Below are 57,671 nucleotides of genomic sequence, written 5' to 3'. Positions count from 1 at the left end.
TGGCTATCGAGTTTATGATAGAAGTGATTTAGAAAACCTCCAAACAATATTGTTTTTCAGGGAGATGGATTTAACTTTAAAAGAAATAGCAGATATTATGCAACTTTCAAAAGAGGAACAACGTGAAATGTTAGAAATGCATTACCAAACTTTAATATTAAAGCAGCATCGATTAGGAGCAATTATTAATTCGGTAAAAGATTATATATCTGGTAAAGAGTTATTTAATTTAAATATATTCAGTAATTCAACCGTGCTACCATTACAAGAACAGTATGATCGTGAAGCTAAAATAGTATATGGGGAAACAGAGAAATACAAAGAATTTGAGCGGAAAATAGAAAAACTATCGCAGGATGAAAAAACGGATTTATATGATGAATTTGGAAACAACATGGATAAAATATTTAAAAAATTAGCAGTGCATATTAATGATTCTCCTTCATCCAGTGGGGTTCAAGCATTAATCCTGGAATGGAAAAGTCAATTAGAGAAATATATTGTTTGTGATACAGAAATATTGGAATGTATTGCTGATAACTATAAATCGGATAATAGATTTATAAGTTATTTTAATCAATTCAGTGATAAGGATTTGAGCAATTTCCTTTATGAAGCAATTATGTACTACTGCAAAAAATAGATTAAATGTTCATGAATTGTATATAGACAACCCCACAAATGAGAATTTTACGAAAGGAAGTGAAATATATGAACAATACACTAATTGTTTATTATTCTCTTGTTCAAAATACAGCAAATTTAGCATTAGAAATAGCAATCCAAACTGGTGGTGATATAAGAGAATTAATTCCTGAAAAGAATTATTCCTTTAACTATAATACCGCAGCTAAAGAAGTCAGAAATCAAATTACTCGTGGATTTTGTCCTAAGTTAATATCCGGAAATGAATCAATAGAGGATTATGAAACAATATTTATAGGTTCACCTAACTGGTTTAAAACATTAGCACCACCAGTAATGAGTTTTCTTAAGCAACATGATTTTACAGGGAAAACAGTAATCCCATTTTGTACTCATGGGGGCGGTGGTTTTGGTGAAATTGAAAATGTTATAGCTCAAGAGTGCTCAAATTCCGTAATTCTACCTGGTTTTGATGTAAACGGCACCGCTACCTCTGAAGAAATCACAAATTGGCTTACGAAAATTGGATACCAATCATATTAAATTTAAAGGCAAGAAATTTATAAAAAACAACTCTGTACCATCCAAATTCTTTGATATTATCCTAATAACTACATATACTTAAATTAGGAATTTTGGAAAAAGATAGGGAAGAGTAATGATAGAGCAATATGATTATATTATTATTGGAGCAGGAATGGGCAATCCAAAGAATATGTAAAAAGAAAAGTGTTAGAGTACAATCAGCAAAATCAGCAATGGTTAAATAATACGGAGGAAGCAATACATGATTGAAAGCGTAAGTCATATTACTTTTGTTGTAAAGGATTTAGACAAAACAACAGAATTATTTAAAGAACTATTTGATGCTAAAGAAGTTTATTATAGCGGTGAAAAGAAACATTCTTTATCTAAAGAACGATTTTTTATTATTGGTAAGCAGTGGATAGCTGTTATGGAAGATAATAATATAGTTAACAGAACTTATCATCATATAGCATTTAAAATATCAGATTATGATGTAGATAATTATTTGGATAAGATTAAAATGCTAAATTTAGAATTAAAGCCTCCAAGGAAAAGAGTCTCAGGAGAAGGTTACTCAATATATTTCTATGACTATGATAATAATTTATTTGAGTTTCATACAGAAACCTTAGAGAAAAGACTAGAGTCCTATGAAGAGATGGATAATAAATAAACTATCATATATAAATTCAAAGTGCTTTTAAGATGTGATGTAGTTGGAATTTGATAATCAATGATATCTATATAACTTTAAAAAATGCTGTTGACTAGCACCTTGGGGGATAGCTTATGATAGTTTTGAGGTGATAAGTATGTTAATTAACGAAGCATGCAAAGAGTGTTCACTAACGAAAAAGGCAATAGAGTATTATGAAAGGCAAGGACTTGTTACTCCCAAAGTAAGGGAAAATGGTTATAGAGATTTTAATGATAAAGATATATTTAGATTAAAAGAAATCTCTGTTTTACGGAGACTAGGATTAAGTATTGATGATATTAAAGATGTGCTATCAAGCAGCAATAAGTCCACAACTTTATCCAAATATAAATATTTGATGGATTTGAAAATAGAAAAGGCAATTATGAGACAAAAATATCTTGAAAATTTAATAGCAAACTATGATATTAATGGTGAAATAAAATATATAGACTCTGATATCAACTCTTTGCTTACTATTAAAGAAAAATTAGTTCAGGCTTTCCCAGGCACCTACGGAATGTATTTAGCTATTCATTTCGGTGAGTTTTTAAATGAGAGAATTGATAGTAAAGAGAAAGAAGAGGCATATTCTAAAATCATTAATTTTCTAGATAGCACTAGTAACATAAGCATTTCAGAAGAACTAGAAGAGTATTTAGAAGAATATTTTACAATTATAGAGAGAGCAGATATAGAAAATATAAATAGTCATATGCTTAGCGCTGTTGAAGATATAGATAACTATATTTCAAAGAATAAAGAGAGTTTGGAGAAATATATTGAAATACGAACTTCGGAAGAGTTTAAAGCAAGCCCCGCATATAAGTTTCAACAATTGTTACTAGATTTTCAGCAAAGCAATGGTTATTATGATATTTTTATATTAAATCTTAAAATATTGAGCCCTTCTTATAGGGAATATGTGGATAAATTAGAAGAGGCGAATAAGTTATTTATTGAGAAGTATCCACAAATGGCAAATTTATATGAAAAGGATTAAAAACGTTAGAAATCCTCTCAAAATAAGATATTGATAGATATAAAAAACCATCTAAAGGGTGGATTTTACACTGGAAATAGAACTTGCTACTGATAGGGTGAAGCGAAGTATAAGTAAGTGAGTTTTTATTAAATTGGATTATTTACACTCTAATGAATGTTACTATGAATTAATATGAAGTATATCGTATCATAAGTAGTAAATCTAAATCGTTAATGATAAAAACAAGGCTTAGAGCAATCTCTAAGCCTTTTAAGACTATTTAAGAAAAATTTTATTTTTTATCTATACATTTCCTAGGGCAAGCTACTTGGCAAGCTCCACAGTCTACACATGCGGATTCATTGATTAATCTTTTTTTATCTTCTTCGTGTGTTATGCAGCCAATAATGCACACTCTTTGGCAGACCCCACAACCTACACAAGTTGATTTATTAATTCTTCTTGGCATAGTCTTCTCCTTTATTTATAAACAATTATAATGTTTGTTTACAAGAGCTGACAGTAACTTCTAATACTCTTGTTAAGAATGGAAATTTTTCTATCATCATCTTGAAGTGCTCTCCATCTTTTAAGAATTTAGCACTTCCTTCTAGTAAGAATCCTGTTCCCATATATCTGTAGCCCATTACTTCATGACTTCCGATGGTTAGTTTAACTTTAGGATTAGCATTAATATTTTCTTCGGTGTTAAGCATAGCTGCTGCTGGAATTAAGATTTTATTTTCATCTACAATAACTAAATAGTTATTCCATGTATTAGCAACATGAGCCTCATTATTAGCACAAGTAACAATTGATACTACTCCTTGGTGATTTAAAACCTCAAAAAATTTTTCTGTAAACATTATATAATTCCTCCTCATACTATGGATACAACATATCGTCGATAACTGTTGTCTGTAATTATAATATAATAGTTTTAATGATATGTCAATATAAAATATTTTATTTTAGATGGATTTCAAATTATGATGATGACTTGAATCAAAATTAGTAATAGTGTTATCATAAGATATATTAGTTAGAAAAGGGGTATGACGACAATGAAGCTTTCAGTAGGAGTAGAATACGCATTACACTGTTTATTGAATATGGTTAATTTAGAAGAGGGAAAATCCGTTGGAATAAGAGATTTAGCAACATTTCAAGGTGTATCTGAAACCTATTTGTCAAAAGTTTATGCAAAATTAAGTAAGGCTGGAATTATAAAATCTGTTCCTGGGGTAAAAGGTGGGTATGCCTTGGCCCGTAGTGCAGAAAATATAACATTTTGGAATGTTGTTGAAGCTATAGAAGGAAGTGAACCCTTCTTCCAATGTGCAGAAATTAGACAAAATAATATATTAGTAGATAAAAATAATCTACCTGATACACATACAAAATGTCCTTGTTTAATTAAGGTAGTGATGTTAGAAGCTGAAGATGAGATGCGAAAATATCTAAATAATAAGACCTTAGCTTGGCTTTATAACCAGGTATACAATAATATACTTCCAAAAGAGATGAAGGAAGCTACAATTGATTGGTTTAAGAATGTAAAATAATAATTTATATACTATGTGTCTTAAATCTATCTTCGGTTTGAGGTGGCTACATTAGATAGAGGTTTATTCACCTTATAGGGTGCCAAAGTAAGCACTTAGCTAATACAATGAAGCCTATTTTGGTTCCTTAGTGCTTTTAGAGAGGAATAAATTGAGTTTTATCATGGAAGTCTTTAACTATATAATTATATCCATGATTTTTATTTTGGTATGGCGAGGAATTCTAAAGATAAAAGAATATAAAATTGGCTTGTGATAAAACACAAGCCAATATATTTTTTCCTATTGTTTAAGTATGGTAAATTTATTATTGATGAGTTATAAAGGAATAATGCCACCACCGCTTGCAGCACTGGGTAAATAATTGCACAGCACCTCACATAGTGGCTAGTAATTCACAATTTGAAAATTTTTATTACATTATCTTTATATCTTTTTTTTACACTTTATAACTATAAATTTCATTAGAGTATCATTTTTCGCTTTTTTATGTGGCTCATAAATTTCTGAAACCTCTATCAATCCATAATCTCCAAATTCTTGTTTAACTGAATTATCATCATAAAAGAACATTTTTAGCCCTTCCATAACCTCAAAATATTCTTCACCCAACTGTTTGCCACGTCCGTACATTGGAATCTCCTTTGAAACAGTTGTAAAAATCATATAGCCATTAGGTTTCAATGAATTATAGCATTCCTTGATAAGTTTTTCTCGCTCTGTTTTATCCAGCAAGTGAATAAGTCCATAGCTAAATATACCATCATAAACCTTGTTATCGAAAGGCATATCAGCTGCCGAACCATGATAGATGTTAATATCAATCCCATTTTCTCTTGCTAATTCAATTGCTGTTTTTGAAATCTCAATACCAGTTACATTAATTCCATTGTCAAGAAAAACCTTTGCATTTCTGCCATATCCAATACCAGGTATTAAAATATCCTTAATATCCTTTTCAAGGAAAAAGTCCTTTGTAAGGATTGCGGAGTCTGAAGGTTCAAACCCCCACATGGTTTGTTTTTCTATAAAACTTGCTTCCCAAAATTCTGTCATAGCGTTATCTCCTTTATGATTTATTTTAATTAGGGTGATGTGTTACTTGTGGTTAAAAAATTTGCTGATGTTTATATATGAAAACTTCGATAAATAAAGGATTCTCGAAACCAGTTTGTTTATATTTCATTTAGAAGGTAAACACCACATCTTAATTTTCATATAAACTAGACAGATCAAATAAATCCACTGTTATAAGAGAGTGCATAGTTAATACCATAATAGTTGATTTAGTAAAATCAATTATCCTACAAGCTAAGATTTGAACCTTTATATATAGTTCCTATAAAAGTCTACTAAGTAGTAGGTCTCTTTTAAATTCTTTAATTATATTTATTTACATTTTTATAATACATATATTATAGATATTTTATATCTATAATTAAAAGATGAAAAGCCATATAATATGGCAAAGTAGGTGAAAATGTTAATCTTTACCTACCTCATTAGATGTGGTATTTTGCATTACTTCATAAATCTTTTTACTTTGTAGATATGTTTCCAACATGTTTTCTGCATCTGTCATTACTTTATGAATAGAGCAATTCTTTTCCTGTTCTAATTCACAATTAAATAATGCTCCAGTGCCTTCAGTTGCCTTGATCACATCCAAAAATGAAATGTCCTCTATTTTTTTACGAAGAACATAACCACCCTTGACGCCTGAAGTTGATTGAATTAAACCAGCTTTTACTAACTGAGTTAAAATCTTTGAAAGATAGGTAGGGGATATATTAAAGTGTTCTGCCAGTGGTTGTATGCTTAAATTTTCAGTTTTATTATGTTTAATCATATAGGCAATAGTATGTAGTGCATAGTTTGTAGCTTTCGTATATTTCAAAGTAAAACCTCCTTAAAAGATATTACAGAGTGTATTTATCTATAATTATAATGATAACAATTAATTTTGTCAATGTTATCATTATTATCTAAGCCAAAGGGAGCTGTGGAAAAGCATAATAATGAAGGTTGCGTATCTTTATTTACAATTCTAAAGAGGTAGTGAGGCAGTTGATGAATTTTAATAGGACCTCTATGTTTTAATTTTTAAAATAGAGGTCCCATTTATGTATTGGATTTTTAATTTATTTTAGAGCTATGTTTTATTCTGAAAGCCTAAACATGGACAATCAGTATGAATATTCTTTTCTATATGTAAAGTAATGCTACTCTGGAATTTGGAGTAATACCAAAGGTTATGTATTTATTCAATCACCACTTAGTAATTAAAGTGGATTATTTCAAGTTAATAGTTTCTGTCAAGGTTTCTTCTATAAGAGAGGTTAAAGCTTCAATTCCCTTAGGTTTCAGATGCACACCATCAGCTACAAAATACTCAGGATGGTTAATTGCTTCGGAATACCAATCGATTAAAGTCACATTATCTCTTTCTAAAGCTTTTTTACTTAGTGCATTATTAACTTGTTTCTCCCATTGGCGTGGTACACGAACATTTACTAAAAAGATATGAGCATTGTCAAAGGAGTCGAGTAACTCATTAATTTGCTTATCTGTAAAGTAAGCATTTGTTCCGAGTTCTATGATTACTGCCTTATTTGTATCATTAAAGGCTGTATATGTAGAGACTAGTTCAATAGCTTGATACAATTGCCTTCCGACTTTTCCGTCTATTGTGATGTTTGGATATATTTTATCAAGACTTGGCTTAATATCTAACATCACAGAATCTCCTATTGCCAGTATTTCATCGTAAGACTTAGTGATAGATGGAGAAATTGGCTCAATTTGAGCAATTTGGGCAATTGGAGTTATAATTGAACCTTCAATTACGTTGAATTCCGCCTTATGATTTGTAATGACTTCAGGTTTAAGTAGTTCAGCTACATGTGCTTGTTGTTTAGCTCTTGCAACAATTGTGCTAAAAAGGCTCATGGATACAAACATAAAAAATATTACAGTAACAATAATGCTTCTAGAAAAAGAAGGTCTTTTAAATTTTAATTTATTAATTGGATTATATTTTCTATAAAACTCTCTAAACCCATGCTTTTGTATAGGTATTTCTATCAAGTGGTAAGAAACCTCAGCAATAATAAATGTAATAACCAGTTGAAGGAATATACGTATGTTAGTATAATTTCCTGTTTCAGAAACTGGTGTAGTTAAAATAATAATAGGATAATGCCAAAGATAAATTCCATAGGATCTCTTTCCAATCCATCGAAGGGGTTTCCATGAAAGTAACCGCCCTAAGTAGCTATTAGGATTGCATATGCAAGCTATAAGTATTGCTGCATTCAAGCTAAGTAGTAACATCCCACCTCTATATAGAAATGATTTATATTCATTCATGAAAATTACACTAAGAACAAATACAATAAAAGTAATCACACTGGTGAAGTTTAAGATTTTTATTTGTTTAATATTAGTCTTGGTGGACGAAACTTTCTTAATTGGGAAAATTATAGCCATATAGCAGCCAATGAGTAATTCAAAAGCTCGAGTATCTGTGCCATAATATACACGGCTAGGATCTATACCTGGTTTATACACTATACCCATTAATATTGCTGAACATAAGGCTATTATAAAAATAATATTAGCAAATGTAATTCGTTTTTTAATAAACTTAAGCCCAACTATGAGAACAATAGGCCATATAATATAGAATTGTTCTTCAATTGCTAAGGACCAAAGATTCTTTAAAGGGGAAGGTGAATTAAAACTATCGAAGTAGGATACTTTATGAAAAATGAACCACCAGTTGCTTCCATAGATAATAGAAGACAGTCCATCACGTAAAACTGTGGTTATCAATTTTCTGTTAAAAAGTGTTACCCATATAAAAGTAGTGATAATCATTGTATAAGATGCTGGTAACAACCGTCTCACTCGTTTAATCCAAAATTCCCGTAAACTAAAATTGGGGTCGCTTCCTATTAAAGGTAGTATATTAGAAGTTATAAGATAACCAGATATAACAAAAAACACGTCCACCCCTAAAAAACCACCCATAGCAAAGCTTAAGCCAAAGTGGTAAGCAACAACTGCTAATACTGCTAAAGCGCGAAGTCCATCTAGGCCAGGGCTATACTGGCCACTCTGCATATTTTTCAACATATTAATCCCCTCTCCTTAACTAACTGTCTTTAAATATTATCAACAAATATTTATATGTATTGGTTGTCGTTGTAACCACAGGGAAATGGTATAAAGAGTTATAAGAACTTTTATGTTTCTGCACAAAATCAACGTAATTATACTTTTCTAGTTAAGTTTAAAAAACAACAACTGTATAATATTCGAAAGAGTAATGAGTTTTTTTGGGGGAATATAAACTAAATTTAGTGAAAGTTACCACTTTATAATGTATTTTTCTATTTTTAGTAGGTAATGGAAATATACAAGGTATTTTTGTAAAAGATAATAAAATCACTAGGAGATTTGAAGCGAAGGAATTTGTGGAAGAGTTAATGGGTGGTGTTTTGAAGATGAATTTAAAAGTAATTAATAGCAAAAAAACACTGTACCAACTTGGTACAGTGTTTTGAATTAAATAATTTGTTATCCCTCATCTTTATTATAACATAAAAAAAATATTTTTAATAGACTTACAGTTTATAGAAATTTCCTATATTATAATAAAGGAATCATTTTGGTATTAGACCTACTCTGAGATACTACTAAGTAGTTTACTTATCTTACTATAAAGCATCCAATAAAGTTGAAGCAGCATTTTTGTTGTAAATTCAACTTTTATTTCTTTTTAAGGAATAACAAATCATTTTTGTACCATGCTTTGTAAGGAGATTTGGGATCAGAGCACTCTTTGTTAGAACAAAGCATTTGTTGTTAGAATAAAGTCCCATTTGTGTACAGAAGAATTATGTCAGCAAAAGAAATTTGTGAACAAAAGAATTTTGTTACACCAAAATTAATACTTAACTTACAACTGAACTGAGTTTAAATTGGTTTCCTTAAGGCTGTGGAAAAAGAACAAAATAAATTTCCGCTTTGGAAGCCTATACTATTTTACTTTTTTATAAAAGTAAAATTATTAAATTAACTTAAGGAGGTCATGGCTCTATAGGTCAAGAGTATAAAAAAATATAATTACATGGAGGTTTTTATGGATATTTCTATTGAGGAAAAGATCTATGAGGAAAATAGGCTTAAAAAGACTTACGAAATCATTGAAAAGCAATTAGCTACAGCAGAAGAAGATATAGAAAACGCAGCTAATGAAGCTAAGGAAATAAGAAAGACCTTTTGGGAAACTGAACCTAATACCCCTGAAAGTACTTTCGACCTAAATACCATTGTAGGTGTGACTCAAAATATTAATGCAATTAAAAGGGAACAACGAAGAGAAGGAGTTAAGAAAGTTACTGCTCAAAAGCTTAGGAAACTTTTAAAATCTCCATATTTCGGGAGAGTTGATTTCTTAGAAGATGGTTCTAGCTATGATGATAACATTTATATAGGTATTGCCACTTTAATAGATGATGACTATGACATGGTTATCTATGATTGGAGAGCACCTATTTGTAGTTTGTTTTATGAAAACGAAGAGGGAAAAGCTTCTTATAAATGCCCTGAGGGAATAATAGGGGGAGAAGTCAAATTAAAGAGGCAGTTTGGGATTTCCAAAGGTAATATAGAGTATATGTTTAATAGTAGTCTTAAAATTGATGATGATATTCTTCAAAAGACTTTAAGTAAAAGCAGCGATGAAAAAATGAAGACTATTATAACCTCAATACAAAGAGAACAAAATAAGGTTATCCGTGATGAGGATAACTCAGTTCTAATTGTTCAAGGTCCAGCAGGTAGTGGAAAAACTTCCATAGCACTTCATAGAGCAGCCTATATACTTTATAAATATTCTAATAAAAATATAACCTCTGAAAATGTGGTGATATTTTCTCCTAATGACATTTTTAATGACTATATTTCTGGAGTTTTACCGGAGCTAGGAGAAAACAATGTTTATCAAACTACTTTTATGGATTATGCGAGAAATTCCTTCAAAGGGTATCTTAAAATAGAAGATGCCAATGAACAGATGGAATATATACTTTCAGCTAAAAAGGATGAATCTTATTATTTAAGAAAAGATAACATTTCCTTTAAGACCTCAGCTTTATTTGCAGAAGTAATAAAAAAGTATATTAATTATCTAGAGACAGAAGGAATGCCATTTTCAGATATTAAATTTAAAGAATTTAATATTATAAGTGGTGAGGAGATTAAAGATTTATTTTATAATACCTATAGTAAATGGCCAATGCAGCACAGATTCAACGAAATTCGTGAAGATATTGAGGAACGTATAAAACTTATAGAACAGCCTAGGCTTGAACAAATAGAGGAAGAACTCAGCGAAAGTGATGAGGAATTTGATGATATCAAAAGCATGAGTAGAGTGAAACTCGGTAAAGAGTTAAAGGAGCTAAGAAGGTATATTAAGCGTATCCTTTATATTGATCCATTATATAGTTATAAAAATTTAGTTAATAATAGAAAATTGTTCTTCAAAGTTGCAAAGGGACTAGATTTACCCACAAATATAAAGGGGATTTTAAGCCAAACTTCAGTGTTTTTGCAAAATAACAAAATAAACTACGAGGATGTTACACCTTTGCTTTATATAAATTATGCCCTTGGACATGATAGAAGTATGACACATATAAAATATGTAATAATCGATGAAGCACAGGATTATTCACCATTTCAATACCTTGTGTTAAAGCACCTTTTCCCAAACTCTGGCTTTACTATTTTGGGGGATATAAATCAATCTATAAATCCACATAGTAAAACCTTAGATTATAATATAATAGCTGATATTTTTAGTAACAGAAAATCCTCTATTATGAACCTAACTAAAAGTTATCGTTCCACCACTGAAATTTCCAGCTTTACTAAGGAAATATTAAAGTGCTATGATTTTGAAAATACCTATCGTCATGGTGAAAAACCGAAGGTGATAAAATCTACAAATGAGGAAAATAGGATTAAAACTATCCTTCAGGATATTGAGGATATGAAAGCATCAGGGATGGAATCCATAGGTATTATTTGCAAGACCGCTCTGAAAGCAGAAAAAGTTTATAAAAGCATAAAGAAAAGCAACACCCTTAATTATGATATAAATTTATTAAAAAAGGATGACATTGAGTTTAACTCAGGTATAACAATTACTCCTTCATATCTGGCAAAGGGATTAGAGTTTGATGGAGTTATAATATTTGATGGTGAGGATCAAGAGTACAAGGAGGAAAGTGAGAGAAAATTATTTTATACTATTTGTACTAGAGCCCTTCATACTCTACACATATATTTTATTGATAAACCTACAAGATTCTTGGAAGAACTGGATGATAAGCTATATATATAGGTATAGACAATGCTAAAGGGCTAAACTTTATTTGTATAACTACACGGTTTGAAGTAACATTCTACTAAGCTAGATAATATAATGGAATCAGAGTTTAATAATTATATTAGGAGAAGGTAACTATGCTAACTAGTAGTGAATTTATTAGGCAATCACTGGAATTGCATCTTTTCTTTGCCAGAATCATGAAGGAACATTCATTCTTTTTAGAAGTAAGTTTCACCCCCAGGGACTCTAAGTGTATGCATCGAGCAGATGAATTTAGAATGGAGTTTGACAAATTTTTAGCTGATACTATAGCTCTTTCTAATGGTGTTGTTAGCTGTGATGTATTACAGTCGGGTGAAGTAATAACTCCGTATACATTAGAAGCTGAGAAGGCTTCAGCATATTTCACAGGAGTTAAGATTCCAACTAATTTAACTAAAGCAGAAGCTGGATTAATGGGGGATAGCGGGCAACATTGCAACCCTAAGCTAGAAGAAAAAGTGGTTAAACTTAATGAGAGAGCCCTTAGATTAATTAAAGATTTGGCACAATTTAAGTCTATGTTGCTGTCAGAGGTTTTGTGTTGCAGGATGTTTACAGTTAATTACCCTTTACTTATTGATCATATTTTAAGAGAAGCAAAGTTTTATTATAATTTGATTCAAAGGCTGCAAAAGCGTAAAGAAGTGGATTTAGAGAGAGATGCTTATGAGCAACAAACCTTCTGGAACAGAATAATGGCTGAGCATTCAAAATTTATTCGTGGACTTCTTGATCCAACTGAAGAGGAACTATTTAATATAGCTAATAACTTTGGAAAACAGTTTGATAAGTTAACAAAAGAGTCAAAAGAAGCCATGGATAATGAGATGTCAATTTCAAGAGTTACAGATAACAGCTTAAAAGCAACTTTTGAAATAAGTAAGTTTAAAGCTCAAGGTACTCAAGGTATATTAGAGTGTAAAATCAAATCTATTATAATACCTTTACTCGCTGATCATACCTTGCGTGAAGCAAATCACTACTTACGTTTATTGAAAATATTTAAAAAAAGTTACTAGAAATCTCCCTATATAATTATAAAGAAAACCCCAAATAGGCGGTGGAGCCTAAATGGGGTTTTTATAAAGGGGGTATTAGCAATTTTAAGTGACGCTTACATTTCTTTTTTTATACCCTTATTAAGAGTGTTTTCGTAATTAATGAATTCATATAAGTCCTCATTAAACAAACTATTAAATCCTGTAAGAACTTCTAAGGGCAAATCTTCAATTGCACAGTTATTAGCCTCACAATATAAGATTAATGAACCAATAACTTCATGAGCATCTCTAAAAGCCATACCTTTATTAACAAGATAATCCGCAGCTTCAGTAGCGTTTAAGAATCCTTTTTTTACAGCGTTATACATATTATCTTTCTTTATTTTTAAGGTGCTGAGCATGCCGTTCATAACCCTTACACACTTTTCCACAGTGTCTATTGCATCAAAGAAAGGTTCCTTGTCTTCTTGCATATCTTTATTATATGCTAGTGGAATTCCTTTCATAGTGGTTAGAAGGCTCATTAAATCTCCATAAACTCTTCCAGTTTTACCGCGAATAAGCTCAGCTGCATCGGGATTTCTTTTCTGCGGCATTATGCTGCTGCCTGTAGAAAATTCATCACTTATTTCTATGAAATCAAATTCTTTGGTACTCCAGATAATAAGTTCTTCGCTTAATCTGCTAAGATGCATCATTGTTATAGAAAATGCTGATAGAAGTTCTAGTAGGTAATCTCTATCACTTACTCCATCCATAAAATTATCTATTGGTTTTTTGAAGCCTAATTTTTCTGTAGTGATATTTCTATTGGTTTCATAGGTAGTACCGGCTAGAGCACAACATCCCAAAGGATTTTCATCCATAATATCAATTGCATTTATAAGTCTTTTTTTATCCCTAGTAAACATGCTATAGTAGGCCATAACATGCTGCTTAAAAGTTACCACCTGAGCTCTTTGCAAATGGGTATATCCAGGCATTAGAGCAGGATTATTACTTCCTAGAGCTTCTATAGTGCCTAAAAGTATCTCCAATTCTTTAATAAGATGGTAAGCTTTAGTCTTTGAATACAATCTCGTATCAACAGCCACTTGATCGTTTCTACTTCTAGCTGTATGAAGTTTCTTACCAACAGCACCTATTCTATTAGTTAGGTGTATTTCCATAAAGCTGTGAATATCTTCATAATCACCTTGAATCTCAAGATAACCTTCATTTATATCAGACAAGATTGAGTTAAGTCCCTTTATGATAAGTTTAGATTCTTCTTCAGTTAGGATGTTACACTTTGCTAACATAGTAACGTGAGCTATACTTCCTTGAATATCTTCATAATATAAAGTTTTGTCAAAGCTTAAGGAACTGTTAAAGTCCTCCATAAGCTTACTTTCTTTATCTTTAAATCGTCCACCCCAAAGTTTAATAATTTTCACCTTCATTTCTAAATGCTACTTTTTCCATAGTTCTTTACATGTTTATAATAAAATAATAAGTCAAAGTCATCATCTAGAAGCATTTGTAATATGAAACTTTAACAGAGAATCTCACTTTTTAATGCAAGATTACGGCCTCTAATTGGTTTATTTGTACAAATAAACTTCCGTATTCAGATAAGCTTGCTTATTCAGAGAAAGAAATAGTCTTTGTATTTTAGTGCTATGAATAGGGACTGTTTGCCCAGTGAACTGCAGACCTAATATTTACTGATACGTTACACCACAAAGATCAATTACAAAAATATTAGTACTTTCAAGACTTCTTAAAACTTATTCAATTTTTTATAAGCCTTAATTTTGCTTGGTAGTGAGAATAGGTTTATGAATCCTTCAGAGTCTTTGTGGTCATAAAGATCACTTGCACCAAAGGAAGATATACCTTCATCGTAAAGAGCATAAGGGGAGTCTTTACCAGCTACCATGATATTTCCTTTATAAAGTTTTAGCTTAACATAACCTGTTACAGTTTCTTGAGTTTTGTCTATAAAGGCATCAAGGGATTCTCTCATAGTAGTAAACCAAAGACCGTCATAAACTAATTCTCCATATTTTTGAGAAACTAAGTACTTGAAGTGATTTGTATCCTTATCTAAAGTAATTTCTTCAAGCTCTTTATGAGCAGCGTAAAGTATAGTACCACCAGGGGTTTCGTAGATTCCTCTTGATTTCATTCCAACAAGTCTATTCTCCACTAAATCTATAACTCCTATACCGTTTTCTCCACCAATTTTATTAAGAACCTTAACTACATCTATTGGCTCTAATTCTTTTCCATCAACCTTTGTAGCAATACCTTTTTCAAAGTATATCTCTACATAAGTAGGTTCATCCTTAGCAAGTTCAGGTGGAGTGGTCATAAGATATATGTCTTGTTTATGTTCATTGCTCAAATGCTCAATATCTCCACCTTCATGGCTTATGTGCCATAAATTTTGATCTCTTGAGTAGATTTTTTCTTTTGTGATGGATATTTCGATACCTTTTTCATTAGCGTAATCAATAGCATCTTCTCTTGATTTTATATCCCAAATTCTCCATGGAGCTATGATTTTTATAGTTGGATCAAAGGATGCTATACCAACTTCAAATCTAACCTGATCGTTTCCTTTTCCTGTGCAACCATGGCAAATATATTTTGCACCCTCTTTATGTGCAATTTCTACTAGTTTTTTAGCGATTAGGGGTCTTGCAAAGGAAGTGCCTAGTAAATACTTTTGCTCATACATAGCATTTGCTTTAACACCCTTAAATACGTAATCCTTTATAAATTCTGCAGTTACATCTTCAATATAAATTTTTTCTGATCCAGATTTTAGTGCTTTCTTTTCAATCTCCTTCATATCATCTTCTTGACCTACGTTGATGCAAGCTGCAATAACCTCCACATTATAGTTTTCCTTAAGCCAAGATATTATTATTGAAGTATCTAATCCTCCAGAATACGCTAATACCACTTTTTCTTTCATTTTTAATCATCCTTTCTTTTTCTCTTCTTAAGTTAACAATGTATAAAATAGTGCTTAAATGAATATTTATAAGATATTTATGAATAATGATTATAGTATTGTGTATATTTATAATATTTTATTCAAAAATTCTTTAGTTCGTTGTTCTTTAGGGGAGGTGAAAAATTCTTCTGGTGTACTTTCTTCTACAATTTTCCCACCATCCATGAAGATAACTCTATCAGCAACTTCTTTGGCAAATCCCATTTCGTGAGTAACGACAACCATTGTCATTCCTTCTTTTGCAAGATCCTTCATTACTCCTAATACTTCCCCTACAAGCTCGGGATCTAATGCAGAAGTAGGTTCATCAAAGAGCATTAAGTCTGGGTTCATGGCAAGAGCTCTTGCAATAGCAACCCTTTGTTTTTGTCCTCCAGATAGTTTGGAGGGGTAATAGGCTAATTTATCCTTAAGCCCAACTTTTTCGATAATATCCTTTGAGGAATTTAAAACTTCAACTTTATCTTCTCCCTTAACAGTAAGTGGGGCCTCCATCACATTTTGTAACACAGTCATATGGGGAAATAAATTAAAGTTTTGAAATACCATTCCTATTTTTTTTATTATATTTCGTGTATGATTTTTATTTTTGGTGTTTAACTTTTCACCTTCAATGAATACTTCACCGTGAGTAGGTTCTTCAAGGTGATTTAAGCATCTTAAAAATGTGCTTTTCCCTGAACCTGAGGGGCCAATTATCACGAGAACTTCACCTTTTTTTACTGTTACATTTAGATCCTTAAACACGGAGAGGCTACCAAAGCTTTTACTTAGATTTTTAGTTTCAATCATATTCATTTTTAATCACCTCTTTTAATATACTGACAGTCTTTTTTCGTAGTACGAAAACACTGTGGTGAAGATTGTAGTCATAGTTAGATACAGGCAGCCTGCTATAAAAAAGGCTTCCATTGGTCTAAAGCTAGAGGCATAAATAAGTTGAGCTGATCTCATAGTTTCCACCATTGCTATAGTGGAAACTAAAGAGGTATCTTTAAGCATTGTTATAAACTCATTGCCTACAGATGGTATAATTATTTTAAAGGTTTGAGGTAAAACTACTCTTTTCATAGTGTGAGAATAAGTAAAGCCTAGGGATTTACAAGCCTCAAACTGTCCTTTATCCACTGAAAGTATGCCACCTCTTATTATTTCTGCCATATAAGCACCAGAATTTAAGCTAAGACCTATTATTGCCGCCTGAAAAGGCGTGAATTTTATTCCTATAATGGGAAGACCATAATAAAAGAAAAATAATTGCAATAGCATAGGGGTTCCTCTAAAAAGCCAAGTATAAAAACTTGCAGGTGCATAAATCAATTTATTTTTAGATAGTTTTAGCAATGCTGTAAATATTCCTATGAAGCTTCCGAGCATTACTGAAATAAGTGTTAATTTGATTGTTACAACGCTTCCTTTCAGTAAAACAGGAAGCATTTCCTTTAAAATCTCTATATCCATTTTTCTGCCTCCATTCTTTATCATTTGTTACTTTAATTTACTTTTTATATGCATCAAATCCAAACCATTTAATTGAGAGTGCTGAAAGAGTGCCATCTGCCTCTAACTCATCAAGAGCATTTTGAATTGATTCTTTTAATTCAGTATCTTCCTTCTTAAATCCAATACCCATTGGTTCTTGGCTTAGCATGCCATCTAAAACTTCAAAGTCATTTGGGTTTTTAGCTACATAATATCCACCAACTTGAGCATCCATGATAACTGCGTCTACTCTTCCTGCTGATACTTCATGGAAAGCTTCTGTGATTTTGTCGTACTTTTTAACTTCTTTTACTCCAGGGATTTCAGAAGCTGCTTTGTCTCCAGTAGAACCTAATTGGCAAGCGATAATCTTTCCATTTAAATCTTCAAAGGATTTTATTGAGGTATTTCCTTTTTTCACTGCAACAACTTGTCCACCCATAACGTATGGATTTGAAAAATCTATAGTTTCTTTTCTCTTATCTGTAATACTTAAACCTGAAAGAATAATGTTAAACTTTGAAGAGTTTAATGCTAAAAGGATTCCGCTAAAGTCAGAAGTAATAAACTCAGTTTCAACCCCTAGTTTTTTTCCTATTTCTTTTCCTAAATCAATATCAAACCCTACTAAATTGTTTTGGGAATCTCTAAACTCCATTGGGGGATAAGAGTCATCTAATCCAATTGTTAATTTCCCAGCTTTTCTAACACCTTCCAGAGAATTTAAACTTTCTTGTTTTTGTCCACAGCCTACAAGTAATGCTCCTGTCATTGTAATTGATAATATTATTGATAATATTTTTTTCATTTTAATCACTCCTTAATTTGTGTTTTCGGTTAAAAGGTATCTTGGATTTGGGTTTTTGAATTATACATATGCATGCATAAATATGCATTAATAAATTAGTGGCAATTCAGAACTAGTTATAAATTATTTATAACCCACTATTCAAACTCTTTGTTTAGTGGGTTTTATCCCTGTTTTTTATTCATTATATATTCATATTAAACAAAAAGCAATAGATAAAACTAATATTTATTCATAAAATACTAATAAATATACATAAATAATTGTGAATACCTTTTCATTTGATAGTATTATTAAGTCTATAAAAAGGTGGTGGTTAAATTACCAAATGATTTATTGTAAGGAGTTATTCAAAACTATTTAATTAAGATAAATTTTTACTATATAAGTTTTTAAAATGCATAGGTTAAATGTTAATTGCTTATTTAAAAGTGATAAATTGATTTTAGATAATTAACTTGCTAATTTGAGTTAAAAAGGCTAATAGTGTTATTAAATGTAAAAATTCTTAAAAAATTTTAAGCGTATTAAAAAATATAAAAAAAGCATTAAGAAAGTATAAATAATTCATCTGTTAATCCGATTATATAAACATGTTGATTTTAGTAATTGTAATTTAGGTGGTCATATAATGACAACTAAGGTCTTTAAATTCCTTTCATCGACATATTTCTAATGGAAAGGATTCAAATACAGTTCATTATATATGAATTTACATTAATTTTGTTCTTTGTAAAAATGAACCAATAGGAGGAATTAAAATGACATTTAAAAGTATTAAAACAAAGACATTAGCTTCAATACTTCCTGTTATTATACTATCAATGGTAATTTTGACAGGTATAAGCTATATAACTTCAAAGAACATCATCAATGAAGAGATAAGGGGAAAAATGATTAATCAGCTTAGTGCAAATAGTGAAGAGATTAAAAAGAAACTATTTAAGCACGGTCAAATAACTCAATCTCTTGCAAAAACTGTAGAAGCTTCATATGGTGTTTTTACAAAAGAAAACTATGGGACTTTACTTACTAAATTACCAGCAACAAATGATGACACTTTAGGGGCAGGAGTTTGGTTTGAACCTTATAAATTCAATGTAAGTTCTAAGTTTATGGGTCCCTATGCTTACAAAGATAATGGAACTGTAAAGTTTACAGATGAATACAGTGATGGAAGCTACAATTATTTTGAAGAACCTTGGTATAAAATGGGGGTTGGAAGCAAAAATTCCATTGAGTGGTCAAATGCTTACACTGATGAAGTTACTAAGATAAGTATGGTAACTGCAACAAGTCCTATTTATGACAAGGATAATGTATTTATAGGAGTAACCACTGCAGATATAAGCCTTGCTACAATTCAAGAGATGATTAAAAATATTAAGGCTGGTAAAGAAGGAAAAGCCTTTTTAATTGACAGTACAGGTACATATATTTCTGATTTAGATGAAAAGAAAATCATGAACAAGAAGATAACTGAAGAAGAAAATGGAAGTTTAGCAAATCTAGGCAAAGAAATTCTTCAAAAGAAAAATGGTGAATCCATAATGAAGGATGAAGCTGGCATTAATAATGTCTATTATATGAGTATACCTGAAGTTGGCTGGACTATTGGAATTGCTATACCTCAAAGTGAGCTATATCACCCAGTGAAGACACTATTATCTGAGCTGATAGTAATAGCCTTAGTTACTGTTTTATTAGCAGCATTAGCAGTGTTGATTTTTACAACGTATTTAACTAAAAATATCACTAAAGTGAATAGTTTTGCCATGGCAATAGCAGAAGGAGATTTAACTCAAAACCTTAAAATAGCTTCAAAAGATGAAATAGGTCAAATGGCTACAAATCTAAATAGAATGAGTGAAAACTTGAAAAATATTGTTAAAGTAATCTTAGAAAACTCACAGGATATGAGTGCTGCCAGTGAAGAGTTATCAGCAACTGTTGACGAGATGGCAGGTAAAATTGGAATCATAAGTAGTTCAACAAATGAAATAGCAAATAGTTCTCAAGAAGCAAGCGCTGCTTCAGAAGAAATAACAGCTTCTGTTGAAGAGGTGAATTCAAGCATTCAAGAACTTTCAAATAAGGCTTCTGATGGTAGCTTTGAGTCTAACAATATTAGTAAAAGAGCTACTGAGGTTAGTATTAAAGCTCAAAAGTCAAATAATGAAGCTCAACTCCTGTATAAAGAAAAAGAAGAGAGTATAGTTAAGGCAATTGAACAAGGAAAAGTAGTCAGTGAAATAGTGAAAATGGCAGAGGCTATTGCTAGTATTTCAGATCAAACAAATTTACTTGCCTTGAATGCAGCTATAGAAGCAGCAAGGGCTGGTGAAAGTGGAAGGGGCTTTGCTGTAGTAGCAGAGGAGGTAAGAAAGCTAGCAGAACAATCTGCCAGTGCGGTAGTTCAAATTCAAGATACTATTGGTAAAGTTCAATTAGCGTTCAATAATTTGTCTGAAAACTCTGCAGGGGTTCTTAAGTTTATAGATGAAAACGTCATTAGAGATTATGAGCTTTTAGTAGGAATAGGAAAGCAATACAATGATGATGCAGGATTTGTTAGTGGCATGTCTGAGGATATTGCAGCTATGACTGAGGAAATAACTGCAACGGTAACTCAAATTGACGAAGCTATCCAAACCATGGCTAAAAATTCTCAAAGTACATCACAAAGTACTGGAGATATTTTAAATAGCATAAATGAGACTGCTCAAGGCATGGAACAGATTTCTCAAGCAGCAGAAAATCAAGCAAATCTTGCACAACGATTAAATGAGATGATAAATCAATTTAAGTTATAAAATAAAAAATATCTGTTTGATGAAAAAATCCTCTATGGTTCTCAAAGTACCATGGAGGGTTTTTGTCTTAACTATTTCAAAAATCAGTGATTCATTTGGTTATATTTCTTTTGTTCCACCATAGCACAAAAAGATGAATGGTTTATATATTTTTATCTAAGTCATTATTTGTAGCAAATTGAGTTGTTTTTTACCAGGGCCTTCTCCTTTATAAATAGGGACTACAAATATATTATCTAGATATCCATCTATAACAAGAGCTGAAGCAATAAGTTCTCTTTATTCTATTAAAAAAATAAATGTAATAATTCAGTTTGTTTAATGCTTCTCCATCCCTTATGTTAGAAGGAATAAGGTAAGACTTGGTATAGGTGATATACTTCACTTAAGGAGGATTGATTTAAGGTAAATTATTGCGAAGATATGTCATTGACAGGTAAAAAAAGAAATGGTAATCTATAAACATACCAAACGGTCGGTATATATAAATTATATTATAAATATTAGTTTTGCATGAAGAGCAATATAAAACTAAATAAAAATTAGAGGAGGAACATTTTATGAAAATTGATTTTGCTAGCGTGTTTGTAGATGACACCGATAAGGCTCTTAAGTTCTATACAGAGGTGTTAGGTTTTGTTAAGAAGATGCACATACCGGAAATAAACTGGATAACAGTTGTATCACCAGATCAACCAGAGGGAACACAACTACTTCTTGAACCAAATAATAATCCAGTGGCTAGTACATACCAAAGTGGTCTGATTGCTCAAGGAATACCAGCAACTTCTTTTGGAGTTGAAAATCTTGAAAAAGAATATGAAAGACTAACTAAACTAGGTGTTGAATTTACAGTGAAGCCAACAAAAACTGTAGGTGCCATCATTGCTGTATTTAAGGATACATGTGGTAATCTCATCCAAATGCATGAAACTCTAGAAGTTTAGGGTGAAAACTCTGACTCAAATCAAGTTAATTCAGAAAAGAGGAGAGAGGTATGAATAATACAAGAGAACATATTTTAAATGTTACCTTTAACCTTTTTTTACAAAAAAGTTTTAAGGAAGTCACTCTAAAAGAAATTGTAGAAAAAACAGGGTTATCCAAAGGTGGGTTTTATCACTATTTTACTAGCAAAGAACAACTTTTTCTCGAACTAGTTAATGATGTGTTTTCTTCTGTGATTGAGGTTCCTTATGATGAGTTCAGTAAGGATTCTCTATATAGTTTTTACATCGATTATATTAATTACTATGTGGAAAATTTAAAAAAACAAAACAAAAGTGCAGAAGGAAGTCCACCTAGTTTTAATTATATTTCACTGATTTTTGATGCTATAAAGCTTTTTCCTGATTTTCAGGAAAGACTTCAGAAGTCTAAAGAAGTCCAATTAAATTGCTGGAAGAATATCATCCATGCTGCAAGAGAAAAGGGTGAGATAGATTCTACCATGAGCGATGAGCAAATAGCAAATATGTTTATCAATTCATCTAGCGGAGTTGAAATGCACAGTATCTTTAAAGGAAGCAGTGAGGGCGTAGGAAAGACTTTATTAAATTTATGGGATAGTTTTTATGAAGAACTTAAACCGTAATTTTCAGTGAATTAAACCCTTATTTCTAGTGAAGATTGTGAGATGCATGGTGGTATATGTAAGGGGCCAGTTAAGTTTTCATTTGACATCCATATGCACTCAAAATGTAGATATTACATTCTTTTTCAGGAGTTACAAGAAGAGTGGACTTGTGTTCGAAGCTTAATCGAGGTTGAAAGCAATTATGAGGAGTAGGAAAATTTACCACACGAGAAATATATAATAAGTAAATAACACAATTAATTGACAACTTATTTACATTGTTATAATATTATAAAGTAAAGATTAACATTTCATTGCGATGATGAGGGAAGTAAATATTTATGACTTTTACAGAGAGCTCCGGAAGCTGAAAAGGAGTAAAGGAGTATTTATTGAAACAAGCCTCTGAGCACCATACCGAAGCTTTAAAAAGGGGAGGCTATGGCGTTTGCTCACGTTACAGAGCTAGGGTATAAGCAGTTTGTCGTACCTGAAGAGGTTAATATGGCAACATATTAATAAACTGGGGTGGTACCACGAAGTCAATATCTCTCGTCCCCAAGACTAGTAGTCTTGGAGGTGAGAGTTTTTTATTTTTTGAACCCTAAAATATATATTTCGTGGAGGTTATTTAAATGGATGATAAAGAATTTGTAAAAAATGAAATAGAATCAGAAAAAGTTAATACTGAATCAAATTTTATCCATAGAATTGTGGATGAGGATATAGAAAATGGAGCTTATAGCAGGGAGATTACAACTCGTTTTCCACCAGAACCAAATGGTTATCTTCATATTGGTAGTGCTTATGCTATAAATATAAATTACACCATAGCTAAAAAATATGGTGGTAAGTTTAATCTACGCTTTGATGATACTAACCCTTTAAAAGAGGACATGGAGTATGTAAGAGCTATAATTGAAGATATGAAATGGATTGGCTTTGATCCAGAAGATAGAATTTTCTATGGCTCAGATTATTCAGATCATATCTATGATTGTGCAGTAAGACTTATTAAAAAGGGAAAAGCTTATGTTTGTGATTTATCACCAGAAGAAGTTAGAGCATATAGAGGGACACTAACAGAACCAGGCAAGGATAGCCCTTATAGAAACAGAACTATTGACGAGAATTTGGATTTATTTGAGAGAATGAAAAATGGTGAGTTTCCATCTGGAGCAAAGGTTTTAAGGGCTAAAATTAATATGGCCTCTCCCAATATTAACTTCAGAGATCCAATACTTTATAGAATTCATCATGCAAGTCATTATAGAACAGGAGACAAGTGGTGCATATATCCAATGTATGATTTTGCACATCCACTTCAAGATGCTTATGAAGGAATTACTCATTCTCTATGCTCTCAAGAATTTAAAGATCATAGACCTCTTTATGAATGGTTCTTAAATGAGTTAGATTATGTAGAGCCTCCAAAGCAGAGAGAATTTGGTAGACTTAACTTAACTGGAGTTGTAACTAGTAAAAGATATTTAAGAGAGCTAGTTTTTAATAATTACGTGGATGGATGGGATGATCCAAGGCTTCCTACTTTTAAAGGCTTGAGACGTAGAGGGTTTACCCCAGAGAGTATCAAAGCTTTCTTAGGTGAAATTGGCGTTGGCAAAAGTGAAAGCACCATTGATATATCTATGCTAGAATATTGCTTAAGAAATGATTTAAAAACAAAGGTTCCTTGTGTTATGGCAATTTTAAATCCACTTAAAGTTGTAATAACTAACTATGAGGATGATAAATCAGAAGTATTAGACATTGCAAATAACACAGAAAATCCTGAAATGGGAAGCAGATTAGTTCCTTTTTCAAAGGTGATTTATATAGAAAAAGAGGACTTTATGGAAGAGCCAATTAAGGGCTTCCATAGATTAGCTCCAGATAAGGAAGTTCGTCTGAAGGGAGCTTATTTTATTAAGTGTAATGAAGTGATTAAAGATGATAATGGTGAAATTGTAGAACTTCGCTGCACTTATGACCCTGAAACTAAAAGTGGTTCTGGCTTTGAAGGAAGAAAAGTGAAAGGAACAATTCACTGGTTATGTGCGAATCATGCAGTAAAAGCAGAAGTTCATCTTTATGATAAGTTGGTTGCTAATGAAGAATTGTTAAAGGATGATACAAAAACTTGGGCTGAAAAAATTGACCCAAATTCTTTAGTGGTATTGAAGGATTGTTTAGTTGAAAGTTCATTAAGGAATGCGCAAGTAGAAAGTAAGTATCAATTTATTAGACATGGATACTTCACTGTGGATAAAAAATACACCACAGAGGATCATCTTGTGTTTAATAGAATTGTTCCTTTAAAGGATTCTTGGAAAAATAAAAAATAGAACAAAAACAAGAACAAGAACATGAACATGAATAAGAGGGTGTTTTAGATGAATTTATCATCTTAAGACACTCTCTTATTCGTCTACTTGTAGTTAAAAATGGTTATATTGAAAAAATGGAGTCTGTTGTTTTTGGATAGGGTGTTTCTTACTCATAGAGTGGGACTCAAGCCAACCAGTTGAAGCCCTTTTGAAAGGAGTGATTGGAAAGAAATTTTCCGAAGCTGGATTGGACATTTTAACTTAACTCTTAACTATTGTAAAAGATGTTTGATTTATATAAAATTAGGTTAATATATCAGTAAAATGGGGTAATTAAGATCTGTGAAAGAAGCAGAGAATGTAGTACTTATTAAGAGGATATTTACATGGAGGTGGCATCCTTGTGCGGGAGATTCTTATTAGATAGCAGCATAGATGATTTGAAAAATTATTATAATATCACAAATGAAGTGAGATATAAGAGGGGGGAACTATTTCCTAGTGATACTTCAATAATTGTAGATAATAGCGGCTTTAAGTCTTTATCTTGGGGGTTTCCTGGTAAAGATAAGCTTCTGATTAATGGAAGATGCGAAACAATTTTTGAAAGACCTATGTTTTCCGCTTCCATGGAGAGTAGAAGATGCCTTATTCCAGCAAACAGATTTTTGGAGTGGAAAGATGGAGTAAAGTATTCCATAGGAATTGAAGCCTCGGAGATATTTTCCTTTGGAGGAATAGTGAAGAGGTTTATCTTAAAAGATGGCACAGTAGCAGATAGATATCTATTATTAACAACAGAAGCTAGTGATAATATGAAAAATATTCACCATAGAATGCCTCTTATTTTAGATAGGACTTTAGAAAGGGAATTCTTAAATCCTTGGACGGCAAAAGAAGATATTAAAGCAATGCTGAGGCCATATGATAAAGGGAAACTTTCTATTATTTCCTTAAATGAAACAATGCAGCTTTCTTTTCTATAAAGCTATGACTAACATTTATATATTTAATGACGTCTTAGATGGATAAGTCTCCCTGTCCCTTTAGGGGTTAAACAAGTTAAAGGTGAGAATTCTCGGCAGTAAGCAAAGCTTTGAAACAAAGTATACTTTATTATAGTTAAAGACCCTCCAAGGCCCCTTACCAAAATGAACTTGTTCACTACTTAATAAATTGGTGAAAATTAATATAATACAACTGGAGAATTTTAGAATGGATCAACTAAAACACAGGAGTTTCAATATATTAGCAATGTGCATATAGTATATTGAGGTGTGTTGTTATGAGACGGATGATTCATGAGATAACAGAGTACTGCAGAACAATTAGTTTGGCAACTAAGGCATTAATTTTTATTGGTATAATTTCTTTAGTTGAAACAGTAATAGCAATATTTCTTGATGTTGACCAAACCAGCCCTAATGATGTTGCTATTCGTTCAGTTATGTCCAATATTTTTGGATTTGTTTTTGGTGCTCAGTTATCAGAAAACTCCAATGTTAAAAATCGGCATTTGCAAACTTTGGTGGCAGTGATTGTAGCTTCCATATGTCTTTCTACTTTGATATTAGGTCATTGGATTGATGTAAATCAAACTGGAGCATCTTCGGTTGAAATAAGAAATTTATTGTTTTCAGCAGTGGGGTTTTTGTTAAGTAGAGCTAAGAGTATTGAATGAAAAAGTATAATTTATATAGCAAGAAGAAAGACCTGATTCTAGTACTAGAGAAGGCTTTTTTTTGTTTTTTCAGGGATTTTTGAAATATTTCTAAAATAGGGTTATTATACCTTAACTTTATATGTAGTTTTAACGTATTTATTTAAAGACAAGAAGTTAAATAAATCTACTATGCATTTACCAAATATTATAGTATATTAGTAAATGGCACTTTATTAAACTTCATTATTAGGATACTGATAACGTGAAGAAGAGGCCTTCGTTAAAATTGTAAGAAATTCTTAAGGTTTATTTAAGGTTTAAGAGATTACTTTTTTAATTGGAAGAGGATATAATTAGAATGTAGTTAAGTGATGCTCATAAAAGAGTTATAAATACCGTGAACCTAGGTTAAGGGGGATAAACATGAATAAAATAAATGAGATTTTTCCTAAGGTGGCAATTTTCTTTGTGTTTTTCACAGTAGCTGTCACTATCCTTTATAAAGCTGATAAAATGGACAAATTAGTGGAAAGTCCAAGGAATCAAGCTTCTCAGACCGTGAACCACCAATTAAAATAGTTGAAAATTATAGGAATGCTTAGGATGCTAATAGTTAGATTTATTGGTATAGTAAAGTGAACCATATGAGAAACATAAGGAGCTGTCTCAAGTAGAAATAAATTTTCTATTTGAGACAGCTCACTTTTTTTATAAACCTGTACTAATAAAATTACAGGTTATTCCTAGTTTTATAGATCTAACAATATCATATCAACATATACTATTTTTATATTACTAAATTGAAATAGTGTTGCTTTAAGTATACAATACTATTAATACAAATGGAGAATATTATAGAGTATAAAGCAATAAGGAATACAAGGAGAAAAATAATGGATTTTCAGCAAATTTTCCTAAGATTAATTTTGGCTACAATTATTGGTGGTGCTGTTGGATATGAACGAGGTTTTAAGCATAGACCAGCAGGGCTAAGGACTCATATGTTGGTTTGCTTGGGTGCCACCATAGTAGCGTTGATTCAAGAAGCTACACTAATAAGAACCATTGAATTTGTAACTAGTAATAGTGTTTTGGCTGATGCAGTTAAGATAGATCTAAATAGACTAGGAGCTCAAGTTATAACGGGTGTAGGGTTTTTAGGGGCTGGTACTATACTTCATGATAGAGGTTCCATAAAAGGACTTACTACCGCAGCCACTCTTTGGGTAGTTGCATGTATAGGGCTAGGTATAGGGTCAGGATACATTACTATATCTATATTTGGTGGATTATTTACCGTTTTAGTTTTAGTGATATTTAAAAAACTTGAATCAAGATTTATGGAGAAAGAAACCATAGTGATAATTGAAATTGTTCATAGTAACAGAGAAAAAACTATGGAGGCTTTAAGTAAAATATTTGGTAATAAAAATATTACTGTGAATAGTATTGAAAGCATCAAGTATGAGGATGTAACGTCACAGGCGGATAAATATATAAGTTTTTATACTATTACATTCACAAAGCACATAGAGATTAAAAATATTATACAAGAAATAGTGATGCTGGAAACTATTTATAAGGTGACAACAAAGTAATTTTATAATTAATATAAAAACAAATATAAATGTGTGAAGAAAGGATTAGATTTATATGAGAATTCAGGGGGATAAAATTTATATTAGATTTCTAGAGGAAAAAGATGCAGAAGCTTATACAAATTTGCAAGTGAAAAATAAAGAGTTTTTCAGAAAATATGTAACCACTCGTAGCGATGAGTTTTATACACTAGAATTTCAAAAGCAACTTATTAAAAACAATATTATTGCAAGTGAAAAAGATGAAAAGTATGTGTTCGGAATTTTTGAGAAGGATACTGATGAGCTAGTTGGAAATGTTGCTCTTACAGAGGTTTTTCGAGGACCTTTACAAAGCTGTTATATAGGTTATTATTTAGACTTAGAATGCAATGGAAAAGGATATATGTCTGAGGCTGTGAAATTAGTAGTAGCCTTTGGTTTTGACGAGTTACATCTACATAGAATTGAAGCTGGAGTGATGCCACATAATACTGGATCTATCCGTGTTTTAGAAAAGGCTGGTTTCCAAAAGGAAGGTATAGCTCGTAAGAATGTTAATATTAATGGCAAATGGGAAAATCATCAAGTGCTTGCAATTATTGAGGATGATTGGGATTCTAAATAGATTACTAATTGAAGTGTAAATATTTCATTAAGAAGATTAAAGAGAACTTATTGATGAACATATATTAATAGGTTCTCTCAAGTAAATACACCTAAGCATTCTCAAAAATAAATGACTCTATGAGTTGCTATTTATTAAATTATAGTTTAACAAATAATAACTAATAAATTGCTATAAAAGTGAATTATAATAAAAAAATTACTCTATAAATCTTAGAGTAATTTTTTTATGGGCAAATTATTAAGGTATCACAAAATGGTGAATGCTTACCTTATTTAATGCTATTTTGAATACTAGCTTTTTACAGTTCCACCAGGGGAATACTAATTACAAGGAAATTATAACAGGAATTATATCATATCTAATAAGTTAATTAAGGAAAAAGAATGGTTGAAAGAAACTCGTTTAAAAGGAGTTTTTAGATAGTGATAATCCACTTGTTAAACTAAAATTCGGTGATAAAAAATTGATGCAAAGAAACTTGCACCGAATTAACTTGCTCAATATGAACTTGTTCATTACAAATAAAAAACTTTAAAAAGAAATGTTGTTATGTTATTGTTTGTTTTTGTAAGAAATTCTTAAGAAATATGCTACTTAAGTTTTAAAAAGTCTATGTTATTATAATTATAAGATATATCTTAGACATTTAAATAAGTAATAAAGTCAAAAACGCTACGGAGATTTTCCGTTTAGAAAGAAACTTGTGTTATTAGTAAGTTTATAATAAAAGAAATTGAATTCTATTGATAGCTTCACTAAACAATAGGTTCCTTTGATCCAGTATGGTAAAGGCTAATATACCGCAAGGGAAGGGCCACTAAATAGATTAGTATACTGACTAGTTATTTTGTAAAGATGTCTTATAAGAATTAGGAGTGAGTACGTATGTATAATATTCTTGTTGCTGATGATGAAAAAGAAATAACAGATGCTATAGAGATTTATTTAAGAAATCAAAATTATAATGTTTTTAAGGCTTATGATGGAGTGGAAGCTTTGGAAGTCTTTGAAAAAGAAGAAATCCATCTTGTGCTTATAGATATTATGATGCCAAGGTTAGATGGTATAGGGGCTACTATGAGAATAAGAGAAAAGAGTACAGTACCTATCATTATTCTTTCTGCAAAGTCAGAGGACATGGATAAAATTTGGGGGCTAAATATCGGAGCGGATGATTATGTTACAAAGCCTTTTAATCCTTTAGAATTACTAGCAAGAGTTAATTCAAACCTTAGAAGATACACAAATTATTTACCTACTACGCAAAAACCTAAGGATAAGGTTATAAAAATTGGTGGAATTGAACTTAATGATGATAATAAAGAAGTTTTAGTGGACGGGGAGTCAGTAAAAATTACGCCACTGGAATATAAGATCCTTCATTTACTTATGAGTAATCCCAATAGGGTATTTTCTATTGATGAGATATATGAAAGAGTTTGGCAGGAGCCAGCTTATAGCGCAGACACAGTTACGGTTCATATAAGGAGAATTCGAGAGAAAATTGAGATTAATCCCAAAGAACCAAAATATTTAAAGGTGGTGTGGGGCATTGGATACAAATTTGAACAATAACATAGAGGATGAAAACTATAAAGAAAGTACAAAGAAGAATGATGAAAACGATAAATATGGAAGCGAATTTATAGATAGAAGTGTTGATTTTACAGGCGACAATTTGTCGCCTGCAAATAATGAAAATTACAGCAATGAGAAAAATCAAGGTATTACTGCAAGAGGTGCTGTAGATGAAACAGAAAACTTTTCGAAGGACAAATTCAACCATAAAGATAGTAAAAAAAGAGATCCTATTGATAAATCTGGTGAAGAACAGCATGTTGATAAAAGTGAAAAAGATAAAGAAAGCAAACTCTTAAAATCTACCTTCGGTACAATATTTTTAGCTCTGCTTTTAGCTATTATTTCCGTAGTTAGTTATTCGCCATTAAAGAATACCTTTTTTTCAGATAGGAATAATACAAAAAGTTATTTAGAAAGTAATGATTTTGCTTACGTACTAGGAGATCAAGTTAGATACTTAACTAGTCCTGAATGGTATGACGACAGGTTAGAAGCGGTTCAAAGCATTAAGTATGTTATAAAAAGGCAAGGGGATGTTGAACCCTCTACAAATATGCCAGCTATCTCAACAGAAGCTATTGAAGAACAAAAAAGTAATAGTTTGTTCTACCTCCGTTTAACCATGGAGGAGCCAGGCAAACCTGTGATTGAAACCTCACCAGGAATAAATTTTAATAAAAATAACTTTTTTAACACCTTAGATTTAAGAAATAAAATCAATAAGCAATATTATGATTTAGATGTTACTTTTATCATCCCTAAAGATCTAGAAGCGTATAATGATTACTTTACCCATAGTGTAAGACAATACAGTCTTGAGCCAAACTTTATACTAATCCTAACTATTGGAGCAATAAGTATTTTTATATTAATGATTATTGGTTTCACAATTCCATATTCCTATCAAAGGAAGGCCAATATATGTAATCTTTATAATAAAATGTTTTTAGAACTGAAAGGGGTGCTTTGGATAATTTTTGCCATCCTTTTCATAGGCACAATGCAGGAAATTGGAAATAGATTTTCTTACTTTGGAAATTTCGATTTAACAAATATAATTTATAACGCTAATGGTTATTTCTATGCTATTGGTATACCTGTAACCTTTATCTTGTTTTTACTCATTTATTTAACTGTGGTTTATATTAAATATATTTACTATACAGGATTTAAAAAAGGATTTCTGAAAAATAGCTTTTTTGGGTCAATATGCTTTTATATAGTAAGAAGTTTAAGGGGGTTATTTAAAGCTGCCACAAGTATTGATATTAATAAAGATGAAGATAAAAAGCTTCTTATAATTCTTGGCTTTAACTTAATTGCCCTTTGGATAATAGCAGCAACCTCATTCTTAGGAGTGTTTTTAGCTATAGGGTATACTGTATTCTTATTTAAATACCTGCATACGGCTCTAATAAAGGTTAAAGCTTTAAATAAGGCTAGTAGAGAACTTTCAGAAGGGAATTTTGATATTACTTTAGATGAAAATATAGGGGTATTAAGCCCTATTTCTAAAAATCTAAATAATATTAAAAGTGGCTTTAAGTTAGCTATAGACGAGGAAGTAAAAGGGCAAAGACTGAAAACTGAGCTTATAACTAATGTTTCTCACGATTTAAAAACTCCACTCACATCTATTATTACTTATGTGGATTTACTTAAGAATCAAGACACAACAGAGGAGAATCGAAAGGAATATTTAGATATCCTTGATAGAAAATCTAAAAGATTAAATGCTTTAATTGAAGATTTGTTTGAAGCAAGCAAGGCAAGCAGTGGCAATATGGAGCTACAACTAGAAAACCTAGATGTGGTTGCATTGTTTAGACAAACACTAGGAGAGTTAGAAGAAAAAATCAATAAAAGTACTCTGCAGATAAGAACAAATGCACCAGATTATAAGGTGATTTGTGAACTAGACGGCAGAAGAACTTACAGAGTGTTTGAAAACATTATGACAAATATTCTTAAATACTCCATGCCAAGTTCTAGAGTTTATATAACAATAGAAGAAAGTGAAAAAGATGTAAGTTTTACTTTTAAAAACATTTCAGCTTATGAAATGAACTTTGACGCCAGTGAGATCACAGAGCGTTTTGCAAGAGGGGATAAATCAAGAAATACTGAAGGGTCAGGTCTTGGGCTTGCTATAGCTAAAAGTCTTGTAGAGCTTCAAAAGGGAAAGTTGACTATAGATATAGATGGAGATCTGTTTAAACTTTCAGTGAGACTTCCAAAAACAGAAGCGATATAAATAAATTTTAAATGAGATGTTATGGTATTAAGGGGTATTATTGCATAGATAGAAGATATGACACTTTACAGGTGCATAGTGAATGACAGAAGAGTATTAAAGGGTTATTTAGATTAAAAGATGTTAGAGGATATTGTTTTAAATATCTTCTAGCATCTTTTTTACTATTGTAATAATTGTGTCTTGCAAAGTAGCCTCATTCTTATCCCTTGTAGATACTAAAAATTCTTAATAACCCTAAGAATCATTCATAAAAATATAATCTAGAGAACTAAGGGGGGAATTATTTAAATTTTATTAATATTATGTAAAGAATATTGATAGAATTTGCTTATTGTGTTAACATGATAGTAGGATATAAACAAAGCAAAACTAAGATTAACAGAAATAAACCATATTAAAACTGTATAGAAGGTTAATTTAGGCTAATTTGATGGTTTTCAATGGTTGAAAAAACTCGATTTTAATGAAAGTTATTCTGAATAGCTTAAAAGATGTAAAATCATTTATATTATGGTATTTTATACTTCTTCATATAAAAATTATTACAACACTTACAGCATTTTAGAAAGATAACTCTGGAGCTCTTTACGAGTAACATTATCTTCTATAAAATAACTTTTCCCGGAAATAAAATTTCATTTAGAGGCTAGTGAACAACATTAATTTATTCATTATTTTAATAATAGACCCATTAATATCTCATGGTTAAAATCTCAATTTATAATTATACATAGTCTAAAATATCCAGTCAGCAGGTTAATCTTTTGTGGTATAGGCTCTAAGTAGGTACTGTTGGCAGTACAACAATTAATAAAAACTGTTTCCGTGCCAAACCCATAATAGACCTGGCACTTTTAACACATTAATTCAGAGGTCTAAACAAAATTGCTATAGCCTAACTAACAATGAGTATGAAATAATATTACTCTCTAAAATTTGATGCTTAAGAAAACTTAATTTTCTTAGACTTCATCAATTAGAGAACAGTTCAAAATGAAATATAATGTTTAAATGCATTTATAAATAATTTTCGAAAGGAAGATGATAATGACAAATTTTATATTGCTAGCAGCAGTAATACTTCTTGCGTCAGTACTATCCAGTAAACTGCTATATCGTTTTGGAATACCTACACTGCTTATATTTCTTTCCCTAGGTATGCTTTTAGGTTCCGATGGTATAGGGGGAATATATTTCGATAACTATGTACTTACTCAACAAATTTCTAATATTGGTCTTGTATTCATAATGTTTTATGGAGGTTATGGATTTAACTGGAAAGGCGGGAAATCTATAGCACCACAAGCAGTGCTGTTATCTACTCTTGGAGTGGTGTTTACAGCCTTTTTAACTGGTGTATTTGCACACTATGTACTAAAAGTTACTCTCCTTGAAGGGTTGCTTCTTGGAGCTGTAGTATCCTCAACTGATGCAGCTTCAGTATTCTCAGTGTTAAGGTCAAGAAAGCTAAATTTAAAAGGCGGATTAGCTCCTATGTTGGAAATGGAAAGTGGAAGTAATGATCCGATTTCCTATATGCTCACTGTGGTAGTGCTTTCATTAATTACTAATAGTGGAGGCCAATCAGTTATTCAACTACTAAGCAAACAAATTATTTTTGGCTTAGGTATTGGGTTCGTGTTAGCGTTTGTTTCTGTGTACATTTTAAGACGTATTCATTTTCAAATCGAAGGACTATATCCAATTTTCGTGATAGGATCTGTGCTATTGGGCTATGGTCTATGTGAATTAGTTGGAGGGAATGGATTTTTAGCTGTATATATAATTGGTATAGTTATGGGAAATAACAAGATTCCACACAGAAAAAGTATGGATCATTTCTTTGATGGCATATCTTGGCTTATGCAAATTGTGCTATTCTTTACTTTAGGTTTATTAGTTTTCCCATCTCAGCTTTCATTAGTGTTTAAAGGTAGCCTTACAATTGCAATATTCTTAGTTGTAATTGCAAGACCAGTAGCAGTTGCTAGTATACTTGTGTGGTTTAAGACCCCATTTAAGCAACAGTTGCTAGTGTCAGTTGGAGGACTTAGAGGGGCAGCTTCTATAGTTTTTGCAACTTATGCCTTAACTAATAAGATTTCAATTGCCAATGATATATTCAATACAGTGTTTATTATTGCGTTACTTTCCGTTAGTGTTCAAGGAGCTCTTCTTCCAAAGATAGCTAAAAGGTTAGACTTAGTTGAAGAGGATAATTCTATTTTTAAAACTGTCAGTGATTATGAGGATGAAACTCATACCAAGTTAATAGAATTGGTGGTTAAAGAAAATAATCCGTGGATAGATAAGATGATAATGGATGCAGAGATACCAGAAGAAATACTGGTGGTTATGATAAAAAGAAAAGGTGAGGTTATCACTCCAAAGGGATCATCTCACATTAAAAAGGGCGATGTGTTAGTTCTAACTGGAAATAGCTTTGATGCACTTAAGGGTAAGCTTGTTGTATAAAAACATTTTAAAGAATTATAACAGTTTGAATATTATTTCTACATTTTGTTGTATGAATTATAATTTAAAGTAAAAAAGATGCTAGGTTATTAGCATCTTTTTATTTGCTCGAAAGCTTAATTAAATACATCCGAAAGATTTAAATGTAGATTATTAAATGGTGGGCAAGGTTATTTTGTTAAACCAGTTTAGAAGGAGATGGTTGATTTTAAATTTTACCATGGATGAATTCAAAATGGTTATGGGAAGTTCATATATCCTAAAGGATTCTTTATGATTTACATAGTCAGTAATGGACAGAATAGTGGCCCTCCCCATTAGTATATATTAATATAAACGAGGGTTACTGATAATTAAAACTCTTTATCGCAAAGCTGCCTATAAAAGTGAACTGTGTGAACAATCTCAAATCCAAGCTCCTCATATAATTTTATAGCTTTTTTGTTCCAGGTCAGCACTGTAAGATGAATTGAACCTTCGGGAGCTTGCTTGATAGCTTTATTAATGGCAAATTGAGTAATTTTCTTACCGAGGCCCTTTCCTTGGAACGGAGGTGTAACTACAATGTTATCTAAATATCCATTCTTTACAACTGCTGTTGCAATCATCTCATTATTTTTGAATAACACATAAATATAATCTTTATTATCTAACAGATACTCTCTATATCTGTCATCAAAGTCACATCTATAAGGTTTTATGTCATTTTCCCTTCTTAGTTCATAAAAGCCATCCTGAATGAGCTTTGTGTATTCATGGAAGTATTCATCCTTATAGTTCATAAAATTTAAATTAACCTCAGGTTGGAAGGTTCCCTTATAGTAAGATTCATGACAACCCCACCACTTTTTATAACCTAATTTTCTATAAAAATCTTTAAAATCTTCTGTGCCAACTCTAAAGTAAGTAGTTAGTAGATTTGGTTTTAGTTTTTGTAAATCAGCATATAGATTATTATAAAGAGCAGTACCGATGCCCTTTCTTCTCCAATGTGGGTCTACATAAATTAATATGCAATATTCTTTTGTTTCTTCATTTGTGTTTTTCAAATATGCAAAGCCCCAAATTCCACCTTCATCATATACCATTAGTTTTCTGTCCTGATCCTTTAAAAAGTCTTTTACATCATTATCCTCTAGAACAAAGCCTTTTTTCAGAATCTCTATAAGATTATCTTTATCCCTAATTTTAAACTCTCTTATCATTTAAATCCCCCCAATACTATTAAAAGACTTTATTAGATTATTTTAAACTTAGAAAGTTTTGCCCATCTTCATTTAATAGCAAAATTCCTTCAATGGAACTCTCAGCCCTACTTACTACCTCAAAGAAATTTTTTAATTCCTCCTGGCTTTTAAGAACTTTAAAACTATTAAAGCCTAGTACATCTAAGGTTTCCTTTGAGGGTGTTACAGTTAGGCATAATATATAATTTTTATCGTTAAATTGGTTTCTAGCAAAACGGTAGAATGCCATTTTGTTATCTTCTTTTTTTTCAGGCATATATAATGGAAAATCTATCATTTTTATTCTCCTTTGCATAAAAATTTTCTATTTAATTTTATGTAACTACTATTTATATAGAACAACTTTTAGAATTAAAAGTTATGATTTTAAAACCAGTGGAATTTCTATAAATTAGCTTTTCTTGTAAATATGATAATTTTTGCATATAATATTAATACATGTTTTTAGGAGGTTATTATGAATAAAGTTGTTAAATTTTTAGGACTAAGTAGTGAAGCAAGCTTATTTGATGCTAAATTGTACATAATAAAATCTATGTTTGCAATTGCAACTGGCTATGTTTTGGGGATGTTTTTTCCAACAACAAGGCTTGATATGATATCTGTACTTCTTGGAGTTATGTATAACTTGGAGCCAATTAATGTAACTGGGATAAAAGGGGGACTAGGGCAGCTGATAGCTTCAGCTATAGGAGCGGCCTGCACAGGAATATTAATTATAGTAATGGGGATAAATGTGGTTACCATTGCACTAGGTATGGCACTAACCTTGTATGTATGCCTTAAGATTAATTGGAGAATGGTATCACCAGTGGCTATTTTTACATGTATTTATATGACTCAATTTGTTCAAAGTGATGCTATGGGAATGCCAAGCATTTGGTTAACTTTTAGACTTAGAATTGCTGCCTTAGGGCTTGGGGTAATTATTGCAATTTTTTACAACTATGTATTTTCACATTTTTATTACAATAACATTGCGAACAAAAGATTACAGTTTGCAAAAAATGCAGTGTTGTCAGGATTAGAATATACTTATGATGAGCTTAAAAATCCAAAAGAAAAAAAGAGTAGAGCCTACTTAACTCTTTTCCCATCAATATTTAATGATTTAGATTTAGTTCATGCAAATGTTCAGATGATGGTTAAGGAAGCTAAAGTGCTTTTTCATCTTCTAGAAACTGAAAAGTTAAGCAAAATTCAAAAGACCTTACAACATTTTAGGGATATCAATCACTTGACTTATGATATAAATTATACAATTTGGAGAGAAGGAAATAGTTTAAAACTAGAAGATGATGTGATAATTGTTTTAGAAGAAATCATAAATACATTAAAAGCAATAGATTTTACAACAGTAAAATCAGTGAAACATAATCTAGAATTAAATGCTACTCTGGATAAAAACTTTAATGGAAATAGGGTTACTTCTGATATTAATTCCATTGTGTATTATGTGGAAGAAGTGCTTAAAGAAGCAAAGGGAGTGTAGAAGATATATTCTAGTAAGCTGAAACAACATTAAGAGAAATTGGAGAAGCTGTAACTATATTTTCGGCGTCTTAAATGGTATAATATGCCTTAGGCCGTTACATAGAAAGTATAAATTCATATGATATTATCAATCTTTGCTATTGGAGGTTTTCAAAAATGAGCTTACATAGATCCAGTTTCCTAACTAAATACAATATTTCAGAAGCAGACCTTGTTAAATATACTATAGACTGGAAAATGCTAAATTCTATATATCAGGATTTCAATAAATATGAAACCCTGTACCAAACTCAAGCAGATTTTATTGCTAGTACTCTAAGAAATCATAAAAAAATCCATTCTGTTAAATCAAGGGTTAAGGATTCAGAACACTTAATTGAAAAGATCATTAGAAAAACTGAAAGTAGAAAAGAAACCTATGGAGAGAATTTTCAGTTTACTGCTGAAAATTATAAGGATCAGATAACAGATTTAATTGGTGTGCGCGCAATTCATATTTTCAAAGAAGATTGGGAAGAAATACACAATTTCATCAGTAATACTTGGAAGATAATTGAGATAACTGCGAATGTAAGAGAAGGGGATGACACTGAAAGGTTTCAGGAGCTTAATATAGAAATTAACTCCAGAAAAACGGGATATCGATCAGTTCATTATTTAATAGAATCTTTTCCTACCAATCAAAGAGTTATTGCAGAAATTCAAGTAAGGACTATATTTGAAGAAGGTTACGGTGAAATAGATCATCAGCTTAGATACACTAGAGATGAAATCCCAGAGGTTTTAGCATTAAACCTTCTACTTTTAAATCGTATAGCTGGTAGTTCCGATGAAATGGCATCAGTTATAAATTTATTAAATAGAAGTCTTATGGAAACAGAAAAAAAAGAGAAAGCAATTGATTCAAAGAATAAGGAATTGTTGAAGCTAAGAGAGAAAATAGAAGGAACTAATACTATCCAGTCCAAAGAAAAACAAGATATTTTATTAAGCTTAGACTGTATAATTATGAAAGAAGATTTAGCAAATTGCACTGAAAAGCTAATTGAGCCTTTTTCTAAATAAGTGAAGCTCCGTATTGAGTTTTTAGCAATACAATTTTGTGTTAATATAAAAGATAAAGAAAATAAGAAGCTTGGAGGTTTTTAAATATGCCAATATTAAAGTTTAATGGAGTAGAATCTAAAAAGCTTTGCGCCATAAGCAAAGAATTAGTAGATGAACTAGAGAATCTTTTGAAGTGTCCTAGAGAGTATTTTAGTTTAGAAGTTATTCAAAGCTCATGTGTAAAGGATGGAGAATTTGTGGACATAAGCCCTAGAATTGAAATTGCATGGTTTGATCGCGGACAAGAATTACAGGATCAAGCTGCAAAAATAATTACAAGACACATTAATTCTTTAGAATATCCAAATGTAGATGTAGTATTTACCTGCTTAGAAGAACTAAAATATTACGAAAATGGTGAACACTTTTAGGCTATCAAATAATGAATAATTTCATTTTGGTGAGAGGCTTTGAAAGTAGATTTAACTCTACCTTAAATTTACTTATCACAGAAGCCTTAAGGGAAGTAATGTAGGTGCAAGTGAAAGTTAAGCCTTGACTTTGGTTCCCTATATCACCATAATAGATTAGGATATAATTATTGCATGTAGTGAAAATTGAGGTGAATCAAATGAAGAAAATAGCATATTATTTTGTAAAATATAATGTTTTGCTTGTAGCTTTATATTTAGGTGATAAATATATTGTAAAAATCGATGATTTAAGCATGGTAAGAGCTGTGGGTATTGTAACAGTAATAGCTTTATATGATATTTTTATGTATGTGGTGCGTAGGCTTAAAAAAATTAACAAAACAAATAATAACAAGTAGAGTTAATAAAAAATAAGGAATAACTGCAATATCTATTTTAATTTGCAGTTATTCCTTTTATATTTACTTCTAGTTAAATCTTTTTACACTATTTCTTTTGGGGATAGATCATGTTTGTAGTTGTCCATGTTTAGAGTATTATTGTATAACTCAACTCTGTTTCTGCCCTTATGCTTTGCATTATATAGTGCAACATCAGTCCAGTGAATTAAGTCAAGGTAGCTATTAGAGAGTGTTGGAATTATGCAAGCTACACCAATACTTATTGTTATATAAGGTAGAGTCTTAGAACGTTTATTAGGTATCTTAAGCTTCTCAATAGAAGTTCTCAAGTTATTCGCCACATTTATAGCACCGATTTCATCAGTATCAGGAAGAATTACTACAAATTCTTCGCCACCTAACCTTGCCAATAAATCGCCGCCACGTTTAATGTTTTCTCTAAGGGTCTCTGAAACGATTTTTAAACATTCATCTCCTTGAAGATGTCCATAAGTATCGTTATAAGTTTTAAAATAATCTATATCAATCACTAGTAAAGATATTGGTTTAAAGGTTCTTTGCGTTCTTCTCCAATCTCTTTTAATACAAATTTCAAAGTATCTACGATTAGAAACTCCAGTTAAAGAGTCCGTAAAGGATAGTTCTTTCAGCTTTTCATTTGCCTCTGTTAACTTTAAGTTCGCTTCCTTAAGTTGTTTCTCCATTACCTTACGGGCAGTTATGTCCCGAGATACTGCTAAGAGTTCCTTAATAGTGCAATTTTCATCTTTAATGCAGTGAGCTGACGTTTCAAACCAAATATAATTTCCACTTTTTTGTCTAATTCTAATTTCAGCAACAATAGTCTTAGAAGTTTTTAATAAGAGTTTGTGCTGCTCCATAATGTAAGGTATCTCCTTAGGATGAAGATAGTTATAAATAGAAGTTCCTACAAGTTCTAAAGGTGAATATCCAAGTAACGGTAATACAGAGGGAGACAAATATTTTATTATAGCATTGGAGTCAAAACTAATAATAAGATCACTAGAGTTATTTACCATTAATTTATAATAGGATAAACGTTTATAATTTTCATGAGAAATCCTTAAATACTCACACTCACAATATGAAATAAAGGCTCCCACTATATATAAAAATAAAAATGAAATATAAGTATGTACGTAAGCTGTGTTTACTTTTAAAGAAAATAACACATGCCCTAACAGATATATAGCACTTATTAAATTCATTATAATATATTTAAATTCTTTAGTCTTTTTTAAAGTTCCAACATAACTGAAAACAATTCCTGTAAGTAGAGTAATGCTAAAGATAGCTAATGATGTTGACCCAAAACCATAGAAAACAAATCCCGTGGCACCAATAATAGATACACATATAATAGTAGAAAGTGGTGACCCGTAAAGAACTGTCAGTGCAATCACTACATGTCTCAAATCTATAAACATATGATGTGCTAAATTTACAGAATGAAGCATAAGAAGCGCACCAATTAGTCCAGAGGTTAATCCTACAAATAGCGTAGTTAAAAGCTTAGAACTATTAATTTTTCTTAATCTAATAACAGATTTCCATTGTAAAAAGATAAAAATCAAAATAATTGCAAGGTTTACAAATAAGTTTGGGAACATACAAATCCTCCTAAGTAATTACAATGAAGGCATTGGCCTCACAACATACTAAGAATAATTATACTACATTGCTTGAGAAAATGAAAAGAATTTTGACGTTTTATTTTGCTATAAAATCAATTGTTAAAAGATAAATAAAAAGAATATGTAATTTATGAAATATTATGAAGGAAATAGTAAACGTGTTCTTGCAAAATATCTTTTAATACTTTATTTTAATAATTTAAAGATAAGTTAAATATTATTTTTTAACTCACCAATAATTTTTACTTATTAATAAAAAATATTTAATGAAATTGAAAGTGTTTAAGTTTTTTGCAAGTACTGAATTGAAAGTTGCTTTAAGCTTTTTTTTTATGTATTATTCCATATTTAGTAAATGGAAAATAAAATTTTTAAAAGAATATAATCCAATTATTTGCAAATAATAATTGCGAAACCAATCAATACATCTAGTTTAGCTTTGTTAAACAAAATTTATGATGCAAATAAAATAATAAATAAAAATATTGGCTATTATAATCACAATAATTTTATTAACTAGATTATAATAGAAAACTTACTATTAATTTTGCAACATATCATTTCTAAAATTGCAGAAACTATAATTACTAGGAATTAAAGAAAGGATGGTGCAACATGAAAAAACTATTATTTTTATTTTTATGTCTAATTGCATTGAGTGATGTACCAACTTTTAATATTTCTGGGACAAGTCGTCATAATAACGATATTCAGTATATAGATACAAGTAAAGGAAATGTCATAGATAATATACTGAACATCTTCGATAAAAAAGAAAAAATTTATTATAATGCTGATTTAGTATAATTTAAAAGGAAAGAGCAATCTTTCCTTTTTGTTTGTAATATTAATATAAAAGTTTTAATATATTATTTCATATTAATTACTGTATAAAAATAAATTTATATTATATTTAAATGTAAAAATAAATAACTTAATTTTATTACATGTAAAAAATTAATAATAAATAGGTAGTATATTGTAAATAATTTAAAGATATTATTATATCAATTAATAAGTTTTAGATGATTTTCATCCTATCAGTACAAAATAAATCTATTTTTCTAATAAATTTTTGTTGATTAAACTTGCATTGTGTGGGTATTAAAGTTTTATTAGAATATGTTTATACATATTGGATAAGTATAAAATATACGCAATATTAGGTAATCATGGGAAAATTAAGAAATAATATTATAAATAGATTTGAAAAAAGATGAGAACTCTGTTATTATCTTTTATATAATATAAAAAATACCAAGGGGGTATATTAATGGAGTCAGGTCCTGACGGTAGTATAACGTTACAGCTACTATTAATATTTTTACTAACTTTGATTAATGCTTTTTTCGCATCTGCGGAAATGGCAATTGTATCACTGAACAAAAACAAACTTAGAATGTTGTCCGATGAAGGGAATAAAAAAGCAATTCTTCTGGAAAAACTTCTAGAGGAACCAAGCAAATTTTTAGCAACTATTCAAGTTGGAATTACACTTGCAGGTTTCTTTGCCAGTGCATCCGCTGCAACAGGAATTTCAGGTGATTTTGCTAAGGTTCTGCAGGAGATTGGAGTTCCTTATAGCAATCAAATAGCTCTAGTAGTGATAACTATTATGTTATCCTATATTACTCTTGTTTTTGGAGAACTATATCCAAAAAGAATAGCACTGCAAAATGCAGAAAGTATTGCCATGTTTGCAGTGACACCACTTGTATTTGTGTCAAAGGTTACTAAACCTTTTATAAAGTTACTTTCTGGGTCTACTAATTTATTGGTTAAAATCACAGGGTTTCAGACTGATAATTTAGAAGAAAAGGTATCCAAAGAGGAAATTAGATCACTAATTGAAGTTGGTCAAGAACATGGAGTTATAAATGAAACTGAAAAGGAAATGATAGAAAGTATCTTTGAGTTCGATAATAAAAGGGCAGAAGAAATAATGACCCCGAGAACAGAGGTATTTTTAATAGATATAACTTCACCATCAAGCAAAATATTAAAAGAATTACTAGAAGAACAGTATTCTAGAATTCCTGTTTATGAGGATGATTCAGATAATATTATTGGTATTTTATACTTAAAGGATTTTTTCCTTGAAGCTAGTATCCATGGCTTTGACAGTGTAGACATTAAAAAGATTTTAAGAACACCTTATTTTGTTCCAGAAACTAAAAACATTGATGACTTATTCAAGGAACTTCAAAAATCCAATAACCATATGGCAATTTTAATTGATGAATATGGTGGATTTTCAGGGATAGTTACTATAGAAGATTTGATTGAAGAAGTTATGGGAAATATATTCGATGAATATGATGAAGTTGAGCCAGAAATTATGAAGATTGATAACAATACTTACATAGTTAATGGGCTTTTATCAATAGATGAATTTAATGATTATTTAGATACAGATATAGAATCTGAACACTCAGAAACCATTGGTGGGTTTGTGGTAGATTTACTAGGAAGCATACCAAATGATGGAGAAGATGAAGTGGTAGAATATGAAAATTTAATCTTTAAAATAGAAGATGTAAAAGAAAAGAGAATTGAAAAAGTAAGAGTTTGTATTAGTAGAGATGTATAAAAGGAAGGAGTAATCCTTCCTTTTTTTTATGCAAATATATAAATTACTTATAAGAAAAATCTTTATACTTGCTTGGACTTAAGGTTTAAACCTATAATAGAATTTGGATTTTATAAATGAATAAAAAATTAATGTTAATACTAGTTTGTAGATTAAGTTTTATTTATACTATTATCTAAAAAGGTGATGATGAAATTTGACTTTAAAAAGAAAAATAACACTTATGGTAGTTTCTATACTTTTAATAACCATTGTTTTTGCAGCGTATTTTTTTCTGTATTATATGGAGGAGTCCATCAGAGATAAGAATGGTACTCTTGTTATGAATATGGCAAAAACCATATCCTTTATGCCAGTAATTCAAGATAATCTAGGGAAAACTAATGGAAGTGATAAAATTCAAAATTCAATGGAAAAGCTTAGGCTAAATACAAAAGTTCAATTTATAACAGTTCTTGATATGGAAGGAATAAGATACTCTCACCCTTTACCAGAAAGGATTGGTGGTAAATTTGAGGGTGGAGATGAAGAGCGGGTTTTAGAAAGAGGCGAAAGTTATTTATCCCAAGGGGTAGGGACTTTAGGACATTCTTTAAGAGCCTTTGTACCTGTTTATAAGGATGGGGTGCAAGTGGGGGCAGTTGTGGCAGGCGTGCTTATTGGAGATGTTATGAAAGAATATAGAAGTTCTGTATATCAGTTTATGCCTTATTTAGTTATATCCATGATTCTTGCTATACTAGGTGCAACACTAATTTCTAACAATATTAAGAAAACTATTTACGGATTAGAGCCAAAGGAAATTGCATGGATACTTAGTGAGAGAGAAGCGATTCTTCAAGGCATTGAAGATGGTTTAATTGCAGTTAATGATAAAAATCAATTAATTCTCATTAATAAAACTGCAAAAAATCTTTTAAAGGTAGAACAGCAAAATGAAGATGAAGAAATTAATGATTTCAAATATTTTAGTGGACTTAAGTATGTTTTGCAAAATAATGAAGCTCTTTTGAAATGTGAGGTGAACATAAATTCTACTGCATTAATGGTGAATTACTATCCACTAAGAGATAATAATGGATTTTTAATTGGTGCTATAGCTAGTTTTCAGGATAAGACGAAAGTTAAAGAAATGGCGGAGGAACTTACAGGTACTAAAAAGCTTTTATGGTCCTTAAGAGCTCAAAATCATGAGTTCATGAATAAGTTACATACAATTTCTGGACTTATACAACTTGAAGAATATGATGAGGCTTTAGAATTTATTCATCATACTTCAGATGTTAGAATGAAGGTAATTAATGTGCTTTCTAAAAATATAAAGGTTTCCTCCATAGCAGGGCTTATCCTCGCTAAATATAATAAGGCAGTAGAGGCAAAAATTGATTTTCAAATAAATGAACACTGCATGATAGAAAGTATACCTAACAATATAACCTCTGAGGAATTAGTGATTGTCATAGGAAATCTTATAGAAAATTCAATAGATGAAGTAATTGGAGATACAAATGGAATTATAAATTTTAGTATTATACAATCAGAGAATGATTTAAAAATACTGGTTGAGAATAATGGAAAGCCAATATCAGATGAAGTAAGTAAAAGTTGCTTTATGCAAGGGGTTAGCACAAAACCAGGTCAAAGGGGTCATGGCATGTATAATACAAAGAGGATTTTAGATAAGTCTAATGGAAAAATAATTTTTACCACAGGGAAAACTACCACATGGACTATTACTATACCATACATTTAGGAGGTTATGAAATTGATTAAGGTGATGATTATTGAGGATGATCCAATGGTTAGAAGTATAAATACTAAATTTTTAGGAAAGTTGGAGGGCTTTCAGCTCATTGGTACCGCTGGAGATTTTAATGAGGCGAAAGAATTAATTAAGAATTTAAAACCACAACTACTTTTGTTAGATGTATACCTCCCAACAGGTAATGGCATAGACCTTTTAAAATGGTTAAGAAAAGAAGAACCTAGTACAGATGTAATTCTTATTACTGCAGAGAGAAATATTGAAGCTGTTCAAGAAGCTATGCGATACGGAGCAGTGGACTACCTTGTGAAGCCATTTGAACTCCAAAGATTTAAAGAAGCCTTAATTGATTATAAGAAAGTAGTAGAAATAACAAAGGGACATGATAAAATAGAACAAAATTTTATTGATGAATACTTAATAGGGCAGAAAAGTGGTAGCTCTACCAAAATTATTAGTGGAACTGCCTTATGCAAAGGTCTTAATGAAATTACATATAACCAAATTTGGGAAGCTATTAATGAGGGGAAATTCATGAGCTTTACTGCAGAGGATCTTGGAAGTAGTATTGGTATGGCTAGGGTTACAGTACGAAGGTATCTAGAATTCATGGTAAAACAGGGAAAACTTAAGATGGATTTAGAGTATGGGAAAATAGGTAGACCAACTAATGTATATAAAAAAAGTGCGAACTAAAAGACCAAAAAGAACTAAAAGACCATATTATTGTTTGTTTGTTAATTAACAAATATACTCTAAGTAAAGATTTTACTGAGGAGGATATGCAATGAAAAAGATTATATCATTAGTTATGGCAGCTATGTTAACTGTGCCAGTTCTTGCTGGTTGTGCAAATGGGGCAGGTAGTTCCGCAGATGTAGTAATAATTGGAGCAGGTGGTGCTGGTTTATCAGCGGCTATTTCAGCTCATGATGGAGGAGCAAAAGTTGTAGTTCTGGAGAAAATGCCAATGGTAGGGGGAAATACTAACCGTGCTACTGGTGGATTAAATGCAGCAGGAACAAAGCAACAAATTGCAGCAGGAGTTCAAGACAGTGTAGATTTATTCTATGAAGATACAATGAAGGGTGGAAAAAATTTAAATAACCCTGAAATGGTAAAAATGCTTGCTACTGAAGCTAAAAACTCAGTGGAGTGGTTAGAGTCCTTAGGTGCAGACTTATCGGATGTAGGGAGAATGGCTGGAGCTAGTGTTAATAGAACACATAGACCAACTGGAGGAGCTGCAGTAGGAAGTCACATAGTTCAAACATTAAAAAAAGGTGCAGATGATAGAAAAATAGATATAAGACTTTGGAACCAAGCTACAGAGATAGTTAAAGATAAAGATGGAAAAGTTAGTGGTGTAAAAGCTAAAGACAAAGATGGTAAAGAATACACAATAAAGGCTAAGTCAGTTATTTTAACTACAGGTGGATTCTCTGCTAATGAAGAGATGGTAGTGTCTTACCAACCAAATTTAAAAGGTTTTGCTACAACAAATCATCCTGGTGCTACGGGAGACGGTATTGTTATGGCTCAGGCTTTGGGCGCTAAATTTATTGATATGGAACAAATTCAAACACACCCAACAGTAGTTCCTGAAAAGGGAGTAATGGTAACAGAAGCTGTTAGAGGTAATGGTGCAATACTTGTAAATAAAGATGGAAAAAGATTTATAGATGAGCTACAAACTAGAGATGTGGTTTCAAAAGCTATACTTGCTCAAAAAGATAAAGTTGCTTACCTTTTCTTTGATGAAGGAATGAGACAAAGCTTAAAGGCAACTCAAGAATATTTTGATATGGACTTAGTGGTTGAAGCAGACTCTTTAGAAGCTTTAGCTGAAAAGATAGAAATGGATAAAGCTACTTTTGTAGATACAGTTAACAAATACAATGCAGCTGTAGAAGCAAAAAAAGATAGTGAATTTAATAGAGCTGATATGCCAAGAAAATTAGACCAAAGTAAATTTTATGCTATTCCTGTTACACCAGCAGTACATCACACTATGGGCGGAGTTGCAATAAACACAAATAGTGAAGTTCTTGGAGAAGATGGACAAGTTATACCTGGATTCTATGCAGCTGGAGAAATTACAGGTGGAGTACATGGTGCTAATAGACTTGGAGGAAATGCTCTTGCAGATATTATTACTTTTGGTAGAATAGCAGGAACAAATGCAGCTAAGGTTCTTAAGAAGTAATTAGTATAAAGGTGTTAATTGAAGATAATCAATGTTAACTAGGAGGAATTGGAAATGAAAAAAGTAAGCGCTATAGCAATGTCAGCATTATTAGCAGCTACGGTATTAGTTGGCTGCGGTTCTGCTGGAAAATATAAAGATGGTTCTTATGAAGCGGTTAAAAAAGGTGCTACAAGTGATATAAAGGTAGCAGTAGAAGTAAAAAAAGGTAAGATTTCTGATGTAAAGATACTAGAACAAAAGGAAACAGCTAGTTTGATTCAAGCAGCTCAGGATAATTTAATACCAGAGATAATTAAAAATCAAGGAACTGAAGGTATTGAAGCTATTTCAGGAGCTACAAAATCAAGCCAAGCTATTATAGATGCTGTTGGTGAAGCTTTACAAAGTGCAAACAAATAATAATATATTTATCCCCCTTAATAAATATATAACTATATAATAGCTTTCATTTAAAAAGATGTAGAGTTTGAATTAAGGTTTGTGCTTTATGAATAAGCAAAAAGGAAGGAGTAATCCTTCCTTTTTTTATTTATCAAACCATCCTTTTCTTTTGAACCAAAAAAACATGGAGATACTGATACTACTCATAACAATAAGGGCAACAAAATAACCATATTTCCACTCGAGTTCTGGCATATATTTAAAGTTCATTCCGTAGACTCCAGCTATGAAGGTTATAGGTATAAATATGGAGGTTATCACAGTTAATAACATCATATTTGTATTCATTTTGTTAGAGTTAATTGAGATGTAACTATCACGAATATCAGATGTCATATCTCGATTTGCTTCCACCATGTCAGATAATTTAAGTAAATGATCGTAAACATCTGAGAAATAAAGTTTATGATCTTTAAATATATTTAACCTTTCAGAGTTTAATATTCTATAGAGCAAATCCCTCATGGAATAAATTATTCTCCTCAGTTTTAATAAATCACTTCTAATAGCAAAAACCTCATCAATTAGTTTGTGAATAGATTTTTTATCAGGATTATTATCTATTTTATCAAGGGCATCTTCAATGCTATAAATAGCAGGGAAAAACTGATCTACTATTTCATCTAATATTTGATGAGTGACATACATGGGACCTTGATCCCAATGATGTGAATTACTTCTTATGCGATTTGAAGCTTCCAAAATTTCTTGAAGTTTATCTTCATGGTAGGATACAATGAATTTATCGCTGACAAAAAGTGAGACTTCTATTGGTTGTAAATTATGTTTATTTAAAGCATTTAATATAAAAAAATTATAATTTTCATAGTAGTCTAGCTTAGGTTTGTTCAAAGAGTGTATGCAATCCTCAATAGCTAAGTGATGAAATTTGAAATAACTTGATAAAAGCTTTTTTTCAGACTCAGTTGGGCTATCGAAATCAATCCAATACCAAGCCAAATCTTTTTTAGGCAATTTCTCAATTGTTAAGTTCTCTATTAATTGTAAATTTTTATCTAATGCAAATATATGAAGCAATTTTATTCCCCCAAAACATAGAAATTTAAAATCGATTTTTTTGTATTATTTAGAAGCAAGTAAGAAATCCAAATACAATTAATTGTACACCTTACAGAATGGATTTCCAATAATTACATTATTGAATACTCAATCCTATTATTCATTTAATAAAAATAGTAAAAAGTAAACAATTTAAAAAAACTTTGAAAATGTAGTGAAAATCAATCATTAAAGGATAAGGTTTTTACAAGTCTATCTTCACCTAAAAGTGTATTAGGAAAAACTTCTGTAGCATTATTTATATACATTTTAGCACTAGCCATAGCAGGGCTAAAATGAGTTAACATAAGCTCTTTTACATCCCCCTTATTACCCAGGCTAGCAGCTTCTCTAAAGGTCATATGTTTATTCTTAATGGCTTTTTCAATATCCTCATCATCTCCATAGGTTCCTTCACAGATAAAAAGGTCACTGTTAGCTATAAATTTAGGAATAGTGTCTATTGGTCTTGTATCAGTAATGTAACTAATCTTAATGCCTTTCCTTTCACTACCTAAAACCATCCAAGGTTCATATAGACTCCCTTTATGTTCTATAGAAGTGCCCTTTTGGAGCTTATTCCATAGGATTTTCGGAACCTTATTAGCACAGGCACTTTCCACATTAAATTTTGGCTTTCTTTTTATATAAAAACTAAAACCCAGGCATGGTGCTGAATGTTCAACCTCTAAGGTAGAAATAATAAGATCACTGCTTAAAGAGAGATTATTTAATTCCGAACTATTAGTTTCTTCATATTTATTTTTCTCAAAAAGAGTTAGAGCTATTTTGTCTATTTTACAATTATCAATGTGATTATCATTAGTATTGTTCTTCATATGTTTATCATAATTAGAAGCTGTAATACAAATAAGGGATTCATTAAGATTTATATACAAGGGCTCAGAAGGATTCTCAATAATATTTAATTCATAGGGAAGATAAGGTACTATAACTCTTAAACCTTCTACTATATTTTTTATCCCCTCAGGTCCAATTATGGTTAACAACTCAGTTCTCCCACTATTGCCAATAGTAGCAAGTAGCCCAGGCAAACCTACGGTATGATCTCCATGACCATGAGTAATACAAATAATATCAATGGTTTTGAAACCACAGCCTAAGATTTTCATAGATACTTGAGTACCCTCACCACAATCTATAAGAATTTTTCGCCCTCTATAATTTATAAGAAAGGAGGAAAGATACCTTTCAGGAATTGGCATCCCACCACCACAACCTAATAGTGCTACATCAACCAATTTTATCACCTCATTTTTTACTTAAAAACTTTGAATAAAAATATTAAATTATGAACAAGTTCATTTTAGTAAGGGGCTTTGGAATGAAAAATTAATCCTAAAATATTAAATTTTCACTAGTAATCTCACCTAAAATTTTATAAGCACTTAAATTTGTTTAAACACTTAAACTTGTATAAACTCTGAAGAGGTCTAAAGACTCATCCTTCCAAAATGCCGTTAAAGAAATTCATGTAAATATATTGTCTGCAATTTTGCAGTTTAAATGCTTATATTATTGTGTGTAAGCCGGGGCGTCATATTATATTTTTCTGCATGGCTTATAGAGAAGTCCTTTTTAATTAATTTTATAAAATTCAGGCTGCGGGTTGGAAATAAAGTGCTTAGTAATAACTTATTAATATTGAAAAAATGAAATACTTATTCACTTAAAAACAATAAGGATAATTATATGGATTAAAAAAACAATTTTAACTTTTTCTTTCTGATTTTGACATTGAGTTGACATATTCGGTGGCTAATATATAACCATAGTAACAAAGCCGTAGTAAAAAATCACTTGGTTTTCTAATTAAAGTATAAAATAATTTTAATTTATACTAAGTTTTAATAATGTAAAGTATTTTAAATGGTACATAAGGTGAACTGAAAGGGAAATGAAAGATAGCATTTGTTTTGAAATTTAGAAAAATACACAACTCATTAATTATGTATATCTTTGCAAAGATTATATAAAAATTAAATTATTTGGAGGAATGAAACATGAATAAAAAATTGATTATTGCAACTTTGGCCTTAACTTTATCCATAGGAGTAGGTACTTCTGTATATGCAAATTCTGATACTACAATTACAGGCTCAAAAAATCCTAGTAAAATTGGAATGAAAAATTCTAAAAGAGTTTTTGCAATTGCAAAAGAGGGTAACATGGATAAGGTTTTAACTGAAAAGTTTGGAATCACTAAAGAAGAGTTTAGTGCTGCTATGGAAAGTGGTAAATCAATAAGTACTTTATTAGAAGAAAAGGGAGTTTCTTTAGAAGAATTTAAAGCAGCTTTAATAGAAGCTCAAAATGCAGGTATTGATGAAGCAGTAGCAAATGGAAAGCTCACTGTAGAAGAAGGGGAAAAAATTAAAGCTGATATGAACACAAGAATAGAAGAAAATAGTTTTGAAAGTGCTATGTCTTTTAAAGGCGGCAAGGGAAATAGAGTACACATTGATATTAAAGGTGTAGGCAGTATAGATACAGTTTTAACTGAAAAATTTGGAATCAGTGAAGAAGAATTCACTGCTGCTATGGAAAGTGGTAAATCAATAAGCACTTTATTGCAGGAAAAAGGAGTTACGTCAGAACAATTTAAAGCAGCACTAGTAGAGGTTCAAAATGGTGGTATTGATGAAGCCGTAGCTAATGGAAAAATCACTGCAGAAAAAGGGGAAGAAATGAAGACCAAAGTCCAAGAAAGAATGGCAAACTTCAATATGGATGAAATGTTTAAGGGCAAAAGAATAATGGATAAAAAAATAATAGGTGAAAAAGGTTTTAACTTTGAAAAAGGAACCAAGGATGCAGATGTATTTACAGAATCCTTCGAAAGTAGTGATTCAGTAGAAGCAACACCGGCCACAGGAATATAAGAATTATAGCTGGGAGATATTTTAAAAGAATATAATTTTCTAATTAAAGTATGATACATGTAATAGTTATTTAAGATACTTTATAACATTTTTATGATATAAAGGTTTAAATATAAAAAATTGACCCCATACCCCTTCAAAAGGCCATTCCAAAAATATGGAATGGCCTTTTTATGTTTTTTTTATAAGTTGTGAATAGCAAGTGATATAGAAAAAATTATATAAAAATTTCCAAAAAAAATAAAATTATTCCTTCCTACCCCAAAAACCATACTAACCCCTCCGAATTTAATAACATAAGCAAAACAAATCCATGGATGAAAAAAATATGTACATATAAAATTAAGGAAATTATATTGATAAGTAAATTTCACTTTTAGTTGTTTATAAAGAAGTTGAAAATCCATATAAGCTAAGAAAAGGTAAATAGTAAAAGTTTATTATAAAAATTTTGATTTGAATTATGGAGGGAATATTATGTTAAAGAATAAAAAAATCGCAACAGTAGTTGCAGCAGTAGCATTAGCCGTAGGAGTTTCAGGTGCAGCTTATAGCTATACAGCACCACAACAATATGTAAGTTTTGATATTAATCCAAGCGTGGAGCTTACAACTAATATGTTTGATAAAGTTATTGCTGTAAATCCATTAAATGAAGATGGAATAAAAATTCTTGAAACTTTAAAGTTAGAGAATAAAGATGTAAAGGATGCTGTAGATATGCTTACTCAAGCAGCTATTGCTAATGGATATTTAGCTGAAGAATTACAAAATGAAATATTAGTAACTGTTTCATCAGATAATGAAGAAGAAGCAACAGAAACAGAAACAGAATTAGGTGAAGTAATTAATGAGGAGCTTACTGAAGAAAACCTTGAAGAAACACCAGTAACTACTCAAAACATAAACTTAGAAAGACATAAGGAAGCAGCAAGACTTGGAATATCTCCAGGAAAAATGAACTTAATTCAAAAGCTACAAGCTGTTAACCCAGAAATTAACGTTGAAGAATATGCTAAGAAACCAGTTAAAGATATTATGAAGGAAATTAAATCAATAAGAAAAGAAAATAAGGATGCAATAGACGCAATTGAAGAATTAGATCAAGAAGAAGCAACTGAAGGAACTGTAGTTGAAGAAGCGACAGAAGCTCAAGATGATGCAACAATAGTTGAAGATGCTGATGAAGATAATGACGATGCAGATGATGAATCAAAAATAGCAAAAGAAAAGAAAGAAAAAGAAGTAAAAGAGAAGAAAGAAAAAAGCAATAATGGTAACCAAGGAAATGGCAACAATGGTAATGGAAATGGAAACAATGGCAACAATGGAAATGGTAAGAAAACTAATTAATTAGTTTTGTACAAAAATAAACAAAGTATAATCTTATCTACTTATTAAAGCTACCAATATGCATATAGTTCATCACAGAAATCTATATGTTTTTCACAAAGTCCCATATACTTTTTATCACAGAATCTCTGGTGAATTTCACCAGAGATTTTTGTTTTTTGATTAGCATCGTAGAAAAATAATGAAGAAGTTCATTTTAGCAAGGGGCTTTGGAAGGAGATTTGATTAAGAACGTAATCATATCACTTATAAATATTTAAACCTTTTGGCGAATATTAGCACAATAGCCATATAAGTTCTTATCACTATATAAACCACTAATTCTTCCAATCAAATAAATGTGAAAAGTAAGCGAAAATTCAGACAACTGAAGAGGTATGGAAAATAAAATACATTTCAATACTTATATGGAATTATTTTACAATATATAGTATAATTATATTATTAATAAAAATCTTGAAGAAAATATTCATCTAAAAATTGTAAAAAAGTATAAGGAGATTGTATGAGAAAATCAATAGAAGAAAATTATGTTTCAGATTATGATGTATATCTTTTTCATGAAGGTAATCATTATGAAAGTTATAAATTCATGGGAGCACATTTCAAAAAAGAAAATAATAGAAATGGATATAGATTTACTCTTTGGGCGCCTAATGCAAAAGAGGTAAGAATAGTAGGAGATTTTAACAATTGGATTGGGGACAAGCATCCCATCACAAAGGTTAAGGAAACAGGCTTTTGGAGTGGGTTTATTCCTGGACTTAAGGAAAATGAAGTATATAAATATGAAATTATAACTAGTAATGGAGATAGAAAATTAAAGGCTGATCCCTATGGATTTTTCTCTGAAAAAAGGCCAAATACGGCCTCAATTACTCTTAAACCTTGTAATTATGTATGGAAAGATCAATGCTGGACGGAGAAAAGAAAAGAAATAAATTCAGATTATTGCCCAGTAAATATTTTTGAAGTTCATTTAGGTTCTTGGAGAAGAAGAGAAAATGGAGAGTTTTTATCTTATAGAGAATTAGCAAAGTTGCTACCTAATTATGCAAAAACTATGGGATACACTCATATTGAAATAATGCCATTGATGGAGCATCCCTTAGATGATTCTTGGGGCTATCAAGTTACAGGATATTATTCTCCAACAAGTAGATATGGAAGTCCTAAGGATTTGAAGTATTTTATAGACTGTTGCCATAGAAGTGGTGTAGGAGTGATTTTGGATTGGGTTCCTGGACATTTTTGTAAGGATGACCATGGATTATTTAGATTTGATGGTAGTGCTCAATATGAATATGAAGATCCTCAAAAAGGTGAAAATTCTGGATGGGGAGCAGCTAACTTTGATTTAGGTAAACCAGAGGTTAAGAGTTTTCTAATATCCAATGCCCTGTACTGGCTCGGAGAATTTCACATAGATGGATTAAGAATGGATGCAGTAGCAAATATGCTTTATTTAGATTACTGCAGAGAATCCCATGGGTGGACACCGAATAAAAATGGTGGAAATGAAAACCTTGAAGCCATGGTGTTTATAAAAGAGCTAAATGAAGCTATTAATAAGGAATTTCCTGACACCATTACCATTGCAGAAGAATCTACTACTTGGCCCAAGGTAACAGGAAAAGTTGAAAAAGAAGGCTTGGGATTTAGCTATAAATGGAATATGGGATGGATGAATGATATGTTAAAGTACATGGGAATAGATCCCATTTGCAGAAAGCATAATCATGTACTTATAACTTTTTCCCTAATGTACGCTTATTCAGAAAGATTTATTTTACCAATATCACATGATGAAGTAGTTCATGGTAAAAAATCTTTAATTGATAAAATGTGGGGAGATTATTGGAATAAGTTTGCAGGGTTTAGAGCTTTTCTTGCATATATGTATTGTCATCCAGGGAAGAAGACCTTGTTTATGGGGAATGAATTTGCTCAGTTTATTGAATGGCGTTTTAATGAAGAGTTGGAATGGCATTTACTTGAGTTAGACATGCATAAAAAAGCACATAAGTTCACTAAAACCTTAAACAAGTTATACAAAATGGAACCAGCACTATGGAAGTTAGATTCAGAACCTTTGGGATTTCAGTGGATTGATGTAAATAATTCTAATCAAAGTATCATAGTATTTATGCGTAAATCATATGATGTTAAGGATACCTTGATTATAATTTGTAATTTTACCCCTGTAGTTTATTATGACTATAAAATAGGGGTGCCCTTTAGAGGTACTTATGTGGAAATATTAAATACTGATCATAAAGACTTTGGAGGCTCGGGTCAGGTAATGGAACAGGTTTTATTTGCCCAAGACGGAAAGTGGCATAATGAGTCCTATACTCTTACCGTAAAGGTTCCTCCAATGGCTACTATGATTTTAAAGATAGAAAACATTGATAGTACAATGTTTTTAAAAGATTATAAAGATGAAATATAAAAATGAAAAAATATATTCTAGTAAAAAAATTATGTAATCAATAAATTAAACAATGCTAAAAAGATAAAGGATGGGGTGATTAGTATGGTTAAAAAAGAAATAGTAGCCATGATCTTGGCAGGGGGAAAAGGTACAAGACTTGGGGCGCTTACAAAAAAATTGGCAAAGCCTGCGGTTCATTATGGAGGAAAGTATAGAATTATTGATTTTCCCTTAAGTAACTGTGCTAACTCTCATATTAATACTGTGGGTGTGTTAACTCAATATGAGTCCATAGTATTAAATTCACATATTGGAGTGGGGTCTAATTGGGGGTTAAACACATCAAAGGGTGGAGTTACTGTATTGCCTCCAAGAGAAACAGAACAAGGGGGAGAATGGTATAAGGGGACAGCAGATGCCATTTATCAAAACAGAGATTTTATAAGTTCTTTCAAACCAGAATATGTGCTTATTTTGTCAGGAGATCATATTTACAAAATGGATTATTCCGCTATGCTAGATTTTCATAAGGAAAAAGGTGCAGATGCAACTATTGCTGTAATAGAAGTACCTATGGTTGAAGCCTCTAGGTTTGGAATTATGAATACTAGGGATGATAATAGTATTTATGAATTTGACGAAAAACCTGAATTTCCTAAAAATAATTTGGCTTCTATGGGAATTTATATTTTCAATTGGAAAACCCTAAGTTGTTTTTTAAATGATGATGCAAAAGATAGCAAATCAAATCATGACTTTGGGAAAAATATTATTCCTAAAATGCTAAGTTCAGAGAAAAAGATGTATGCTTATAACTTCCAAGGATATTGGAAGGATGTAGGTACTATTGAAAGTCTATGGGAATCAAATATGGATTTATTAAAAGACAAATCACAGTTAAATTTATATGACTCAAATTGGAAGATTTACTCTGATAATATAGAATGCCCACCTCAATATATTGCACAGGAAGCTAAAATAAGAAATTCTATGATTAATCAAGGCTGTACCATCTATGGTGAAGTAGAAAATTCAATAATTTTTTCAAAGGTTTATGTTGGGAAAGGTGCTAAAATTAAGGATTCTGTTATTATGTCTAATGTTCATATCGAAGAAGGGGCTGTTATAGAAAAGGCTATTGTGGATATGGATATGGTGATTAGTAAAGGTATAAGTTTAGGAAACAGCAAAGGAAGGGATATCATACTAGTAAGCAGAAAAAATGAGGGAGAAAATGAATTGCAAATAGATATTGAAGAGTCTATAGAACCTAAAGATATTTCCTCCTTTATAGTTAAATAGGTTTTAAACCTAAAGAAGATTATGGGAAAATCATGAGTTTTTAGGGTGCCATAAAACATTATTGAATTAATTCACAATAGAAAGTCTTAAGTCAATAGAATTTGTTAGTGAGCTATACATGAAAATATATATAAGTTTACGAGGTTAAAGGATTTAAAGGGGGGCTAAATATGAAAGATGTTATGGGGATAATTAATTTACATGATAATGACAATAAAATTAAGGAATTAACTAATCATAGACCAATAGCTGCGATACCTTTCTTAGGTAGA

The 57,671-nt window shown here is 30.9% G+C and carries 48 protein-coding genes and 1 other annotated feature (1 of these 49 cut by a window edge); of the genes, 33 read left to right on the top strand and 15 right to left on the bottom strand.

The genetic code is table 11. The features are described 5' to 3' along the window. The 4 genes from RR409_RS01635 to RR409_RS01620 form a co-directional block, all read left to right on the top strand. Nucleotides 1–643: the 3' portion of a MerR family transcriptional regulator gene (locus tag RR409_RS01635; RefSeq protein ID WP_332555973.1), read on the top strand. Its footprint begins 116 nt before the window's first position; the window shows 643 of its 759 coding nt (coding positions 117–759); its start codon lies beyond the left edge, outside the window; its stop codon occupies nucleotides 641–643. Nucleotides 644–711: 68 nt separating this feature from the next. Continuing rightward, nucleotides 712–1,188, top strand: a complete 477-nt coding sequence (locus RR409_RS01630) for a flavodoxin (protein ID WP_332555972.1) — start codon at nucleotides 712–714, stop codon at nucleotides 1,186–1,188. A 244-nt stretch (nucleotides 1,189–1,432) separates the two neighbouring features. Further along, nucleotides 1,433–1,846 (top strand): FosX/FosE/FosI family fosfomycin resistance hydrolase, encoded by a 414-nt coding sequence (gene fosX, locus RR409_RS01625; RefSeq protein ID WP_332555971.1) that lies wholly within the window; start codon nucleotides 1,433–1,435, stop codon nucleotides 1,844–1,846. Between the two features lie 139 nt (nucleotides 1,847–1,985). Beyond that, nucleotides 1,986–2,873 (top strand): MerR family transcriptional regulator, encoded by an 888-nt coding sequence (locus RR409_RS01620; RefSeq protein WP_332555970.1) that lies wholly within the window; start codon nucleotides 1,986–1,988, stop codon nucleotides 2,871–2,873. A 274-nt stretch (nucleotides 2,874–3,147) separates the two neighbouring features. Here RR409_RS01620 and RR409_RS01615 read toward each other — a convergent pair whose 3' ends face one another. Both RR409_RS01615 and RR409_RS01610 read right to left on the bottom strand, forming a co-directional pair. Continuing rightward, complete coding sequence (locus RR409_RS01615; protein ID WP_332555969.1) at nucleotides 3,148–3,324, bottom strand: 4Fe-4S binding protein; 177 nt, start codon at nucleotides 3,322–3,324, stop codon at nucleotides 3,148–3,150. A 25-nt stretch (nucleotides 3,325–3,349) separates the two neighbouring features. Further along, entirely contained in the window at nucleotides 3,350–3,721 is a 372-nt protein-coding gene (locus RR409_RS01610) for a pyridoxamine 5'-phosphate oxidase family protein (protein ID WP_332555968.1), read from the bottom strand. Nucleotides 3,722–3,919: 198 nt separating this feature from the next. Between RR409_RS01610 and RR409_RS01605 the strand changes: the two genes are divergently transcribed. After that, on the top strand, nucleotides 3,920–4,420 hold the full coding sequence (locus tag RR409_RS01605) for an Rrf2 family transcriptional regulator (protein WP_332555967.1): 501 nt from the start codon (nucleotides 3,920–3,922) through the stop codon (nucleotides 4,418–4,420). Nucleotides 4,421–4,846: 426 nt separating this feature from the next. Here the strand turns inward: RR409_RS01605 and RR409_RS01600 are convergent, their stop codons facing one another. From RR409_RS01600 to RR409_RS01590, 3 genes are all read right to left on the bottom strand, one after another. Further along, on the bottom strand, nucleotides 4,847–5,476 hold the full coding sequence (locus tag RR409_RS01600) for a class I SAM-dependent methyltransferase (protein WP_332555966.1): 630 nt from the start codon (nucleotides 5,474–5,476) through the stop codon (nucleotides 4,847–4,849). 427 nt (nucleotides 5,477–5,903) lie between these two features. Continuing rightward, nucleotides 5,904–6,317: an Rrf2 family transcriptional regulator gene (locus tag RR409_RS01595; RefSeq protein ID WP_332555965.1), complete on the bottom strand. Its 414-nt coding sequence runs from the start codon at nucleotides 6,315–6,317 to the stop codon at nucleotides 5,904–5,906. A 395-nt stretch (nucleotides 6,318–6,712) separates the two neighbouring features. Next, nucleotides 6,713–8,557 (bottom strand): acyltransferase family protein, encoded by a 1,845-nt coding sequence (locus RR409_RS01590; protein WP_332555964.1) that lies wholly within the window; start codon nucleotides 8,555–8,557, stop codon nucleotides 6,713–6,715. 1,009 nt (nucleotides 8,558–9,566) lie between these two features. Here RR409_RS01590 and helD point away from each other — a divergent pair. Together helD and RR409_RS01580 are read left to right on the top strand one after the other, a co-directional pair. Then, nucleotides 9,567–11,837, top strand: a complete 2,271-nt coding sequence (gene helD, locus RR409_RS01585) for an RNA polymerase recycling motor HelD (RefSeq protein ID WP_332555963.1) — start codon at nucleotides 9,567–9,569, stop codon at nucleotides 11,835–11,837. Between the two features lie 122 nt (nucleotides 11,838–11,959). Next, on the top strand, nucleotides 11,960–12,886 hold the full coding sequence (locus RR409_RS01580) for a DUF2935 domain-containing protein (RefSeq protein ID WP_332555962.1): 927 nt from the start codon (nucleotides 11,960–11,962) through the stop codon (nucleotides 12,884–12,886). Nucleotides 12,887–12,981: 95 nt separating this feature from the next. Here the strand turns inward: RR409_RS01580 and argH are convergent, their stop codons facing one another. From argH to RR409_RS01555, 5 genes are all read right to left on the bottom strand, one after another. Further along, complete coding sequence (gene argH, locus RR409_RS01575) at nucleotides 12,982–14,295, bottom strand: argininosuccinate lyase (RefSeq protein ID WP_332556012.1); 1,314 nt, start codon at nucleotides 14,293–14,295, stop codon at nucleotides 12,982–12,984. A 335-nt stretch (nucleotides 14,296–14,630) separates the two neighbouring features. After that, nucleotides 14,631–15,833 carry an argininosuccinate synthase gene (locus RR409_RS01570; RefSeq protein WP_332555961.1) on the bottom strand — a complete coding sequence of 401 codons (1,203 nt, stop codon included), beginning with the start codon at nucleotides 15,831–15,833 and terminating at the stop codon, nucleotides 14,631–14,633. A gap of 108 nt (nucleotides 15,834–15,941) precedes the next feature. Beyond that, nucleotides 15,942–16,673 (bottom strand): amino acid ABC transporter ATP-binding protein, encoded by a 732-nt coding sequence (locus RR409_RS01565; protein ID WP_332555960.1) that lies wholly within the window; start codon nucleotides 16,671–16,673, stop codon nucleotides 15,942–15,944. A 15-nt stretch (nucleotides 16,674–16,688) separates the two neighbouring features. Continuing rightward, entirely contained in the window at nucleotides 16,689–17,336 is a 648-nt protein-coding gene (locus RR409_RS01560; RefSeq protein WP_332555959.1) for an amino acid ABC transporter permease, read from the bottom strand. A gap of 37 nt (nucleotides 17,337–17,373) precedes the next feature. Continuing rightward, the gene (locus RR409_RS01555) at nucleotides 17,374–18,165 is read right to left on the bottom strand and encodes an ABC transporter substrate-binding protein (protein ID WP_332555958.1); all 792 of its coding nucleotides are present in this window, start codon (nucleotides 18,163–18,165) and stop codon (nucleotides 17,374–17,376) included. Between the two features lie 761 nt (nucleotides 18,166–18,926). On the opposite strand from RR409_RS01555, the gene RR409_RS01550 reads away from it, so the two are divergent. The 12 genes from RR409_RS01550 to RR409_RS01495 all read left to right on the top strand — a co-directional run bounded on the left by RR409_RS01550 (nucleotide 18,927) and on the right by RR409_RS01495 (nucleotide 35,065). Next, entirely contained in the window at nucleotides 18,927–20,978 is a 2,052-nt protein-coding gene (locus RR409_RS01550; protein WP_332555957.1) for a methyl-accepting chemotaxis protein, read from the top strand. A 560-nt stretch (nucleotides 20,979–21,538) separates the two neighbouring features. Beyond that, nucleotides 21,539–21,925 carry a VOC family protein gene (locus tag RR409_RS01545; RefSeq protein ID WP_332555956.1) on the top strand — a complete coding sequence of 129 codons (387 nt, stop codon included), beginning with the start codon at nucleotides 21,539–21,541 and terminating at the stop codon, nucleotides 21,923–21,925. Nucleotides 21,926–21,975: 50 nt separating this feature from the next. Further along, nucleotides 21,976–22,572, top strand: a complete 597-nt coding sequence (locus tag RR409_RS01540) for a TetR/AcrR family transcriptional regulator (RefSeq protein WP_332555955.1) — start codon at nucleotides 21,976–21,978, stop codon at nucleotides 22,570–22,572. A gap of 292 nt (nucleotides 22,573–22,864) precedes the next feature. Then, nucleotides 22,865–23,117: a binding site (T-box leader), on the top strand. A 72-nt stretch (nucleotides 23,118–23,189) separates the two neighbouring features. Further along, nucleotides 23,190–24,899: a glutamine--tRNA ligase/YqeY domain fusion protein gene (locus RR409_RS01535; protein WP_332555954.1), complete on the top strand. Its 1,710-nt coding sequence runs from the start codon at nucleotides 23,190–23,192 to the stop codon at nucleotides 24,897–24,899. 383 nt (nucleotides 24,900–25,282) lie between these two features. Beyond that, nucleotides 25,283–25,867: an SOS response-associated peptidase family protein gene (locus tag RR409_RS01530; RefSeq protein ID WP_332555953.1), complete on the top strand. Its 585-nt coding sequence runs from the start codon at nucleotides 25,283–25,285 to the stop codon at nucleotides 25,865–25,867. A 299-nt stretch (nucleotides 25,868–26,166) separates the two neighbouring features. Next, nucleotides 26,167–26,562, top strand: coding sequence for a hypothetical protein (locus RR409_RS01525; protein ID WP_332555952.1), 396 nt, complete (start codon nucleotides 26,167–26,169; stop codon nucleotides 26,560–26,562). A 405-nt stretch (nucleotides 26,563–26,967) separates the two neighbouring features. Next, complete coding sequence (locus tag RR409_RS01520) at nucleotides 26,968–27,123, top strand: hypothetical protein (RefSeq protein WP_332555951.1); 156 nt, start codon at nucleotides 26,968–26,970, stop codon at nucleotides 27,121–27,123. A 314-nt stretch (nucleotides 27,124–27,437) separates the two neighbouring features. Beyond that, nucleotides 27,438–28,142, top strand: coding sequence for an MgtC/SapB family protein (locus tag RR409_RS01515; protein ID WP_332555950.1), 705 nt, complete (start codon nucleotides 27,438–27,440; stop codon nucleotides 28,140–28,142). Between the two features lie 55 nt (nucleotides 28,143–28,197). Beyond that, nucleotides 28,198–28,749 carry a GNAT family protein gene (locus RR409_RS01510; protein WP_332555949.1) on the top strand — a complete coding sequence of 184 codons (552 nt, stop codon included), beginning with the start codon at nucleotides 28,198–28,200 and terminating at the stop codon, nucleotides 28,747–28,749. Between the two features lie 888 nt (nucleotides 28,750–29,637). Then, a complete protein-coding gene (locus RR409_RS01505) occupies nucleotides 29,638–30,327 on the top strand; it encodes a response regulator transcription factor (protein WP_332555948.1) in 690 nt (229 codons plus the stop codon). Next, the gene (locus RR409_RS01500) at nucleotides 30,305–32,587 is read left to right on the top strand and encodes a HAMP domain-containing sensor histidine kinase (RefSeq protein WP_332555947.1); all 2,283 of its coding nucleotides are present in this window, start codon (nucleotides 30,305–30,307) and stop codon (nucleotides 32,585–32,587) included. The genes RR409_RS01505 and RR409_RS01500 overlap by 23 nt, the downstream gene beginning before the upstream one ends. 1,050 nt (nucleotides 32,588–33,637) lie before the next feature. After that, the gene (locus RR409_RS01495) at nucleotides 33,638–35,065 is read left to right on the top strand and encodes a potassium/proton antiporter (protein WP_332555946.1); all 1,428 of its coding nucleotides are present in this window, start codon (nucleotides 33,638–33,640) and stop codon (nucleotides 35,063–35,065) included. A 353-nt stretch (nucleotides 35,066–35,418) separates the two neighbouring features. Here RR409_RS01495 and RR409_RS01490 read toward each other — a convergent pair whose 3' ends face one another. Together RR409_RS01490 and RR409_RS01485 are read right to left on the bottom strand one after the other, a co-directional pair. Further along, nucleotides 35,419–36,270 (bottom strand): GNAT family N-acetyltransferase, encoded by an 852-nt coding sequence (locus RR409_RS01490; protein ID WP_332555945.1) that lies wholly within the window; start codon nucleotides 36,268–36,270, stop codon nucleotides 35,419–35,421. A 37-nt stretch (nucleotides 36,271–36,307) separates the two neighbouring features. Beyond that, nucleotides 36,308–36,589, bottom strand: coding sequence for a hypothetical protein (locus RR409_RS01485; RefSeq protein ID WP_332555944.1), 282 nt, complete (start codon nucleotides 36,587–36,589; stop codon nucleotides 36,308–36,310). A gap of 180 nt (nucleotides 36,590–36,769) precedes the next feature. Between RR409_RS01485 and RR409_RS01480 the strand changes: the two genes are divergently transcribed. The 4 genes from RR409_RS01480 to RR409_RS01465 all read left to right on the top strand — a co-directional run bounded on the left by RR409_RS01480 (nucleotide 36,770) and on the right by RR409_RS01465 (nucleotide 39,685). Beyond that, entirely contained in the window at nucleotides 36,770–37,804 is a 1,035-nt protein-coding gene (locus tag RR409_RS01480) for a hypothetical protein (RefSeq protein ID WP_332555943.1), read from the top strand. A gap of 158 nt (nucleotides 37,805–37,962) precedes the next feature. Then, nucleotides 37,963–38,871, top strand: a complete 909-nt coding sequence (locus RR409_RS01475) for a RelA/SpoT domain-containing protein (RefSeq protein ID WP_332555942.1) — start codon at nucleotides 37,963–37,965, stop codon at nucleotides 38,869–38,871. Nucleotides 38,872–38,957: 86 nt separating this feature from the next. Next, the gene (locus RR409_RS01470) at nucleotides 38,958–39,284 is read left to right on the top strand and encodes a DUF1904 domain-containing protein (RefSeq protein ID WP_332555941.1); all 327 of its coding nucleotides are present in this window, start codon (nucleotides 38,958–38,960) and stop codon (nucleotides 39,282–39,284) included. A 200-nt stretch (nucleotides 39,285–39,484) separates the two neighbouring features. After that, nucleotides 39,485–39,685 carry a hypothetical protein gene (locus RR409_RS01465; RefSeq protein WP_332555940.1) on the top strand — a complete coding sequence of 67 codons (201 nt, stop codon included), beginning with the start codon at nucleotides 39,485–39,487 and terminating at the stop codon, nucleotides 39,683–39,685. 83 nt (nucleotides 39,686–39,768) lie between these two features. Here the strand turns inward: RR409_RS01465 and RR409_RS01460 are convergent, their stop codons facing one another. After that, nucleotides 39,769–41,319, bottom strand: coding sequence for a diguanylate cyclase (locus RR409_RS01460; protein WP_332555939.1), 1,551 nt, complete (start codon nucleotides 41,317–41,319; stop codon nucleotides 39,769–39,771). A gap of 639 nt (nucleotides 41,320–41,958) precedes the next feature. Here RR409_RS01460 and RR409_RS01455 point away from each other — a divergent pair. The 6 genes from RR409_RS01455 to RR409_RS01430 all read left to right on the top strand — a co-directional run bounded on the left by RR409_RS01455 (nucleotide 41,959) and on the right by RR409_RS01430 (nucleotide 48,306). Beyond that, the gene (locus RR409_RS01455) at nucleotides 41,959–42,150 is read left to right on the top strand and encodes a hypothetical protein (protein ID WP_332555938.1); all 192 of its coding nucleotides are present in this window, start codon (nucleotides 41,959–41,961) and stop codon (nucleotides 42,148–42,150) included. 466 nt (nucleotides 42,151–42,616) lie between these two features. Continuing rightward, nucleotides 42,617–43,933 (top strand): hemolysin family protein, encoded by a 1,317-nt coding sequence (locus tag RR409_RS01450; protein ID WP_332555937.1) that lies wholly within the window; start codon nucleotides 42,617–42,619, stop codon nucleotides 43,931–43,933. Nucleotides 43,934–44,129: 196 nt separating this feature from the next. Further along, nucleotides 44,130–45,686, top strand: a complete 1,557-nt coding sequence (locus tag RR409_RS01445; protein WP_332555936.1) for a sensor histidine kinase — start codon at nucleotides 44,130–44,132, stop codon at nucleotides 45,684–45,686. 6 nt (nucleotides 45,687–45,692) lie between these two features. Continuing rightward, complete coding sequence (locus tag RR409_RS01440) at nucleotides 45,693–46,394, top strand: response regulator (protein ID WP_332555935.1); 702 nt, start codon at nucleotides 45,693–45,695, stop codon at nucleotides 46,392–46,394. 91 nt (nucleotides 46,395–46,485) lie between these two features. Beyond that, complete coding sequence (locus RR409_RS01435) at nucleotides 46,486–47,904, top strand: flavocytochrome c (RefSeq protein WP_332555934.1); 1,419 nt, start codon at nucleotides 46,486–46,488, stop codon at nucleotides 47,902–47,904. 54 nt (nucleotides 47,905–47,958) lie between these two features. After that, nucleotides 47,959–48,306, top strand: a complete 348-nt coding sequence (locus RR409_RS01430; RefSeq protein ID WP_332555933.1) for an FMN-binding protein — start codon at nucleotides 47,959–47,961, stop codon at nucleotides 48,304–48,306. Between the two features lie 126 nt (nucleotides 48,307–48,432). On the opposite strand, the gene corA is transcribed toward RR409_RS01430, so the two are convergent. Both corA and RR409_RS01420 read right to left on the bottom strand, forming a co-directional pair. Beyond that, complete coding sequence (gene corA / locus RR409_RS01425) at nucleotides 48,433–49,386, bottom strand: magnesium/cobalt transporter CorA (RefSeq protein WP_332555932.1); 954 nt, start codon at nucleotides 49,384–49,386, stop codon at nucleotides 48,433–48,435. 203 nt (nucleotides 49,387–49,589) lie between these two features. Next, nucleotides 49,590–50,669, bottom strand: a complete 1,080-nt coding sequence (locus tag RR409_RS01420) for a ribonuclease Z (protein WP_332555931.1) — start codon at nucleotides 50,667–50,669, stop codon at nucleotides 49,590–49,592. Nucleotides 50,670–51,431: 762 nt separating this feature from the next. On the opposite strand from RR409_RS01420, the gene RR409_RS01415 reads away from it, so the two are divergent. The 4 genes from RR409_RS01415 (at nucleotide 51,432) to RR409_RS01400 (ending at nucleotide 57,399) form a co-directional block, all read left to right on the top strand. Then, nucleotides 51,432–52,310 (top strand): hypothetical protein, encoded by an 879-nt coding sequence (locus tag RR409_RS01415; RefSeq protein WP_332555930.1) that lies wholly within the window; start codon nucleotides 51,432–51,434, stop codon nucleotides 52,308–52,310. Nucleotides 52,311–52,787: 477 nt separating this feature from the next. Beyond that, on the top strand, nucleotides 52,788–53,663 hold the full coding sequence (locus RR409_RS01410) for a hypothetical protein (RefSeq protein ID WP_332555929.1): 876 nt from the start codon (nucleotides 52,788–52,790) through the stop codon (nucleotides 53,661–53,663). Nucleotides 53,664–54,168: 505 nt separating this feature from the next. After that, nucleotides 54,169–56,115: a 1,4-alpha-glucan branching protein GlgB gene (gene glgB / locus RR409_RS01405; protein WP_332555928.1), complete on the top strand. Its 1,947-nt coding sequence runs from the start codon at nucleotides 54,169–54,171 to the stop codon at nucleotides 56,113–56,115. An 84-nt stretch (nucleotides 56,116–56,199) separates the two neighbouring features. Next, complete coding sequence (locus RR409_RS01400) at nucleotides 56,200–57,399, top strand: glucose-1-phosphate adenylyltransferase (RefSeq protein ID WP_332555927.1); 1,200 nt, start codon at nucleotides 56,200–56,202, stop codon at nucleotides 57,397–57,399. Nucleotides 57,400–57,671 lie beyond the last annotated feature (272 nt).

The sequence above is a fragment of the Clostridium sp. genome (assembly GCF_036642255.1).
Taxonomy (GTDB): Bacteria; Bacillota; Clostridia; order Clostridiales; family Clostridiaceae; genus Clostridium_J.
Note: the sequence above shows the minus strand (reverse complement) of the source record. Positions and strands in the feature narration are given on the sequence as shown.

What these genes read in the sequence shown, in the direction of transcription:
- RR409_RS01630 (WP_332555972.1), top strand. Translation starts at nt 712, where the DNA reads ATGAACAATACACTAATTGTTTATTATTCTCTTGTTCAAAATACAGCA.
- fosX (WP_332555971.1), top strand. Translation starts at nt 1,433, where the DNA reads ATGATTGAAAGCGTAAGTCATATTACTTTTGTTGTAAAGGATTTAGAC.
- RR409_RS01620 (WP_332555970.1), top strand. Translation starts at nt 1,986, where the DNA reads ATGTTAATTAACGAAGCATGCAAAGAGTGTTCACTAACGAAAAAGGCA.
- RR409_RS01615 (WP_332555969.1), bottom strand. Translation starts at nt 3,324, where the DNA reads ATGCCAAGAAGAATTAATAAATCAACTTGTGTAGGTTGTGGGGTCTGC.
- RR409_RS01610 (WP_332555968.1), bottom strand. Translation starts at nt 3,721, where the DNA reads ATGTTTACAGAAAAATTTTTTGAGGTTTTAAATCACCAAGGAGTAGTA.
- RR409_RS01605 (WP_332555967.1), top strand. Translation starts at nt 3,920, where the DNA reads ATGAAGCTTTCAGTAGGAGTAGAATACGCATTACACTGTTTATTGAAT.
- RR409_RS01600 (WP_332555966.1), bottom strand. Translation starts at nt 5,476, where the DNA reads ATGACAGAATTTTGGGAAGCAAGTTTTATAGAAAAACAAACCATGTGG.
- RR409_RS01590 (WP_332555964.1), bottom strand. Translation starts at nt 8,557, where the DNA reads ATGTTGAAAAATATGCAGAGTGGCCAGTATAGCCCTGGCCTAGATGGA.
- helD (WP_332555963.1), top strand. Translation starts at nt 9,567, where the DNA reads ATGGATATTTCTATTGAGGAAAAGATCTATGAGGAAAATAGGCTTAAA.
- RR409_RS01580 (WP_332555962.1), top strand. Translation starts at nt 11,960, where the DNA reads ATGCTAACTAGTAGTGAATTTATTAGGCAATCACTGGAATTGCATCTT.
- RR409_RS01570 (WP_332555961.1), bottom strand. Translation starts at nt 15,833, where the DNA reads ATGAAAGAAAAAGTGGTATTAGCGTATTCTGGAGGATTAGATACTTCA.
- RR409_RS01565 (WP_332555960.1), bottom strand. Translation starts at nt 16,673, where the DNA reads ATGAATATGATTGAAACTAAAAATCTAAGTAAAAGCTTTGGTAGCCTC.
- RR409_RS01560 (WP_332555959.1), bottom strand. Translation starts at nt 17,336, where the DNA reads ATGGATATAGAGATTTTAAAGGAAATGCTTCCTGTTTTACTGAAAGGA.
- RR409_RS01555 (WP_332555958.1), bottom strand. Translation starts at nt 18,165, where the DNA reads ATGAAAAAAATATTATCAATAATATTATCAATTACAATGACAGGAGCA.
- RR409_RS01550 (WP_332555957.1), top strand. Translation starts at nt 18,927, where the DNA reads ATGACATTTAAAAGTATTAAAACAAAGACATTAGCTTCAATACTTCCT.
- RR409_RS01545 (WP_332555956.1), top strand. Translation starts at nt 21,539, where the DNA reads ATGAAAATTGATTTTGCTAGCGTGTTTGTAGATGACACCGATAAGGCT.
- RR409_RS01540 (WP_332555955.1), top strand. Translation starts at nt 21,976, where the DNA reads ATGAATAATACAAGAGAACATATTTTAAATGTTACCTTTAACCTTTTT.
- RR409_RS01535 (WP_332555954.1), top strand. Translation starts at nt 23,190, where the DNA reads ATGGATGATAAAGAATTTGTAAAAAATGAAATAGAATCAGAAAAAGTT.
- RR409_RS01525 (WP_332555952.1), top strand. Translation starts at nt 26,167, where the DNA reads ATGAGACGGATGATTCATGAGATAACAGAGTACTGCAGAACAATTAGT.
- RR409_RS01520 (WP_332555951.1), top strand. Translation starts at nt 26,968, where the DNA reads ATGAATAAAATAAATGAGATTTTTCCTAAGGTGGCAATTTTCTTTGTG.
- RR409_RS01515 (WP_332555950.1), top strand. Translation starts at nt 27,438, where the DNA reads ATGGATTTTCAGCAAATTTTCCTAAGATTAATTTTGGCTACAATTATT.
- RR409_RS01510 (WP_332555949.1), top strand. Translation starts at nt 28,198, where the DNA reads ATGAGAATTCAGGGGGATAAAATTTATATTAGATTTCTAGAGGAAAAA.
- RR409_RS01505 (WP_332555948.1), top strand. Translation starts at nt 29,638, where the DNA reads ATGTATAATATTCTTGTTGCTGATGATGAAAAAGAAATAACAGATGCT.
- RR409_RS01495 (WP_332555946.1), top strand. Translation starts at nt 33,638, where the DNA reads ATGACAAATTTTATATTGCTAGCAGCAGTAATACTTCTTGCGTCAGTA.
- RR409_RS01490 (WP_332555945.1), bottom strand. Translation starts at nt 36,270, where the DNA reads ATGATAAGAGAGTTTAAAATTAGGGATAAAGATAATCTTATAGAGATT.
- RR409_RS01485 (WP_332555944.1), bottom strand. Translation starts at nt 36,589, where the DNA reads ATGATAGATTTTCCATTATATATGCCTGAAAAAAAAGAAGATAACAAA.
- RR409_RS01480 (WP_332555943.1), top strand. Translation starts at nt 36,770, where the DNA reads ATGAATAAAGTTGTTAAATTTTTAGGACTAAGTAGTGAAGCAAGCTTA.
- RR409_RS01475 (WP_332555942.1), top strand. Translation starts at nt 37,963, where the DNA reads ATGAGCTTACATAGATCCAGTTTCCTAACTAAATACAATATTTCAGAA.
- RR409_RS01470 (WP_332555941.1), top strand. Translation starts at nt 38,958, where the DNA reads ATGCCAATATTAAAGTTTAATGGAGTAGAATCTAAAAAGCTTTGCGCC.
- RR409_RS01465 (WP_332555940.1), top strand. Translation starts at nt 39,485, where the DNA reads ATGAAGAAAATAGCATATTATTTTGTAAAATATAATGTTTTGCTTGTA.
- RR409_RS01460 (WP_332555939.1), bottom strand. Translation starts at nt 41,319, where the DNA reads ATGTTCCCAAACTTATTTGTAAACCTTGCAATTATTTTGATTTTTATC.
- RR409_RS01455 (WP_332555938.1), top strand. Translation starts at nt 41,959, where the DNA reads ATGAAAAAACTATTATTTTTATTTTTATGTCTAATTGCATTGAGTGAT.
- RR409_RS01450 (WP_332555937.1), top strand. Translation starts at nt 42,617, where the DNA reads ATGGAGTCAGGTCCTGACGGTAGTATAACGTTACAGCTACTATTAATA.
- RR409_RS01440 (WP_332555935.1), top strand. Translation starts at nt 45,693, where the DNA reads ATGAAATTGATTAAGGTGATGATTATTGAGGATGATCCAATGGTTAGA.
- RR409_RS01435 (WP_332555934.1), top strand. Translation starts at nt 46,486, where the DNA reads ATGAAAAAGATTATATCATTAGTTATGGCAGCTATGTTAACTGTGCCA.
- RR409_RS01430 (WP_332555933.1), top strand. Translation starts at nt 47,959, where the DNA reads ATGAAAAAAGTAAGCGCTATAGCAATGTCAGCATTATTAGCAGCTACG.
- RR409_RS01415 (WP_332555930.1), top strand. Translation starts at nt 51,432, where the DNA reads ATGAATAAAAAATTGATTATTGCAACTTTGGCCTTAACTTTATCCATA.
- RR409_RS01410 (WP_332555929.1), top strand. Translation starts at nt 52,788, where the DNA reads ATGTTAAAGAATAAAAAAATCGCAACAGTAGTTGCAGCAGTAGCATTA.
- glgB (WP_332555928.1), top strand. Translation starts at nt 54,169, where the DNA reads ATGAGAAAATCAATAGAAGAAAATTATGTTTCAGATTATGATGTATAT.
- RR409_RS01400 (WP_332555927.1), top strand. Translation starts at nt 56,200, where the DNA reads ATGGTTAAAAAAGAAATAGTAGCCATGATCTTGGCAGGGGGAAAAGGT.